Genomic DNA, 57,671 nt, shown 5'->3' with positions numbered 1-57,671 from the left:
GCCTGGTACTACTACTGCGCCTGCTGGTACGCGGCCGTAATGAATTTCGCCGGTTTCACGGTCGTAAATACGGGTGCTTTGGCTAATGTAAACGCCCATTGAAATAACAGCGCCTTCCTCTACTACTACACCTTCAACAATTTCAGAGCGTGCGCCAATAAAGCAGTTGTCTTCAATGATGGTAGGGTTAGCTTGAAGTGGCTCTAAAACGCCGCCTATGCCCACGCCGCCCGATAAGTGTACGTTCTTACCAATTTGTGCACACGAGCCAACAGTTGCCCATGTATCAACCATGGTGCCTTCATCAACGTAGGTGCCAATGTTCACATACGATGGCATCAGTACGACGTTTTTACCTACAAAGCTGCCTTTACGTGCTACAGCATTTGGTACTACGCGCATGCCACCTTGTTGAAACTGCTCCGGTGTGTAGTCGCTAAATTTAAGCGGTACTTTATCGTAAAATTGGTTTACGCCGTCGTTCATTGGTTGGTTGTCGCGAATACGAAATGATAGTAAAACGGCTTTTTTAAGCCATTGGTGTACGACCCATTCGCCTGATATTTTTTCAGCAACGCGTGCAGCGCCGCTATCAAGAAGCTCTAGTGCGTCAATAATCGCTTGTTTTACATCGCTAGATACACTGCTTGGGCTAATGCTATCGCGGTTATCCCAGGCGTTTTCTATCATGGTTTTTAAATCTGACATGGTGTGTCCTTATTCTGTTTCGGCGTTGAATTTTTTACGTAATGCCTGATGAATTTTGGCTTGCTCTTCATCAGTCAGCGCTTGGTATTCGTTATTTGATACGACAAAGAAATCCTCTGCACGTTCACCTACCGTTGTAATACGGGCTGCGTGAATGTGTAATAAATGCGCTTGGAAAACTTCGGCAATTTTAGTAAGTAAACCGGGTATATCAACAGCTTGAATTTCTATTAGGCTGCGATCTTTACGTGCATGAGGGCGCAGCACTATTTTAGGTTTAATATTAAAGTCTTTAAATCGTTGCGAGCGATTCTTTTTAAAGCGTATTTTTTTACGTGGTTCGCTAAGTGCTTGCTCAAGCCCACGCTTAATTGACTGAGCACGGCTACTTGCAATAGGGTCGCCGCTCACTTCAAGTATTACAAAGTTAAATAGGGCGTAGCCATCTTTGGTCGTAAGCACTTGAGCGTGTTGTATTTGCGCCTTTTTAGAACCAATTACGCTAACCAAGCGAGCGAATAACGGCCCAGAGTATGGGCTATAAGCAAACACTTGCGTGCCACCATGCATTGCTTTATCAGAAACAATAACACTGGGTAGGCTTAAGTCTGCGCATTTTAATAGGTGCTCGGTTTGCCATGATATTTGCTGCTCGCTAAAGGCAGTAAAGTAATTGGCTTTAAAGCGGCTCCAAATTAAATCAATTTGGTTTTCTAGGTAGCCCAAATTAAGTAAGCGCTGTTTAGCTTGGTGTTTTTTATCGCGTATTTGGTCGCGTTGATCCATTGGGTTTTCAAGCCCTAGGCGTAATGCGCGCTGAGTATGCAAGTATAACTCGCGTAGTAGAGTGTTTTTCCAATCATTCCATAAGTTGTCGTTGGTTGCGCGTATATCGGCAACAGTTAAACAATAGAGGTAATCGAGTTGGCGCTCTGTTTTTACGCGTGAGGCAAAGTCTTTAATAACACTTGGGTCATTTATGTCTTTACGCTGCGCAGTGACCGACATAAGTAAATGGTTACCAACTAGCCACGATATAAGCTTGCCATCAGATGATGGGAAGCCATGTAATTTAGAAAAAGCAATGGCATCCACTGAGCCTAGCTCTGAGTGATCGCCGCCACGCCCTTTAGCAATATCATGAAAAATACCCGCTAAATAAAGCAGCTCTGGCTTATCCATACGGGTTACTATTTCGCTACAAATAGGAAACTCGCTCACTTTAGATTTATCAAAATATTGGTAAATATTATTGATTAATTTATGGGTGTGCTCATCTACTGTGTAGGCATGAAATAAGTCAAATTGCATTTGCCCAAATATATTACGCCATTGTGGTAAATACGCGGCCAACATGCCGTGTTTGTGCATGAGCGTGAATGCGCGGCCCATGCCGTTAGGGTGTTTTACAATACGCATAAATGCCTCGCGACACGCTGCGTAATCTTGTAAGTCACCTAATAGGCGCCTGCGTACTTGTCTAATGGTACGAATAGTACTTGGGTAAATATGGGTAATTTCGGGGTTGTCGGCAATATGCTCAAACAAAACAAAAAGTTGATCGCGTCTAAAAAATACCGATGGGTTTTTAACCCTAATTTGGTGTCCAACGCGTTCAAAGTCTTTGTCTAACTCAATCACTGGCGCTTCGCTGCTCTCTGGCATAATACTTTCTTCAAAGTACGATAGCAGCATTTGGTTAAGCTCGCGTACGCGGCTCATTATTCTAAATAAGCGTTTCATCATACGCTCAACCGAAGCTTTACCATCGCTACCAAAGCCAAGTATTTCAGCTGTGTGTGGTTGATGGTCAAACAACAAACGGTTTTCTGAGCGCCCAGCGGCTAAATGCAGTGCAAAGCGAATATTCCAAAGGTTCTCTAGGCACTCCGAAAGCTCCTGAAACTCTTCATGCGTTAAGTAGCCGTGGCTAATTAGCTCTTGTAGGGTTTCGGCTCTAAAGTGCTTTTTAGCAACCCAAATAATGGTTTGTAAATCGCGAAGGCCACCGGGGTTTTCTTTTATGTTTGGCTCTAGGTTGTAAGCAGTACCGTGGCACTTTTTATGGCGTAGGTTTTGCTCTTGCACTTTGGCTACAAAAAATTCGCCTGAGCGCCAAACAGGGGTTTCTATAATATGCGTTTTGAGTTTTTCAAACTCAATGTGATTACCAAAAATGAGCCTGCTTTCGAGCAAGCTGGTGGCAAAGGTAACGTCTTCACGTTTTTGCTCTATGGCTTGTTCAATGGTACGCACACTGTGGCCTATCTCTAAATTGAGATCCCATAGCATGGTAACAAACTGGCCTATTTTTTCGCATATTTGCTCGCTAGGCGGCTGCGTAACAAGCAATAAAAAGTCAATATCGGAGTAGGGGTGTAGCTCGCCACGGCCGTACCCGCCCACGGCAATAAGGGCAAGATCAGGCTCGTGAGCTAAATCGTAAACATGAAACAGTTTAATTAGCAGGCGGTCTATAAACTCAGCCCGGGCATTAATTAAATTACCAACTGGTTGCTTAGAAAATTCGTTATGTAACCACTTATAAAAATAGCTAGAACAATCGCGATAATCGCTCAGTTGCTCAGCATCGCTAAGCAACTTTTTTACTTTGTTGGGTAATGCCACGTGGGCTGGCTCCTTATTGAACCGTTAGCATTGATAAACAACCTGAACGTGAAGTAATAAGTCTATCCCCAGCGGCTATTTTCAGTGTTAACAGTGTTGAATCCACTTGCAAATAGGCTCGCTATTTGGCGCGTCAATTCGATTTGTTTTCACTGAAAATCTCCAACTTGGAAAAAATAAATTAAATATTACATATAATTCAGTATGTTATTAAATGTATTAACCCGATTAGAGGTTAAATACTTTTATCAAGTGGCTCGGTTTTTATTAGTGTTCGATAATCCTGTCGATAGTATCATCTGATCGCAGCGTTAAAATTTCAACACCATTTTCAGTCACTAATAGGGTGTGTTCCCACTGTGCAGACAAACTACGGTCGCGTGTAACTACAGTCCACTCATCTTTTAAAAGTTTACACTGGCGCTTACCTGCGTTAACCATTGGCTCTATTGTTAAACACATACCGGCTTTAAGTGTTTCGCCAGTACCCGCTTTACCGTAGTGCATTACTTGAGGCTCTTCATGAAATTCCCTACCAATACCGTGGCCGCAGTATTCACGTACAATTGAGTAGTTAAAGCTCTCTGCGTATTTTTGAATTGCTTCACCAATATCGCCTAAACGCACACCTGGTTTTACCATTTTAATGGCAAGGTATAAGCTTTCTTGCGTTACTTGTGCAAGGCGTTTACCTTGAATGTTAGGCGTACCTACATGAAACATCTTTGAGGTGTCGCCGTGGTAACCGTCTTTAATTACGGTTACATCAATGTTGACGCTATCGCCATCTTTTAGCGGTTTGTCATTTGGAATACCGTGGCAAATTACATGATTTACAGAGGTACAAACCGACTTAGGAAAACCGTGATAATTTAGTGGCGCAGGTATGGCATCTTGCACATTTACAATATAATCATGACAAATTGTATTTAGCTCATCAGTAGTCACACCTGGCACTACATGTGGTTCAATCATTTCAAGTACGTCTGCCGCTAAACGCCCGGCTACACGCATTTTTTCAATTTCTTCAGGGGTCTTGATCACAGCGCTCATTGAGGCTCCAAAGTTGCGTTTTTTAACATTTATCGTCGCACAAATTTTGCACGCGACGTTGAGTATTTAATTTTAATATGGTATAAAGCGCGCCGTCTTTTTACAAATAAATTCTTAAATGATTTTTTGTATTTAAGGCAAACACAATTTTATTTTAACACACACGCGTATCGTCACATACACTTGGGTGCATTTGAAGTTTAAATACTTCGGTGTTGGTGCTATGGGATATGTGGAGGCCTAACCCTAAACTACATAGAGGATTTACAAAATGGCAAACGTTTCAATGCGCGATATGCTTCAAGCTGGTGTTCACTTTGGTCACCAAGCACGTTACTGGAACCCTAAGATGAAGCCTTTCATCTTCGGCGCACGTAACCGTGTACATATCATCAACCTTGAGCAAACAGTACCAATGTTCAACGACGCACTTAAGTTTTTATCAAGTGCTGCTGCAAACAAAGGTAAAGTTCTTTTCGTTGGTACTAAGCGCGCAGCAAGCGAAGCAGTTAAAGAAGCTGCTTTACAAAGCGACCAGTTCTTCGTTAACCACCGCTGGTTAGGTGGTATGTTAACTAACTGGAAAACAGTTCGTCAGTCAATCAAGCGTCTTAAAGACCTTGAAGCTCAAAGCCAAGACGGTACTTTCGAGAAGTTAACTAAGAAAGAAGCGTTAATGCTTACTCGCGAAATGGAAAAGCTTGAAAAGAGCCTTGGCGGTATCAAAAACATGGGTGGCCTTCCAGACGCTATCTTCGTTATCGATGCTGATCACGAGCACATTGCTATCCGTGAAGCAAACAACCTAGGTATTCCAGTTGTTGCAATCGTTGATACTAACTCTAACCCAGACGGTGTTGATTACATCGTACCTGGTAACGATGATGCTATCCGTGCAATCAACCTTTACACTAGCTCTGTTGCAGCTGCTATCACTGAAGGTCGTGAGAACAACATCGTTGCTCAAGCTGAGAAAGACGACTTTGTAGAAGCTGAGTAATTAGCTGTCATCAAGTCTTCATCTTTTTAAGGTGAAGACTTGCTATTCTTGTAGAGCGGTTTACCCGCTTATCTAATACCTGATTTCAGATTTGAGGATTTACTAATGGCTGTAACTACTGCCCTAGTTAAAGAATTACGCGAGCGTACTGGCGCTGGCATGATGGATTGTAAAAAAGCGTTAACTGAAACTGATGGCGACATCGAATTAGCGATTGAAAACATGCGTAAGAGCGGTGCTGCAAAGGCTGCTAAGAAAGCAGGTAACATTGCTGCTGAAGGTACTATCATCATCAAGCAAAACGATGGTGTTGCAGTACTAGTAGAAGTTAACTGTCAAACTGACTTCGTAGCAAAAGACGAAAGCTTCTTAGCGTTTGCTAACAAAGTTGCTGACGCTGCTATCGCTGAAACAATCACTATCGAAGACTTACAAGCTAAGTTTGAAGAAGACCGTGTTGAGCTAGTAACTAAAATTGGTGAAAACATCAACGTACGTCGTCTTCAGTACATCACTGGTGAAACACTTGTTGAATACCGTCACGGTGAGCGTATTGGTGTTGTTGTTGCAGGTGTTGCTGATGAAGAAACTCTTAAGCACATTGCAATGCACGTTGCTGCTTCAAACCCAGAGTACTTAACGCCTGAAGATGTACCTGCTGACGTTGTAGAAAAAGAAAAGCAAGTTCAAATCGACATCGCGATGAACGAAGGAAAGCCTGCTGAAATCGCTGAAAAAATGGTTGTTGGCCGCATGAAGAAATTTACTGGTGAGGTTTCTCTTACTGGTCAAGCTTTCATCATGGAGCCTAAAAAATCTGTTGGCGAAATTCTTAAAGAGAAAAACGCAACAGTTACTAGCTTCGCACGTGTAGAAGTTGGTGAAGGTATCGAGAAGAAAGAAGAAGATTTTGCTGCTGAAGTTGCTGCTCAAATTGCAGCTGCAAAAGGCGAGTAAGATTAACTATTTGTGATGCATAAGGAAATTAGATGCCATTAAAGTACTATTTGCTTTTGCGTCACGCTTAGAAATTCTTTAAAATAACCGCGCTTTTATGTTTATCATAAGCGCGGTTATTTTTTACCCATAATTTAATAAAAAGTTGGCCCCAATACTATGACTATCAATCGTAAACCTATTTTTAGACGTGTTCTTCTCAAATTAAGTGGTGAAGCTTTAATGGGAGACGAAGGCTTCGGCATCGACCCAAAAGTGCTAGATCGTATGGCCCAAGAAATTAAAGAGCTGGTAGAACTCGACGTAGAAGTGGGTTTGGTTATCGGCGGTGGTAACTTTTTACGTGGCGGATCACTAGCAGAAGCTGGCATGAACCGCGTAGTTGGTGACCACATGGGTATGCTTGCAACCGTAATGAACGGCCTTGCAATGCGTGATGCACTACACCGTGCATTTGTTAATTGTCGTTTAATGTCGGCAATCCCTCTAAACGGTGTGTGTGATGCATACAACTGGGCTGAGGCAATTAGCTTATTAAAATCTGGCCGCGTTGTTATTTTTGCAGCAGGTACGGGTAACCCGTTCTTCACTACCGATTCTGCTGCGTGTTTACGCGGTATTGAAATTGAAGCCGACACTGTAATTAAAGCGACTAAGGTTGATGGCGTATTTAGTGATGATCCGGTTAAAAACCCAGAAGCCACGCTTTACCGTCACTTAAGCTACAATGAAATTATTGATAAAGAACTAAAAGTAATGGATTTAGCGGCGTTTACACTCGCTCGCGATCATAATATGCCACTGAGCGTATTTAACATGAATAAATCAGGCGCCTTAAAACGCGTAATTATGGGTGAAGAAGAAGGCACACTTATCTCTTCACAAGCCTCAGATGAAGTAATCAAATAATTAGGATTAAACCGTGATTAACGATATTCAAAAAGATGCGCAAGAGCGCATGCAAAAAAGTGTAGCAGCACTAGGTAGTCAACTATCAAAAATTCGTACAGGTCGTGCTCACCCAGCAATTTTAGACGGCATTATGGTATCGTACTACGGTGCTGATACACCGCTTAACCAAGTGGCTAATGTAACGATTGAAGACTCTCGTACGCTGGCTATTGGCGTATTCGATAAATCTTTAGCGCAAGCTGTAGAAAAAGCAATTATGGCGTCTGACTTAGGTTTAAACCCTATGTCTGCTGGTACAGTAATTCGCGTACCACTTCCTCCGCTTACAGAAGAGCGTCGTAAAGATTTAATTAAAATTGTACGTGGCGAAGTTGAAAGCGGCCGTGTTGCTGTGCGTAACATTCGTCGTGACGCTAATGGCGATGTAAAATCTTTATTAAAAGATAAAGAAATTTCTGAAGATGAAGCGCGTCAAGCAGAAGATACAATTCAAAAGCTTACAGATAAATTTATCAAAGAAATGGATGCACAACTAACAGCGAAAGAAGCTGAGTTGATGGAAATCTAAACAGCTAAATAACCTCAATGCAGGCTATGAAATATATTAGTTTTGAAACGCCGTCTAGGGTATACTAGGCGGCGTTTTTTTATGGAATACTCAATATTTATGGTTCTAGACGCTGATACAATTTCACAGCAATGTTTACCTAAACATGTTGCCATCATCATGGATGGTAACGGGCGTTGGGCGCAAGCTAGAAATAGACCTCGTGTGTTCGGGCATAAAAAAGGCGTGGACGCAGTTCGTCAATCTGTTCAGTTTTGTACTAAATTAGGGATACAATCGTTAACCTTATTTGCTTTTAGTAGTGAAAACTGGCGCCGCCCCGAAGACGAAGTAAACACTTTAATGGAGCTTTTTTTGTTTGTTTTAACACAGGAAGTAAAAAAGCTTCATAAAAATAATGTAAAACTGACCATTATTGGAGATTTATCACGATTCTCTGAAAGTTTACGTAGCAAAGTAAACGCTGCGCATGAGCTAACAGCAGATAACACCGGTTTGCATTTAAACGTGGCCGCTAATTATGGCGGTAGATGGGATATGGCAAATGCAGCAAAGCAACTAGCACTACAAGTTGCAAACGGACAACTCAAGGCAGAGGATGTTACAGAAGAGCGCTTAGCACAGCATATGAGCATGGCAGACCAAGCGGAGCCGGATTTACTAATTCGCACGGGTGGTGATGTTCGTATTAGTAACTTTTTACTATGGCAAGCTGCTTATGCGGAACTTTACTTTACCGAAACTCTTTGGCCTGATTTTAATGAAGCAGCATTTGCTGAGGCCATTGCGTGTTACGTTGCCAGAGAGCGACGTTTTGGTTGTACGGGCGAACAAATAAAACAATTACTCGCTCAAACCTAAAATAGAATAAGGGTCACTATTTTGTTAAAACAACGAATTTTAACCTCGGTTGTATTAGCGCCGTTAGCGCTAGCCTTGGTTTTTTATACTCCACTAACATTGTTTAGTTATTTTGCCGGTATTATTGTTTTACTTGGCGCGTGGGAGTGGTCTGCTTTTATGGGCCTATGCACAAAATTAAAACGTGGTGCGTTTGTGGTGTTAATTGGCGCGTTATTGGCGCTGCTAAATTTACATTGGCCGATTGAATCACTGTGGCAAAACGGCCAGTTGGTCGGGGATGCAAATTACTTATTTACGCTCTCGTTTGCTTGGTGGATTGTGGCCAGTTATTTAATTTGGCGCTACCCAGCCATGGCCAAAGCATGGAACGAAGGCTTGGTAATGCGCGGCATTGCCGGGTTGCTTACTTTAATCCCACTTTGGCTTGCACTCAATACTTTACGTAGCGCGCAATACGCTGAATCAACGCACTTTGGCTCGGTACTGATTTTAGTGGTACTTGGTATTGTGTGGAGCGCCGATGTAGGGGCTTATTTTACAGGCAAAAGTTTTGGTAAACACAAGCTCATGCCAAAGGTGAGCCCTAACAAAACCATCGAAGGCCTAGCAGGCGGTGTGGTTGCATCAATTATATTTGTTTTAGCTTTTTGTCACTTTACCGGTGTGGATTTTGCTGTATGGCCTATTTATGCGGTAATGACCGCCTTTATAGCTTTGTTTTCGGCTGTCGGTGATTTACTCGAAAGCATGTTTAAACGTGAAGCCGGCCTAAAAGACAGTGGTCGCTGTTTACCCGGCCACGGCGGTATTTTAGATAGAATTGACAGCTTAACCGCAGCAGCCCCAATGTTTGTAATGTGCTATGCATGGACCTTGAGTTTATGAGCCAACAGCAACAACTTGTTATTTTAGGCGCTACAGGTTCAATTGGGTTAAGTACATTAGATGTTATAGCGCGAAACAAAGCGCTATTTAACGTATTTGCCCTCACTGCAGGCCACAATGCAAAAAAGATGGCTGAGCTGTGTATTGAGCACGAACCGTTATATGCGGTTATGGCCACACAAAGCGCTGCAGAGCAATTATCATCGTATTTAAATAATACGCCATGCCAAACCTTAGTAATGCATTCACAGCAGGCTATGAGCGATTTATGTGCGCATCCCGATGTCGATACCGTCATGTCAGCTATTGTTGGCGCTGCCGGCTTACTGCCCACACTAAGCGCCGTTGAAGCAGGTAAAAAAGTACTGCTTGCCAATAAAGAATCGTTGGTTATGTCAGGGCAGTTGTTTATTGATAAAGTAAAACAGCATAAAGCCACGTTGTTACCTATTGATAGCGAGCACAACGCTATTTTTCAGTGTTTACCTCATTCACTTCAAAACGCAAACGCTGATCAAAATTTACAAGAGCATGGCGTAAGTAAAATATTGCTTACCGGCTCTGGTGGGCCATTTTTAACGCGCGATATAAATACCTTAAAAGAGGTAACGGTTAGTGAAGCCGTCGCTCATCCTAATTGGTCTATGGGGCAAAAAATATCGGTAGATTCAGCCACCATGATGAACAAAGGGCTTGAATTTATTGAAGCTAAATGGCTGTTTAATTGTGACACCAGCGATATTGATGTGGTGATCCACCCGCAAAGTATTATTCATTCTATGGTGCAATACCACGATGGCTCCATTTTAGCGCAAATGGGTAACCCCGATATGCGCACACCTATTGCACATGCACTCGCTTACCCAGATCGAATTAACGCGGGTGTAAAACCACTCAACTTTTCGGATATTTGTGATTTTTCGTTCACAAAGCCTGATTTTGCGCGTTATCCAAATTTACAACTCGCTATTGATGCGTGCAGCGCAGGGCAAGGCGCAACCACAACGGTAAATGCAGCAAACGAAATAGCGGTTGCGGCATTTTTAAAAGGCCAAATTGGCTTTACTGACATTTATAAAATTAATGCACAAACGCTTGATGCGGCCACATTCACTAACGTACAAAGCCTAGATGAAATATTAGCGTGTGACCAACAAGCCCGCCAACGTGCAGCGGACCTAATAACAAAAGTGACTCATTAATATGTTAGATTTTTTTTGGAATCTTGGCTCGTTTATTTTAGCGCTGGGCATTTTAGTTGCTATTCATGAATATGGGCACTTTTGGGTGGCCCGTAAAATGGGTGTTAAAGTGCTGCGCTTTTCGATTGGTTTTGGTAAACCGCTTTTAAAGTGGCACGATAAATACAATACAGAATACGTAATTGCCGCTATTCCGCTGGGTGGCTACGTTAAAATGCTTGATGAACGCGTGGATGAAGTGCCTGAGAATGAGCGCCATTTGTCATTTAACGCTAAATCGGTTCAGGCCCGTATAGCCATAGTGGCAGCCGGCCCGCTGGCTAATTTTTTATTTGCTATTGTAGCGCTGGCGGCTATGTACATGGTGGGCGTGCAATCGGTAAAACCTGTAGTGGGTAGTATTACCGAAGGTAGCAGAGCAGAGCAGGCGGGCATTATGCCCTCTGAACAAATTATTAAAATTGGTGATGACACGATTGCCACCTGGCAAGATGCAACTTTTGCACTTATGTCGAGCTTAGGTGAGCAAAGCGTGCCCGTAGTAGTGCGTAATGAAAACTACCAAGAGCAAACAAAAATGCTTAACGTAGAGGGTTGGAAGCTCGATCAACAAGACGTGCCGCCACTGAGTTCGTTAGGTATTGTACCATTTAGACCGCAAGCCACATTAACCATTGCGGCTATTACTAAAAATTCAGCAGCCGAACTGGCTAATTTGCAGGTTAACGATACGATTATCGCTGTAAATGGTGAAACAATAAGCGATTGGCAGCAATTAGTTAATCTTATTACGCAATCGGCTAACAAATCTTTACAATTTAGTGTAAAAAGACAAGATAGTATGAATAGCGTAACAGTAACGCCTAAATCGCGCATTAATGAGCACGGTATTGAACAAGGGTTTTTAGGTGTTGCGCCGGTTGTTCAACCTTGGCCTGATGGCTATGTTGAAACCCGAAGCTTTGGTCCGCTTGATAGTATTGTTCGTGGTACCCAAGAGACCTGGCGCCTTATAACGCTTAGCTTTGACATGATTGGTAATTTAATTACAGGTCAGGTTTCGGTTAAAAATTTAAGTGGCCCTGTGGGCATTGCAGTTGGTGCAGGAACTAGCGTAAGCTACGGGCTAGTCGCTTTTTTAAGCTTTTTAGCGCTAATAAGCGTTAACTTGGGTGTATTTAATTTATTACCTCTGCCAGTGCTTGATGGTGGACACTTAATGTATTACATAATTGAACTTTTCCGTAAAAAGCCTGTCTCTGAAAAGACACAAGAATTTGGTTTTAAAGTGGGCGCCTTGTTGCTCATATTTTTAACATGTTTCGCTTTGTTCAATGATGTATCGCGTTTGTAGTTACAGCGTGACAATTACTAATTAGAACACGATTGTAAGCATCACTAATTATTAGTTTTGATGTTAAGCGGTAATACAGTTGTAAAGGATAAAGATAATAAAATGGCTATAAAAAAACATTTGGCAGTTTCAAGTTTATTGGGTGCAAGTTTTGCAGCCCTGGGCCAAAACTCCTTTATTGTTGAAGATTTAAAAATTGAAGGTTTGCAACGTGTAGCACTTGGTGCAGCACTAACGCATGTTCCTATCAATGTGGGCGATAACGTTGATGACTATACGATTTCAAAAACAATAAAGTCACTTTATCGTTCAGGTCACTTTGACAACATCAAAGCGTTACGCGATGGTAATAACGTTATTTTTAAAGTGACTGAGCGTCCTACTATTAGCTTTATTGAGTTTGAAGGCAATAAAGATATAAAAGACGAGCAGCTTAACGAATCACTCGATCAGCAAGATATTCGCCAAGGTGAACCGCTTGATAAAACCGTTATCGATAATATCGAAAAAGGGTTGGTTGAGTTTTTCCACAGCATTGGTAAATACAATGCAAAAGTGGACATAAGTATCACTAAGCTGCCACGTAACCGGGTTAAATTGAGACTCGAGTTTGATGAGGGCGATGCAGCCTCTATTCGTCAAATCAACTTAGTTGGTAATGAACTTTTTTCAAACGAAGAGCTTCTTCAGCTTGCAGAGTCGCAACAAGATTTACCTTGGTGGCAGTTTATGGGTAGCGATCGCTATCAAAAACAAACCATTGAAGGCGATTTAGAAAAAATTCGTAGCTTTTATTTAGACCGTGGTTATTTGCGTTTTAATATTGATTCAACTCAAGTATCAGTTAGTCCTGAACGTGAATCGGTTTATGTAACGGCAAATATCACCGAAGGTGTAAAATACAAAGTGAAAGGCTTTGATTTTATCGGTGATTTACTCGGCCGAGAAGAGCTAATCAAAAGCGTTATCCCACTTCGCGCCGGCGAGCTTTACAATGGCTCAGTGGTGACCTCATCTGAAGAATTTATCAAAAGCTACTTAGCGCGCTTTGGTTATGCCAATGCCGAAGTACGCACAATTCCAGAAATTGATGATGAAAAACAAGAAGTGCAACTTACGCTGTCGGTAAATCCGGGCAAGCGTGTGTACGTACGTCGTATCATCGTTGGTGGTAACCAAAATACTGCTGATGAAGTACTTCGCCGCGAAATGACACAACTTGAAGGTGCGTGGTTATCTAATCAAAATCTTGAGCGCTCAAAGCTGCAAATTCAACGTTTACCGTACATGGAAACTGTTGATTTTAACGTAGTACCAGTACCGGGTGTAGATGACCAAGTAGACGTAGACTTTACAGTAAAAGAGCAATCGGCAGGTAGCTTTAACGCGGGCTTAGCGTATGGCTCATACGCAGGGCTTCAGTTTAATATTGGTGTGACCGAATCTAACTTTTTAGGTACGGGTAATCAAATTGGCTTAAACTTAAATACCTCTACTGGTTCTGAAAGCATTAGCTTGTCGTACACCGACCCTTACTTTACGCCAGATGGTGTATCGCAAGGCAGCAGTATTTTTTACAACAACTACGATGCCAGTAAATTTAGCCTAGTAGATTATAAATCAACAAGTTACGGTATTGGTACCAATATTGGTTTCCCAATTGATGCGGTAAACCGTGTTAACTTTGGCGTACGTTGGATTCAAGAAGAACTTTCAGAAATTGCCGAGTACGAACAAACTCGCGTACTACGCGAAACCTTCTTAGATGAAGAAAACCCAGATGCTGGCTTTGACTTTACTAAATATGAGCTAAGCGTAGGTTGGTCGCGTATCACAGTTAACCGTGGTTTATTCCCAACAGCGGGTTCGCGTCAAACATTAAATTTAACAGCCACAACGCCTAACTCTGATCTTCAGTATTTTAAACTGAACTACGATTCGCGTTTTTACTGGCCAATATCGAATGACCACCGTTGGGTGTTCTCAACACGTGCAGCGCTTGGTTACGGTAATGGTTATGGGTCAACCAATGGTTATGAGCAAACTCTGCCATTCCAAGAGTTCTTCCGTATAACGGAAATGGAACTACGTGGCTTTGACCGTAATACTATATTGCCGCGCGCTGTATCACGTGTTCCTTTATCAATCCCTGGTACGCCAGGTGCTGATGGTACTACAACCGGTAGCATCGGTGGCTCTGATGAGTTTGATATTTTAGTACCACAAGGGCGTATTGGTGGTAATGCAAAAGCGGTTGCAGGTATGGAGCTAATTGTACCTACGCCGTTCTTAGATGAAGAAAACACCAGTTCTGTACGTACCAGTTTCTTTGTAGATGCTGCCAACGTATGGGATACTGAATTTAACGTTGACCGTTTCCAAAACTTAGCGCCAGATGAGCGTGCTAAGTTAGATGATTACTCTGATCCAATGCGCTTTAGGGTATCAACCGGTTTATCTTTACAATGGATCTCTCCAATGGGTCCAATGCTGATTAGTTTTGCGTATCCATTGCAAAAAGAAGAAGATGACGATACAAAGACCATCAGCTTTAATATTAGTAACACTTTCTAAAGGAGTTTTTTGTGAAAAAATTATTTAAATCAACAGCAGTAGCCGTGTTAGCAACATTGATGATGGGCACCTCTGCAAGTGCATTTGCCCACAAAGTAGGCATTGTTGATATGCAAGAGATCTACAAGCAAATTCCTCAAATGGCTAAAATTGAGCAGTCTTTACAAACTGAGTTTGCAGAGCGTCGTCAAGAGCTTGAAAAACTACAAGGCGACATTCGCTTTGAAGCAGAAAAATTTAAGCGTGAAAGCACTACAATGAGCCAAGCTCAAAAAGATGCACTACGTGATAAAATCCAAGGCATGCAACAAAACCTTGCTGAAAAAGGTCGTCCTTTAGAGCAAGAAATCAAAGCACGTCAAAACCAAGAGCTTGCTAAAGTTCAGGGTTTAATTATTAAAACAATTGAAGAAATTGCTAAAGATGGCGACTTCGATGAAGTTAAAGTTAAAGACACTACTATTTACTTTAACCCTAAAGAAGTAACTGATCTTTCAAGCAAAGTTGTATCAGCAGTTAGTAAGAAATAATCACTCTATGCAAAATTATACGCTTTCGCACATTGCGGAACTTCTAGGCGCCGAACTTCAAGGTGATGGCGCTTTAGAAATTACAAAAATAGCTACACTTGCAAATGCCCGTTCTGGGCATATTGCATTTTTAGCGAACTCAAAATATCGTACGCAGCTTGAAACCACACAAGCCAGTGCTGTTATTCTTAGCGAAGCCGATGCACCGTATTTTAGTGGCGCAAAAATCATTGTTGGAAATCCGTATGTGAGCTACGCAAAGCTTGCACAATTTATGGATACAACCCCGCAAGCGGCGCAGCAAGGTATACACGCTAGTGCGACTATTCACCCAAGTGCAACGGTAAGTGCAAGTGCTGCCATTGGCGCAAATGTAGTTATAGAAGCCGGTGCTGTGATTGGTGATAACGCACAAATTGGTCCGAACAGTTTCATCGGTGAACGTGTTAAAATAGGTTCTGGCACAAAGCTTTGGCCGAGTGTGACTATTTATCACGATGTTGAAATTGGCGCTGATTGTTTATTTCAAGCAAACAGTGTGGTTGGCAGTGACGGATTTGGCTATGCAAACGAGCGCGGGCAGTGGGTTAAAATTCCTCAGCTAGGCTCTGTGATTATCGGCGACAAGGTTGAAGTGGGCGCAAGCACAACAATTGACCGTGGCGCACTCGATAACACGATTATTCATAGTAATGTGATCATCGATAACCAATGTCAAATAGCACACAACGTTGAAGTTAACTCGGGTACTGCAATTGCAGGCTGTACTGTACTAGCAGGTAGTGTAACCATTGGTAAAAACTGCCAAATAGGTGGCATGACCGCAATTAATGGTCACATGTCAGTATGTGATGGTGTTATAATTACCGGCATGAGTATGGTGACTAAATCGATCACCGAGCCGGGTATTTACTCATCTGGTATGCCCCATACAACTAATAAAGAATGGCGTAAATCAATTGCCCACTTGCGTAATCTTTCAGACATGAAATCACGTCTCAAAGCGCTTGAAGCATTGGCTAAGTCATAACGTTGAACACTAATAAGGATGCTATTTTGGCAAACGAATTAAATAGCCTTGATATTCAAGAAATTTTAAGTTTATTACCACACCGCTACCCGATGCTTTTAATTGATCGTGTAATTGACTTTACGCCTGGCGAGTCACTGCATGCGATTAAAAATGTATCGGTTAACGAGCCTATTTTTACTGGTCACTTTCCAAATCAGCCAATTTTCCCTGGTGTGCTAATATTAGAAGCCATGGCGCAAGCCACCGGTTTATTAGGATTTAAAACAGTAGAAAACCGTAGCGATAACGAGCTTTACTTATTTGCTGCAGTAGATAACGCACGTTTTAAACAGCCAGTTATACCGGGCGATACAATGCATTTGCATGTAGAGTTTTTAAAAGAGCGTCGCAATATATGGAAATTTGCCGCTGAAGCAAGAGTCGACGGCAAGGTTGTATGTAGTGCCGAAATTATGTGTGCGAGAAGAGAGTTTTAATAGTGATCCATTCTACAGCAATAATCGAACCTGGCGCTAAACTAGGCAACAATGTCTCAGTTGGTCCATATAGCTATATTGGCAATGATGTTGTGATCGGTGATGACTGTATTATTGAGTCTCACGTTGTTATTAAAGGGCCATCTACTATTGGCTCTGGCAATCATATTTTTCAATTTGCGTCAGTAGGCGAAGCCTGCCAAGACAAAAAATATAACAACGAACCAACCACTCTTATTATGGGCGATAACAACGTTATACGTGAGTGTGCAACCATTCACCGTGGTACTATTCAAGACCAAGGTGTGACTAAAATTGGTAGCAATAACTTATTTATGGCGTATACCCACGTTGCTCACGATGCCGTAATTGGTAATAACGTTATATTTGCTAATAACGCAAGCGTTGCAGGCCACGTGCATGTAGGCGATTGGGTTATTTTAGGTGGTAACTCAGGTGTGCATCAATTTTGTAAAATTGGTGATCACGCATTTATTGGCATGTACTCAGGTGTTAATAAAGACGTACCGCCATTTGTAACCACCATTGGTATGCCAGCAGGCCCTGCAGCGACCAATAAAGAAGGTATGAAGCGTCGTGGCTTTGAAAGCGACGAAATTATGGCCGTACGCCGTGCTTATAAAGCGTTTTATCGTAAGAGCTTAAGTGTAGACGAAGCAATTGCCTCACTAAGTGAAGATGCCGCTAAGTACCCTGCAGTACAAACTATGATTGATTTTGTGAAAAGCTCTGAGCGCGGTATCGTAAGATAAGCGCCTTATGCTTTTTAAAAAAACCACCTAAGAGTAATCGCCGGTGGTTTTTTATTGCCTATAAAATATTTTAATTCAGTACACACTCAGCCACGTAAGGTTAACCTTTGCGCGAATTTTTATAATTAAAGCGCATCTATGTCTTTTACTAAGTTAATTTTTACCCTCAGTTTTTTATCAATTTTAGCTGCGTGTAGCAGCCAACCTATCGTTACCTCTGCTAATGGCGAGCGTACTCAGTTAGGTAAAGCCTCTTATTACGCTAATAAATACCATGGTCGCACAACAGCAAACGGCGAAACATTTAGTCAAAACGCATCCACTGCTGCGCATTTAGAATTACCCTTTGGTACAAAAGTGAAGGTTACAAACTTGGCAAATAACAAATCGGTGATCGTGAGAATAAACGATAGAGGCCCGTACGTTAGAGGGCGGGTTATTGATTTATCGTTAGGTATGTTTAAAAAAATTGCCGACCCTAAAGTCGGCGTTATAGATGTATCAATCAGCGTTTTAAATGATTAACTTGGTCTCTGGATAATATATCTATCTCAAGCAGCTATTTTTAGCGCTAACTGCGTTGAATTTTCTTGCAATAGGCTAGCTATTGACGCGTAAATTCGCCTTGTTTCCACTTAAAATTTCTAGCTAGAGAAAAACAGAATTAAGTTTCATTAATATTCAGTTGGGTAGTAAATCTCTTAACCAGAGTTCAAGTTATTTAAAACCGAGTAGTTAAGGCAACATAATCGGTATATGTTTCGCTAAGTTCTTTATGAGTGCCTTGCGCTACAAGGCTGCCATTTTCTAGCCAAATAATATTATCCATTTGCGCTAAAAGAGCTGGGTCGTGGGTAATGGTAAGTACGCTTGCGTTACTCATTACCTGCATAATAGCGCTCATTACCGTTTGCTTAGATTGGTTATCAAGCCCTTCTGTAGGCTCATCAAGTACTAAAATGGCAGGGTTTTGTAATAAAGCTTGCGCAATAGCTATGCGCCTTGATTGGCCTTGAGAAACACTTCTCCCACCTGTGCCTAAACGGGTTTTTAATCCATCTTGTAGCTCATTAAACCAAGGTTTTAGCTGTGCAAGGTTAATGGCTTCAAGCATTTCTTCTTTTGTGGCGCTTGGCTTTGCATAGCGTAAGTTTTCACTTAATGTGCCATCAAAAATATGATGCTGCTGCGCAAGTATATTAATAACGCTTGCGCGGGTGTTGCTGCTTAGTGCGTGGAGTTCTGCTGCGTTATTTTCATCGCTTAGCCTAATACTGCCTTGCTGCACAGGCCATAACCCGGTGAGTAAATTAACCAAGGTGCTTTTACCACTGCCGCTTCTGCCTACAATCGCTACTTTTTGCTGTGCTTTAAGGGTAAAGCTGATATTAGTTAAAGCACTGTGCTCTTGGTATTTATAGCCAATGTTATTAAGTGCCAAAGTTGTATTGTTTTTATCAAACTGCATCTCAACTAACTCAGCGCTATTAGCTTCTTGCGCTGTGACTTTATCTTCCAGTGTAAATAGTCGCTCAGCGGCTTTGAGTACACTGGGCAGCTCTATAAATGCATTAGGCAACAGTAATACAGTTTCAAAGCTTGCCAATACAAATAGGCTTAACATAGCAAGCTCAACATTTACCATAGCGCCGCTGTAAACCAAAGGCACAATAGTGACTATGGCGCCAAGCATAGCTAGCTGCACAACCAGCAAACTTAAACCGTCGCTATTTGCGAGTGCTTTATGGCGACTATAAAGTTGTTGGTTATATTGCTCGTTTAGTTCATTACATTTTGAAATTTGCCCAGCACGTGCCTGATAAATACTCAGCTCTCTAAGGCCGGTTAGGGTGTCAGAAAGCTCTGCTCTAAGTTGTGCACTGAGCTGTGTTTCTTTATGGCTATTTTTATTTAATTTAGCACTTAACAGCGCAGGTAAAACAACACCAATTAATAAAATGCCTATAAAACAAATAAGCGCAACATTGGCGTTATAAGCCGCCATAAACACCATAATTATGGGCACACTCAACAGCGCTACCAGCATTGGCAGTAATATGTTTAAGTAAAACTTATCAAGCGCATCCACGTCATTTTGTAAGCGGTTAACTAAATCGGCGCTGCGGCTCATTGCTAAATCTACATTGTTTAGCTTACTTAGCGTGGCAAACATATTAACGCGTATTTCACTAAGCAATAAAAACGTCGCGTTATGTGTTACTAAGCGCTCACCATAGCGTGATGCAGTTCGTACAATCGCTAAAAATCGAATAGTCCCTGCGGGTGTAAAGTAGTTCATTTGTACGCCTGCGATACCTGCTGCCGCCATTGAGGCTAAAAACCACCCCGATATAGCTAATAAGCCCACATTTGCAAGTACCGTTAACGTCGCTAAAAAAGTACCCAGTAGCATGGCTTTATAATGGGGGCGGCAAAGCTTTAATAGCCTAATAAAATTAGTCATTGTTTGCTCCTTGCGCTTGTAAATTAAGGAGTGATTTAAATGCGCCTTGTTGTTGCTCAAGTTGGCTGTAAGTCCCTTGCTGTGCTATTTCGCCATTTTGCATAACAAGGATATTGCTTGCGTTTTTGACTGTATTTAGCCGGTGGGCAATGACCAACACTAAGTGGCTTTTAGCGTAATTATTTATAGCCTGCTGAATAAGCTGCTCGGTTTGGCTATCAAGGTGGGCTGTCGGTTCGTCAAGCACTAAAATAGGCGCTTGTTTTAAAAACGCCCGCGCGAGGGCTATACGCTGCTTTTGACCGCCAGAGAGTCCTTCACCTTGCTCACCTATCAGGGTGTCGAACCCATTCTCTAACGTGTTTATAAAATCTAAGGCGCCCGCTTGGTGTGCGGCTTGCTCAAGCTCTAGTTGCGTAGCGGCTGGCTTGGCTATTTTTATGTTATCGCTAATGCTTTGATAAAAAAGCGTTGGGGTTTGTGGGATCCACGCAATTGCGTTTTGTAATGTGCTAATGCTTGTAGCATCAAGTGATTTATTATTAATGCTTATTTGTTCAATCACCTGCGGATGAAACCCTAATAAACAATCAAATAAAGTACTTTTACCTGAGCCACTAGCACCTACTACTGCCACTAGCCCTTTAGCGGGTAGCGTAAGGTTTATATTTTTTATGCCTTCGTTACTGTTTGGGTAGGTAAAGTTTAAGTTGTTTATGTTTATTGAGCTTATATGCTCCTCAAACTTTGTTTCATGTTGCTGTGATTGCTCAGGAAGTGGGGCATTTAAAATAGTGACCATATCGGCCGCAGCGCTTATGCCTTGCAAGCGGGCATGATAGTGACTGCCTAATTGGCGCAGGGGTAAGTAAAATTCTGGGGCAAGTAGTAAAACAACAAAGCCGGTTGCAAAATCAAGCGTACCAAAAAACAGTCTAAAACCAATGATTACCGCCACCAGTGCCACACTAATTGTGGCTAAAAATTCCAGCGCAAATGATGATAAAAAGGCAATTTTTAAAACACCGAGTGTAGCGTGTCTAAAGTCATCAGAAATTTTGGCTATTTGTTTAAGCTCTTGTTGCGTTGCGTTAAACAATTTAAGTTGTGTTAAACCTTGTACGCGGTCAAAAAAGTAATTACCTAGTACGGCCAGTTGCTGCCATCTTTTTTGATTTAACGCCTCGGCCTTTGAGCCCACCAAAATCATAAAAAACGGAATAAGCGGGGCGGTTAATAAAAATATTAAGCCTGCTTTATAGTCGGTTGGAAAAATAACCACCAAGATTGCCAGTGGAATAAGCGCGCTATAAGCAACGCCAGGCAAGTATTTAGCGTAGTAGTCGTGCAGTGCTTCAACGCCATCGTGCACGGTGTTAAGCGTTGCTCCTTGGCCGTGTTGTTCAATATAACTTGGGCCAAGTTGCGTTAATTTGGTCAATAAGGTTTGGCGCATAGCCGACTTTATTTTAAGTGCCGCATAAGCACTGAGCCTTTCACTGATAGCTAAAAACAGGGCTCTGAGTAAAATAATACCCGCAAGTGGCCAAAGTAAATGGGTTACTTGGTTAAGGCTTGCGCCTTCAAACATTACGTTATGAATAGTTTGTGCCAGTAAATAGGCGCCTGCAATCATTAAAATAGCGTTAAATGTGCCCAGTGCAATACTTAACTTTAACCATGCACCCGCAGGCTTACTTTGCCGTTTTAAAAAAGCGCGCAGAGATTGCTGCTGCGCGCGATTTGGTCGGGGATTAGTCGTCATCTTTTGTGTTGTTAGCTTCGTTTAGTAAATCGTGCATCGGTTGTTCATCATCAGCTATGCTGTTTTTATTTTGATGAAACTCGTACCACATTACATTTATAACACCTAAGGTACAGGCTAAAAGTACACCTAAAATCCAAGCGAAATACCACATAATTTAGTCTCCTTAGTAGCTACCGTGCGTGTTGTTTTCAATTTCGTCTACCGTTACTCTGCGCCACATTTTTACGTAACACCAGGTGGTGTAGGCCAAAATTAACGGAATAAATATAACAACAGCAACAAACATAATATTAAGTGTTCTGTGGCTCGACACCGCATCCCAAATAGTTAAGCTAATATCTGGGTTATTAACAGATGGCATAATAAATGGGAACAGCGACACACCCGCCGTCATAATAACGCCAATTAACATAATGCTGGTTGAAATAAGCCCTAGCGCTGGCTTGTTTAGTTTAGAGAACAGTAAAGCACTGAGTGCCATAACAAAGCCTAAAATAGGGAAGGTCATTGTCCATGGGCGCTCGCTGTAATTATTAAGCCACGCACCTTGCGCTGTGCTTACAACTTTTGCCAACGGATCTGCATGGCTTTGCGTATCAGGCATAGAAACAATTTGGTAGCCATTTATGTTTGCCACCCAAATACCAGCAGCCGCAAACAGTACAATAAATACCACTAATGCGTAGCGGCCATATTGCGCTGAGCGCTCTGCAACGGCATCTGCTGTGCGCAGTTGTAGCCACATGCCTGCATGGGCAATTAACATGGTGATACTAATTAAACCTGCCAGTAGGCCAAATGGGTTGAGTAAGCCAAAAAACGAGCCTTGGTAACTTACGCGCAGTAAGTTATCAATGTTAAACGGTACACCTAAAAATAAGTTACCAAATGCCACACCAAATACTAAAGCCGGAATGGCGCTGCCTGCAAATAAGCCCCAATCCCAGTTATTACGCCAGCGTTTAGAGTCTATTTTTGAGCGGTAATCAAAACCTAAAGGTCTAAAAAATAGCGCAAACAATACCAGCATCATGGCAAAGTAAAAGCCCGAAAATGCAGCGGCATACACCATAGGCCACGCTGCAAATAAAGCGCCGCCTGCGGTAATAAACCATACTTGGTTACCGTCCCAGTGGGCGCCAATGGTGTTGATTACAGTGCGGCGCTCTGAGTCTGTTTTACCAACAAGGCGAAGCAGCATCGCTACGCCCATATCCATGCCATCGGTAATTGCAAAGCCTATTAGCAGTACGCCAATGAGCAACCACCACAGCATTTTTAATGTTTCATAATCAAAAATCATAATTGCTCTCCTGCGTCTTTATCTGCTTTGTTTGGTAACTCAAAGTGATACTTGCCTGTATGTAACGAGCTTGGGCCTTGTTTAATAAAGCGCACCATTAACCAACCTTCTACAATAGCAAGGCCAGTGTAAAAAATAATAAACCCAGTTAAGCTAATTAAAATATCGTTTACCGTCAGTGACGAAGTGGCTAAAAAGGTCGGTAATATTTCTGATATAGCCCAAGGCTGGCGACCATATTCAGCAACGATCCAACCAAATTCTATTGCAATCCATGGTAGCGGAATACTTAATACTGCAGCCCACAGTAGCCAACGTTTTTGCTCAATAATACGGTGTGCGTTGTAATAAAATGCCAATACAAACACGGCCAGCATAGCTACACCACAGGCCACCATAATCCTAAATGACCAAAACATAGGCCCCACTTTAGGGAATGAGTCTTTAACGGCTTTTTGAATGTGCTCTTCTGTGGCATCTACTACATTGGGGGTATAGCGTTTTAGCAGCAAGCCATAACCTAAATCGGCTTTAAGAGAATCAAATTTAGCTATGTTTTCTTCGCTGTCATCGCCATTTCTTAGCTTTTGGAGGTATTCGTACGCTATCATGCCGTTACGAATGCGTACCTCGTGTTTTTTCTCTAAATCAGAAATACCAATAACTTGCTCATCTAAAGAGCGGGTAGCAATAATACCCAGTGCGTAAGGTATTTTTACTGCTGCATGCGTTACCTGCTCATCTGAGTCAGGAAAACCAAGCGCGGTAAACGCAGCGGGTGCTTCTTCGGTATGCCACTCAGCTTCTATGGTGGCAAGTTTTACTTTTTGAACTTCGCCTACTTCGTAGCCTGATTCGTCACCTAATAAAATGACACACAATATGGATGCTAAACCAAAGCCCGATGCCACCGAGAACGAGCGCTTAGCAAAGGCTAAATCACGGCCTTTTAATATGTACCAGCTACTAATGCCCAGTACAAACATAGAAGCGGCTACGTAACCTGCCGATACCGTATGAATAAACTTAACCTGCGCCACTGGGTTAAATACAAGCTCTGCAAAGCTGGTCATTTCCATGCGCATGGTTTGATAGTTAAACTCTGCCCCTACAGGGTTTTGCATCCACCCGTTAGCAATTAATATCCACAGCGCCGACATATTAGTACCTAGCGCCATTAAAAATGTAGCGCCCAAATGTTGGCGTTTAGTTAACCTATCCCAGCCTAAAAAGAACATACCCACAAAGGTCGACTCTAAAAAGAATGCCATTAAGCCTTCAATAGCGAGCGGGGCGCCAAATACATCGCCTACGTAATGCGAGTAATAAGACCAGTTAGTACCAAACTCAAACTCCATGGTCAGGCCCGTTGCCACCCCAATAGCAAAGTTAATACCAAACAATTTTCCCCAAAACTTAGTCATATCACGATAAATTTCGCGACCGGTCATAACATAAACCGATTCCATAATAACTAAAATCCAGGTCATACCTATGGTTAAAGGCACGAATAAGAAATGGAAGAGTGCGGTAACAGCAAACTGCAATCGCGATAGATCCACAAAGGTTTCATCTATCATTTTTGGCTCCTTGAGGGTGACGGGTTAACAAGGCAATTAATAATTGGCAAAGTTAAAATTAATGAACTTTCAGTAATTACTGAAAGTTTGGAATATTATTTACGTTTGCACAATTTTTGTCAATAAACATATTAGAAAAAGTTAATATATATTCACCATGCTACATCAGTATGAAATACAAACAATCGTTTGGTACTAAATTAGTTACAAATAATCGTTAATTTAAAGCGTTTAACCAAACATTAAAACACGGTAAACTAACCGCTATGAACGCCTGATAAATAAAGTCGAATGAATAAAGAGAAAAAACAACTACGTATTGGTATTGTGGCAGGTGAGCTGTCGGGCGATATTTTAGGCGAAGGCTTAATTAAAGCACTTAAAACGCACTTTCCAGATGCCATTTTTGAAGGCATTGCAGGGCCAAAAATGCAGGCGCAAGGCTGTAAAACGCTTTACGACATGGACGAGCTCTCGGTAATGGGGCTGGTTGAAGTATTAGGGCGTTTGCCGCGTTTACTTAAAATACGTAAGCAGCTGGTACAGCACTTTAAAGATAACCCACCCGATGTATTTATCGGTATTGATGCGCCCGATTTTAACCTACGCGTAGAAAAGCCTTTAAAAGATGCCGGTATTAAAACCATTCAATACGTAAGCCCGTCGGTTTGGGCATGGCGCGAAAAACGTATTCATACCATTAGTGCTGCCACAAATTTAGTGCTTGCTCTGCTGCCGTTTGAAAAAGAATTTTACGATAAGCACCAAGTACCGTGTACATTTGTAGGGCACACCTTAGCTGACGATATAGCGCTTGAGCACGACGATAGCCAAGCCCGCCAAGAACTTGGCCTAAATACCGACGACAAAGTACTGGCTTTACTGCCAGGTAGCCGTGGCTCAGAAGTAGGCTTACTCAGCGAAACCTATATAAAAACAGCTGCACAGTTACAAGCGCAAAACCCAGACCTTAAAATAGTGGTGCCGCTGGTTAACGAAAAACGCAAAGCGCAATTTAGTGAAATTTTAAATGCCACTGCACCAAATTTAAATGTAAACCTACTCGATGGTCAGTCAAAACTAGCAATGCAAGCAGCCGATGCTATTTTACTGGCATCAGGCACAGCAACGCTTGAAGGCATGTTGTATAAAAAGCCTATGGTGGTGGGTTATAAAATTAAGCCAATGAGCTATTGGATTTTTAAAACCTTGTTTACCTTTAATATTAAATATTTTTCACTGCCAAACTTATTAGCCGATGAAGAACTCGTGCCGGAGTTTTTACAAAGTGAATGTAACGTGGCTAATTTAACGGGCGCACTTACGCCTATGCTAAATACCGATAATAAAGAACTAAAAGCACGTTTTTTAGCCATCCACGAAAAAATTAGATTAAATGCCAGCAAACAAGCAGCCAAGGCTGTGGCGGAGTTAATAAATGCAAATTGAACGACCCAACGTAACCTTAATTGCCGGTGTAGATGAAGTAGGGCGTGGCCCGCTTGTTGGCGATGTTGTTACCGCTGCGGTAATACTTGACCCAGCGAATCCTATTGCAGGTTTAGCTGACTCTAAAAAGCTAACCGACAAAAAGCGCCAAGCACTGGCTATAGAAATAAAACAAAAAGCGCTGTGTTATGCCATTGGTCGTTGTAGCCCAACAGAAATTGACGAATTAAACATTTTGCATGCAACTATGCTTGCAATGACGCGTGCAGTTGAGGGGTTAAGTACGCAACCAGAGTTTGTATTTGTAGATGGTAACCGCTTACCTAAATTAGCTATGCCGGCTCAAGCAGTTGTTAAAGGCGACAGTTTAGTGGCTGAAATTTCAGCAGCCTCTATTTTAGCCAAAGTAGCGCGTGATGATGAAATGCTTGAGCTTGATACACGCTACCCGCAATACGGGTTTGCAGGGCACAAAGGGTATCCAACTAAAGCACATTTTGCAGCGCTTGAGCAATACGGCGCTATTGAAGAGCACCGTAAAAGTTTTAAGCCGGTACAACGTGTGCTAATGCAAGCAAAGGGCGAGGCATAAATAATGGCTGCTCCAGATTTTGTACATTTACGGGTTCACTCAGACTTTTCAATGGTCGATGGCTTAGCTAAAACCAAGCCTATTGTTGCTAAAGCGCAAGAGCTTGAAATGCCAGCGCTGGCAATTACCGATCAAATGAACTTTTGTGGTTTAGTACGTTTTTATGGCGCAACCCACAGTGCCGGTATTAAACCCATAGTGGGAGCCGATTTTTGGTTGCGCAGCCCAGAGTTTCCAGATGAGCCAAGCCGTATTACGTTGCTAGCTAAAAACAACGACGGTTATAAAAATATTACCTTATTAATATCTGAAGCTTACCAACGCGGGCATATATTTCATCGCCCAGTAATTGACCGAGAATGGCTAGTTAAGCACAAAGAAGGGCTTATTATTCTCTCAGGCGCAAAAGATGGTGATTTAGGTAAAGCCTTATTAAAAAATAACCCAGGCGTTATTGAATCTGTAGTGAGCTTTTATAAGCAGCATTTTAGCGATCATTACTATTTAGAGCTTATTCGCACCGACCGCCCGCTTGAAGAAGACTACCTGCATATGGCAGTAGAGCTTGCAGCAAAAGAGCAGCTGCCCGTTGTTGCCACAAACGAAGTGGTTTTTTTAAAGCCCGAAAACTTTGAAGCGCACGAAATTCGTGTGGCTATTTTTGACGGTTACACCCTTGATGATAAACGCCGCCCTAAACGATTTTCACAAGAGCAATACCTAAAAACGCCTGAGCAAATGGCCGAGCTATTTAGCGATATTCCTGAAGCGCTGCAAAATACGGTAGAAATAGCCAAACGCTGTAACGTAACGGTGCAACTAGGCACTTACTTTTTGCCTGATTACCCAACCGGCTCGTTAAAAATTGAAGACTTTTTAGTTAAGGTTTCAGAAGATGGCCTTGAAGAGCGCCTGCAGTTTTTATTCCCCGATGAACAAGAGCGACAAGAAAAACGAGGCGAATACGACGAGCGCTTAAAAGTAGAGCTTGGTGTAATTAACCAAATGGGTTTTCCAGGCTACTTCTTAATCGTAATGGAGTTTATTCAGTGGAGTAAAGATAACAATATTCCAGTGGGGCCAGGGCGTGGTTCGGGTGCGGGTTCATTAGTGGCGTATGCCCTAAAAATTACCGACCTTGATCCGCTTGAATTTGACCTACTCTTTGAGCGATTCCTAAACCCTGAACGTGTATCAATGCCCGATTTCGATGTCGATTTTTGTATGGACAGGCGTGATGAGGTAATTGACCATGTATCGGCATTGTATGGCCGTGATGCGGTATCACAAATTATTACCTTTGGTACCATGGCTGCAAAAGCGGTAATACGCGATGTAGGCCGTGTACTTGGCCACCCTTATGGGTTTGTTGATCGAATTTCTAAGCTGATCCCAGGGGATCCCGGCATGACGCTTGCCAAAGCGTTTGAGGTAGAGCCGCGTTTACAAGAAGCCTACGATGGCGACTCAGAGGTAAAAGATTTAATCGATATGTGTCGCATCCTAGAAGGGTGTACACGTAATGCCGGTAAACACGCCGGTGGTGTTGTAATATCGCCGACGACCATTACCGACTTTGCTGCACTTTATTGCGATGACGAAGGTAAGTTTCCGGTAACACAGTTTGATAAAAACGACGTAGAAACCGCAGGCTTAGTTAAGTTCGATTTCTTGGGCTTACGTACCTTGACCATTTTGCAGTGGGCTGTGGATATGACCAACGAGCGCATGAAGCGCGAAGGCAAAGCGCCCGTTGATATAAATACCATTCCACTGGATGATAAAAAAAGTATAGAGCTATTACTGCGCGCCGAAACAACCGCGGTATTCCAGCTAGAATCGCGCGGCATGAAAGACCTCGTACGCCGATTAAAGCCCGATTGCTTTGAAGATATGATTGCATTGGTCGCCTTGTTCCGCCCAGGCCCACTGCAATCAGGCATGGTAGATAACTTCATCGACCGTAAGCTTGGCCGAGAAGAAATTTCATACCCAGATGCCCAATACCAACACGAAAGCTTAAAGCCCATACTTGAGCCTACTTACGGCATTATTTTGTATCAAGAACAAGTAATGCAAATTGCCCAGGTACTAGCAGGCTATACGCTTGGTGGCGCCGACATGCTACGACGTGCAATGGGTAAGAAAAAACCCGAAGAGATGGCCAAGCAGCGTTCAACCTTTGAAGAAGGCGCACGCAATAATGGTATAGACGGCGAACTGGCAATTAAAATTTTCGACCTGGTAGAAAAATTCGCAGGCTATGGTTTTAATAAATCTCACTCGGCAGCGTATGCACTGGTTTCGTACCAAACGCTGTGGATGAAAACGCACCATCCGGCAGAATTTATGGCTGCGGTAATGTCGGCCGATATGGATAACACCGACAAAATAGTAATCTTGGTGGATGAATGTGAAAACATGAAGCTCACCTTATTACCGCCTGATGTAAACGCCGGAGAATTTAAATTTACGGTAAACCTGCAAGGTGAAATTGTTTACGGTATTGGTGCTATTAAAGGCGTAGGTGAAGCGCCGGTAGAGGCCATTTTAGAAGCGCGCGCAAAAGGCGGCCCATTTAAAGATTTATTTGATTTTTGTGCCCGTGTAGATTTAAAACGCTTAAATAAACGTGTGACCGAAAAATTAATTTACGCTGGGGCACTTGATCAACTCGGGCCAGAGAAAACCCAAGCAGGGCGTGCAACATTACTGGCAAGTTTAAAAGATGCCATGCGCGCTGCCGATCAGCACAACAAAGCTGAGCAACTTGGGCAAAGCGATTTATTTGGCTTACTGGCCACCGAGCCTGATGAAGTTGAGCAAGCCTTTATTAAAGCCACACCGCTTACTGATAACCAATGGCTTGATGGCGAAAAAGACACGCTAGGCCTTTATTTAACAGGGCATCCGATAAATCAGTATCGTCGTGAACTTAGACATTACACAAGCGGCAAGCTGGTGGATTTACAGCCAACAAATCGTGATGTACTCTCTACGGCGGCGGGTTTAGTTATTTCAGCGCGGACCTTAATTAATAAAAAAGGAAATCGTTGGGGCTTAATAACTTTAGATGACAAGAGCGCCCGTATTGATGTACGCTTGTTTCCTGAACAGTTCGAAATGTACCAAGAAATGCTTCAAGTAAACAATATCTTGGTAATATCTGGACAGGTCAGCTTTGATAACTTCTCCGGTGGCATTACAATGACCGCCAGAGAAATAAACACCATTGCTCAAGCGCGTGAAAAACGCATTAAAGCGATTAAAATGACGCTGAACATGGTGCAAATCGAGGCAGGTTTCTTCGATAAATTACAAAAAGTACTCGAACCTTATAAAATGGGAACGTGTCCGATCAAGGTTTATTACCAGCGCCCCGATGCGTTGGCTCAATTAACCCTAGGGATCGAATGGTGTGTTACGCCGAGCGACGACTTAATTCATAAGTTATCACTCATGGCGGCACAAGATGTAGAACTAGAATTTAACTGATTAGGTAGTTTAGAGCATGAGCCTCAATTATCTTGATTTTGAGCTTCCGATTGCAGAATTAGAAGCAAAAATTGAAGAATTACAAAGCATAAGCCGCGCTGGCGAATTAGACCTTGAGTTAGAAGAGGAAGTCAGCAAATTAAAAGAAAAAAGCGCTAAGCAAAAAGAGGAAATATTCTCAAATTTAGGCGCTTGGCAAGTATCGCAGTTAGCGCGTCATCCGTTGCGTCCTTACACTCGAGATTATATCGAGCGCATTTTCACGGAATTTGACGAGTTTGCAGGCGATCGTACTTTTGCTAACGATCCGGCTATTTTAGGCGGTGTTGCACGTTTAGATGGCGAACCAGTAATGGTGATTGGTCAGCAAAAAGGGCGTGATACTGCTGAAAAAATTAAACGTAACTTTGGTATGCCAAAACCAGAAGGCTACCGCAAAGCGCTACGTTTAATGGAAATGGCCGAGCGTTTTAAAATGCCAATTATGACCTTTATAGACACGCCAGGGGCATACCCAGGTGTGGGCGCTGAAGAGCGCGGTCAGTCTGAGGCAATTGCACGTAACCTAAAAGTAATGGCGGCACTTAAAGTACCCACAATTTGTACGGTTATTGGCGAAGGCGGCTCTGGTGGTGCATTAGCCATTGGTGTTGGCGACAGAGTTAACATGTTGCAATACAGCACGTACTCAGTAATTTCGCCAGAAGGCTGTGCTTCAATTTTATGGAAAAGCGCCGATAAAGCACCACTTGCCGCAGAGGCAATGGGTGTAACAGCAGAGCGCGTTAAAGAGCTTGATTTAATTAATAACTTAGTTGAAGAGCCTTTAGGCGGCGCACACCGCAATTACGATGCAATGGCACGTAACTTAAAAACACGTTTAAAACGTGACCTTGCTGACTTACAAGCGCTATCGCTTGAAGACATGCTTGATCAACGCTACAAACGTTTAATGTCGTTTGGTTACTGCTAATTAGCTAACCAACACATTTATTGTTAAAAAAGGCCGCTTATGCGGCTTTTTTGTTTTAAAATACTGCAAACATTAAATTTATAGCGTATCCATGCAAGCATCACCTATTTATCAGCACGTTAAACACGCCCTTGAGCACTTCTTTAAGCAGCAGCAGTATAACTTTACGGTGGCGCTTTCGGGTGGCGTGGATTCGGTGGTATTGCTTCATATAATGCACTTATTAAAACAAGCGCAACCAAAGCTAAACGTAAACGCGATTTATGTTAATCATGGTTTAAGCCAATACGCTAATGACTGGCAGCGCTTTTGCCAAAACTTGTGCGCTGAGCTAAATGTACCGTTTAATGCCGCGCAGGTAACAATAAACCCGCAAACACGAACAAGCCTTGAAGCGCAGGCACGTGAGGCGCGTTACAAAGCACTTGATGAGCTAAGCCCCGCGGGCAGTGTTATTTTGTTGGGTCAGCATTTAAACGATCAAATAGAAACGTTTTTACTGCGGTTAAAGCGCGGCTCTGGCTTAAAAGGGTTAGGCGCAATGCAAAAAATGCGTGAATTACAAAGCGGGCGAATATGCTACAGGCCGCTTTTAAACATAACGCGCAGTGATATAGAGCACTTTGCCACAGAGTTTAATATTACGCACATTACTGATGACTCAAATACCGATGAGCGTTTTGATCGTAACTTTTTACGTGCACGTGTAGTGCCTTTACTTGCAAAGCGCTTTAAAGGTTTTGAGCACTGTGCTGGGCGCAGCATTGAGTTACTACAGCAACAACAAGCGCTACTTGATGAGTACACTGAACTTGATTTAAAACAAAGCATAAACGCCCATCAAGCACTGAGCGTTAGTCAACTAACCACCTATAGCAACGTGCGCATAACCAATGTGGTTCGTGCATGGCTTAGCTTATTTACCCAAGTAATGCCCTCACAAAAGCAACTTTTTCAAATAATTAACCAAGCCATAAATGCGCAGGCTGATGCGCAAATGCAAGTTGATTTAAGCGAGGGGCAAATACGACGCCATCAAGGGTATTTGTATTTTGTTACACCACACACATTATTAGCCGATGAAGCGCTAACGGGCAATGAGCTTGCGCTTGATGATGGGCGCGTATTAATAAAGCAACAAGGTAAAGGCCTACGTGCCCCTTTACCAAACGAGCAAGTCACCGTGCGCTTTAATTGTAATAGTGCGCGTATAAAGCCGTTAAAAAAGCCAGGCAGCAATACGCTTAAACACTGGTTTAAAGATGCAAAAGTAGCCCCGTGGTTAAGGGAGCGCGTACCTTTAATATTTTATAACGACGAGCTTGTGCAAGTTGTTGGTTATTTTGTAAGTGAAAAACACCAAGACGAAAACGGCATTTTTTGGGAGTGTAAATAAATGAAAGATCAGCCACATGTAGGCTTATCGCTAGTTAGCAAAGCGCCAATGGGTATGTTAATAACAGCGTTAGTTGCTGTTATAGCCAATGTATTACTAGAGCTTAATATTATTACGTTAGGTTATGCCGTTGTGGGCGGGGTGGTATCGGCGGTATTACTGCTTGCCTACTGGTTAGGTAAAGGCGGGTTATTTTTTATTTTAGGTGTAAGTTTACCATTGGTTTTAGTGTTATTTACCCCGCTTGCAAGCATAACAGCATTGCTTAATTTAGTGAGCGGCTTCTTTTTTGGCTTTTGTGCAGCCTTGTTTGTTTATAAATTACTGGCTAATAAATAATTAATTTGTAATAAAAAAGCTCAGCGGGGGGAAGCTAAGCTTTTATAAATAATAGAGTTATATAAATACTAATATGCTTTTGCGCAGTTGCGCCCAGAGGCTTTTGCCTTATATAAGCCTTTATCGGCTCTAGCAAATATTTCTGTTTCGCAATCTTGGCTATTGGCTAGGGTAAAGCCAATGCTGGTGGTTACTTTATATTTAGACATTAAACTTGAGTTTCTGACTAAGTGCATAATGCGCTCAGCAACCACTTTGTTTGTTGTAAACTCAGGGTCTTCAATAATCAGCGAAAACTCATCGCCACCAAATCTAAACACCGAGTCTGTGCCGCGTATACTGCTACAAAGTACCTGCGAAAATTCTTTTAAAACATCGTCACCTACTTTATGACCATAGTTGTCGTTTACTTGCTTAAAGTTATCTAAATCAAGCAGCATTAAACTAAAAGGGCGCTGGTAACGGCGGCAGTTTTCGAGCTTTTGCGATAACATGTCATTAAATTGGCTACGGTTATTTAACCCAGTGAGCGCATCTTTTGTGGCAAGTTTTAACACTCGGCTGTACATCATTGCGTTACGCAGTGGGTACACAAGGGCGCTGTGCAAGGCACGTAATTTGTTTTCAATCGCTTTACTAATAGGGTATTGGCTAAAGTAAATTAGCTGTCCTAAGTGCTCGCGACCAATAGCTAAATCGTAAGAGTACGGGCTAGTGTTCGTGTTGCTATCTGAGGTTTGTGCAGTACCGAGCGTTGATTGAAACTGCAGCCCTGAAAAGTTAAGTAGCTGTTTGGCAAATTTTGCATAAATAGCCAACACATCTTCTATTACTAGGCTTGTTTGTAGCTCGGTAACTAAATCGTGCGTTGCCGCTGTTTCGTTAGTGTGTGTTTGCTCTGCCGAAAACGGCAAAAAATCGCCGCGCCCAGACACGCGTTGTGTCAAAATATGGACATTTTCCATTAAAATCTTCCCCCAGGGTGTTACTTTGCAATAACTAAGCTATTTTTATGCCATATTTTAAAATTGCTTGATAAACATATGGTTGCTATATTTAAAGTTCATTCCGTAGTTTAATTGACGCTGGAGGCCGAATTTGCAAAGTATAAACGCTCAAATTTTTGGCTTGTTAGTGGCGGCGGTGCTTTTTGTATGGTTTTTTAAGCGCATTGGCTTGCCGCCTATTTTGGCGTATTTAGCAACAGGCGTTTTAGCGGGCAGCCATGGCATTGGTTGGCTTGCTCAATCTCACGAAATAGAGTTTATTGCTGAGCTGGGCATCGTATTTTTACTGTTTAGTTTAGGGCTCGAGTTTTCTATATCGCGGCTAATGGCCATGCGCAATATTGTGTTTGGACTGGGCTCGTTACAAGTTGGTGTTACCAGCTTGCTCTTCATTATTATTTTATATTGCTTAAATTTTAGCTTACTCACTAGCTTTACCATTGGCACAATTATGGCGCTTTCTTCAACCGCGGTGGTGGTTAAGCTATTAAAAGAAACTGGCGAACTAAACCAGCGCCGTGGGCAACTGGCGGTGGGCGTATTACTGTTTCAAGATATTGCCGTTGTGCCCCTACTTATTATTTTGCCATTGTTTGCCTCAAGCGATTCGCAAAGTATTAGTTGGGCGCTGGCATTTGCGCTTACAAAAGGCGCGTTTGTGTGCTTATTACTGTGGGCGATTGGTAAATGGGTGCTGCCTAAAGTATTTAAAGAAATAGCGCAGGTACGAACCGATGAACTGTTTGTGCTTACCACAATTTTGGTGGCGTTATTTGCCGGCTTTTTAACTTACATGTTTGGTTTATCAATGGCGCTTGGGGCATTTTTAGCTGGCATGATGCTAGGAGAGAGCCATTACCGCCATCAGCTAGAGGCTGATATTAGGCCATTTCGCGATATTTTAATGGGGCTGTTTTTTGTAACTGTGGGAATGCAGCTCGATATTTTATTTGTGCTTTCACATGGTTTTGTAATTATTGGCGCGTTATTTGGCTTGTTAATATTAAAAATTACCGTGCTGGCATTAAGTGCCAGATTAATGCATGAGCGCAATCAAGACTCGCTAGCCTGCGGCGTTATGCTGTGGCAAATGGGAGAATTTGGGTTTGTGCTTATTGCTCTGGCAAGTCAGCATGAGTTGCTCAATTCAGAGCAAGCCTCGTTTTTAATTGCCTTAGGGGTGCTTTCGATGGCGCTAACCCCGTTTTTAATTGATAAAACCCCACTAATTTTAAAGCAATTAGGTATTTTAGATCACCCCAGTATGGCGAGGGAGAGCGAGCCTAAAAGTAGCATCTTATATAACGATCACGTGGTTATTTGTGGCTTTTCACGCGTAGGACAAACTATAGCGCGATTTTTAAAACCCGAAGCCATAGATTACGTTGCCATAGAAAGTAACCCTATTTTAGTACAAGAGGGCAAAGCCGCAGGTGAGCCAGTAATATTTGGCTATGTAAAACAAAAAGATATTTTAAAGTGCGCAGGGGTAGAGCGAGCACGCTTAGTGATTATTACCTTTACAGAGCTTGAGCATGCCCACGTTGTAATAGACGCAATAAAGCAACTTGCACCCAACGTTAAAATACTAATAAGAACCCGCGACGACAGCCAATTAAACAACTTAAAAGAGTTGGGTGTTACTGAGGTGGTGCCTGAGTCGTTAGAGGCAAGCTTAATGTTGGTTTCGCATGTGTTGTCGATGTCGGGTGTACCGATGACACGTATTGTGCGCCGTGTTAGTAAAGAGCGCCGTAATCGCTACCCGCTTATGCAAAGTTTTTACGCCGGTTACTTTAAAGATAACGAAGAAACCTCCTCTGAGCGCTTAGAATATTTACACGTAGTTGCGTTGCCAGATCAAGCCTATGCGGTGGATAAAACAATAGACGAGCTTAACTTATCTAAACGCCGCGTGACTGTAAAAGCTTTGCGCCGAGAGGGGCAAGAAATAGACGACCCATCAACCAGCACCACATTGTGCGCAAACGATGTATTGGTATTGCAAGGTAAGCCTAGGCGGGTAGAGCGAGTAGAGCATTACCTACTCGATGGGCTTGAATAAAAAGCATTTTTTTACTGACATAGATGCAAGTTATTAAAATAACACAGGTAGTTGTCCAGCTCAGTTGGTTTTAAAGCTTGCTCTGCGATTAAATAGCCCATAGAACAGGTTTTAAGGCCAACATTAGTTAATCGAGCTCTAAAAATTGGCGTATTTCGGGTAGTTTTTTCATGCCATCTTCATAGCCAATTTGAATTAGGTGCTGAGTGTAGCGTTTTTCAAACAACAAATAGCTGGTTAAACTCGATTGCGAGTGCTTTTTTACCCCAATTGTGCGTAGCAGCAACTTAATTGCCCACGGCATATCGCTGTAGTATTGCGCGGCAATATCGTTAAAGTTTTTTGATGGATTAATAATACAGGTTTCTATTTGTTTCAGCTCTTGATGTTTGTCGCGCGCCGGAAGCAGCCCTAAAGTGCGATTTACACGCTCAAGGCGCTCAAGGTCAGCTTGCATGGTGTCGCTAAATACACTATCGAGTAAATGCCCAGCAACCGCAGAAAGCCCAGGGTAGTGGGGCGAGTAACCCGCCGGATGCGACTCTTTTGGTTGGTCTACCCCAATAATAAATATTTTTTCAGCCCCTAAATGAATGGACGGGCTAAGCGGTGAGAGCTGGTGAATAGAGCCATCGCCAAAATAGTGGTTAAATACATTAACACTTGGAAACACCATAGGAATGGCGCTTGATGCCATTAAATGCTCAACATTAATGCGCATAGGGCGACCTTCGCGCTTGGCACGCTGCCAAGGTGTTTGTGTATTTGACTGAAAAAACGCAACAGAGTCACCGGTTGTATAGCTTGAAGCGGTAATAGAAATCGCTTCTAAATAATTACGGTGTAAATTACGTTCAATGCGGTGCAGGTCTAAAATTTCGTTTAATAAACCGCGCAAAGGGCGGTTATTTAGCAAACTGCCTGGCGGGTGGTTTATGTGCTCAGACTGAAAACTGGTTAAAATATTGCGCGCAATATGGCCAAACACACTTAAAAAGTCGCTTTTGTAGACCATAGACGTTGAAAAGTTTTTCCAAACAGACTCAAGTTTACGCACGGCCAAATGCGCACACGAGGCATAACAGGCCAAAGCTGCAGAATTAATCGCGCCTGCAGAAGTGCCGTTAATAATTCTAAATGGTAAAGGCGCGGTGCGGGGCATACTATGAGCAAGCGCTTTAAGCACGCCCACTTGATAAGCAGCGCGAGCGCCACCACCTGTCAGTAATAGGGCTATTTTAGGTTTATGTGGGTCAACTTGCTGGATTTTCATAGTGGTTTTTGAACTGCTTAACGTCTTTTCTTTATTTATCAACTTTAAGTCTTTAAGCTAGAAGAATCAAAGAATAACTGAGTTACTATGGCTCGTTGTTCTAATTAGTAAGTGTAGGTTTATGTTGTAAAGCCTATATTTAAAGTAGTAGTGATTACCGATAGTGAATTTTTTCCACTCAGCGTACTCTGAGTAATATGCATTTAAATTTATGGAGTTTGTATGTCAGATAAACCAGAAGCGTCAGATGTTCAAAAACGTCCGCCTAAAAACAATTTTTTATTCGCCGTTATTATTTTAATTATTTTAGTGTGTGCCGCTGCGTTCGTCCTGCTATCGCCCACTGACGAGCCAGAAACTCGCACAGAGGTAGAGCAAACACCAAAAGAACAGCCAGTGATGGAGTTAAAGCCAGAAAACGACCCTGTGGTAGATGCGCCATCAGTTAAGCCTGAAAAGCCAGCAGAGCTAAGCGTACCTGCTCAACGCCCAGCTGAGCCAGAGCCGGTTGTAGAGCCATTACCAACGCTTGATGAAAGCGACACCGTAGTGGTTGCCAAAATGGATGAATACCTAAGCGACTCGGTAATGAGCCTAATGGTAACCGACGATGTAATTCGCCGTGGCGTCGTATTTATAGACAATATAGCCAAAGGCAAAATTGCTAAAAAGCATACGCCAGTGGTTAAACCCGAAGAAGAATTTAGCGTAAACGAAGGAGACATTTTAACAATTGACCCTAACAGCTACGAGCGCTATACACCGTATGTAAAAGTATTTACGAGCATGAGCGCCGCCCAAGCTGTGCGTATGTACGAGCAATACAAGCCATTAATTAACAACGCGTACAGTGAAATTGGTTACGGCGATAATGAATTTAATCAAACGCTAGAAGATGCTATTGAGTTATTACTTGATACACCGGAGCCAGAAGGCGAATTACCGCTACTGCGAGACTCGGTTACTTATCAGTATGCGTTTTCTGAATGGGAGCAATTACCGGCTGCACAAAAGCAGCTGTTACGTATGGGCCCAGAAAACATGAAAAAAGTAAAAGCAGCACTGCGTAAAATTAAAGCCGAGTTAGAGCGTAATTAATAGGCATTAAAGGCTGTTTTTAACCGCGATTGTATATGAAGTATGCAATCGCACTTTCTTTTTTGATTATCCCTTGAATAACACACCAAAAGTAGAGATAATCCTTCCCGCGCCAACCAAGGCCCTCAATGGTAGTCTTATTGGTCCTCTCGCAACACTAGCAGGCGAACCTGGTCAGGCCCGGAAGGGAGCAGCCACAGTTTGTGACGTGTGTGCCGAGATGTGGCTGGTAAGACTGCCACCCAAATTCCTCATTTGGGTGAAAATATATTCCTTTTAAATTATTCCTTAGTGACACCGTTAAATATTTAATATTACGAGTATCGATTTTCCACTATTACCGCTCTACCTCATTTTTACATTCACACTGTTTTTATTATTGTCGTTTACTGCACTAGCAGATGAAACATTCACTATTTATGTAAAAAATCAAATTACTTATTTAGCAACGCCAAAGCAAAACTCACATCTACTGAGCTTGGCAATAAATTACAGTCACTCAATGTTTCAACAGTAATACTTATTGTTGATTATTGCGCAGCTCCAGAAGCGTTAGCTAATGCCTATTTAGCAATCGCAAATGCTAAGCCTATGCTTAAGGATATTAAGTTAAATTTAAGCGGCAGTCATAAAAGAGTAAGTGTAAAAACACATAACACGCTTTTTGACAGGGGGTAATGTGTATCTGTTCCTGTTTTATTGCTGCTAGACAACCCTTGCCTTGTACGTAATAATGTAAAAATTACATTAATTTTAACATATAAAGTGTTAACAAAGTGCCCCAAGGTTGATTAATGCCGCAAAGAAGTAAGTGGACACTCGCTGTTTTATTAGGGTTATTAGGCGGGTTAGTAAATCTCTCGCCATTGTATTTTTTCGACAGCTCCGAATTTTTGTTTGGGCAATTGTTTGTTTTATGCAGCTTAGTATTTACTGGGCTGCGTTACGCGTGCCTAAGCCTTGCCATTGTTTCTGGTTTTTTACTTTATAGATGGGGCCATTGTTGGCCGAGTATTGTGTATTTACTCGAGCTTTGTTGGCTTTATGCTTTTTGCTTACGCCGCTCTAAACCTATTCTTCCTCTGGGTAGCGTATTTTGGCTATGTATTGGTTTACCCTTTGTATGGGTTATAGGCCAATTTGTTATTGGCTTGGCCTGGTTAACGCTAATAGTAGCGATATCAAAGTACTTAATTAACGCGCTAATAAGCTTGGCGGTGGTTGATTTAGTTAGTGTATTTGTACCTTACGCCAGCCGTGCGTATCAGGGGAGGCCACTGGCAAAAATTTTAAGCTATGTGGTTAGTGTCATTATTATTTTAGTGGTACTGCTAACCAGTGTAATTTTAGTAAACGATCATCATGCGCGCTTAGAGTATGAAGTAAACGCTCAACTAAAAGAAAAAGCCGAGTCTATTAGCACGCAATTAAATGATTATTTAGCATTTCATAAAAACGCCATTGTTATGAGTAGCGACGCAATAAGTGCGGGCACTGCAAGCGATGTGCAGCTCAAACGATTAATGTCGTTATTTCCAGGCTTTACCACCAGCTTGTATGCAAACCCAGATGGCTTTGTAGAGCTTAGCTCGCCCAGCGATTTAATAGAGGGGCTTAGCCTTGCGCAGCGTAGTGTTAAAGACCGAGCATATTTTACTCAAGCTCAGCAGTTCCCTCTGGGCTATACCAGTGGTGTGTTTCAAGGTCGCGGCCTAGGTAACGAAGCCATAGTGGCGCTGTCGGCACCTATATACCGTAACAATACGTTTTATGGTGTGGTAGAGGGCTCGTTAAAGTTAGACCGCTTAGAGCGCTTTATACCTAACTTATTTGAGTACACGGGCGATTTAGTGGTGCTAGATGCACAGCAAAAAGTGGTATTTAGCTCCCTTGATGAATTTAAAATACTGAGCCATTTTAACGGTGAGGGCTTTAATACCAGTAATTTAGGTGATAAAAACCTATTTCGTTCAACCAAAAACGAGGTGTACCACAGCTCTAGGTACATTGATCCACAAAACCACTGGCAAGTTATTACCTTTTATAATCGTAAGCATTTAAGTATGGCGGTGGCAAAAGCTTGGCTACCCACTATTTTGTTAAGTGCGCTATTGATGCTTATGGTGGTTATTTTTATACACCAACTTGCTAATTTATTAGTGCAGCCAATTACTAGCCTAACTACGCTAATGCAAAGCTTTGGTAAAACCAAAACACATAAGTTTAATACAGACTCAAGCTGGCATGAGGTATTGCAACTACAACAGCAATTTGAATTACTAGCTAATGCGCTTCAGCGTTCAATAGAAAACCTACAAGCCTCTAATATCAGAAACCAAGGGTTAAATACCCAGCTGAGCGAATTTAATCAGCAGCTAGAGGGCAAAGTAGCAGAACAAACCACAGAGCTTAAAAAAGCGGTAAATAGGGCTAATTTAGCCAATGTTGCTAAGTCGCAATTTTTAGCCAATATGAGCCACGAGCTACGCACCCCTATGAACGGTATTTTAGGCATGGGAGAGGTTTTATTGCGCGATAATTCATTAACCGATGAGCAGCGGGAGCTATTAAATACGCAGCAAAAAAGCGCACAAAATTTACTGAAAATTTTAAACGATATTTTAGATTTTTCTAAAATAGAAGCTAACGCCATGGAGATTAGCCCTAGGGCGACTAACCTTGCGCCGTTTATTGCCAATATAAAGTCGTTGTTTTCTCCCATTGTAAGTTCTGATCACGTCGAGTTTATTGTTAGTCAAAGCGACAGGCTGCCAGATTGCGTAAAAGTAGACGACCTACGTTTAAACCAAGTCATTATTAACTTGCTCTCTAATGCGTATAAGTTTACTGAGCGTGGTTTTGTGCGCTTATCGTTTGATTACGAAAACGAGCAACTTTTAATAAGCGTAGCCGATAGCGGCATTGGTATTGAAAAAGATCAGCAGTCGTTGTTATTTAGTGAGTTTACACAAGCAGATGTAGGTGTGGCACGTAAGTATGGTGGCACAGGGTTAGGTTTAGCAATTAGCCAAGGGTTAATTAAAAAAATGCAGGGTGAAATTACCCTCAACAGCGAACCAGGCAAAGGCAGCGTACTTAAATTTTACGTAAGTGCACCTAAAGCACAGTCCAACAAACCAGAGCCCGTTAAACAGCCGAAGTCGTTGCCTAATTTAAGCGATAAAACACTTTTACTGGTTGAAGATAACCCCATTAATCGCCAAGTAATTGCAAAAATGCTAGAGCCTACAAAGGTAAACTTAGTGATGGCAACCGATGGCATAGAAGCGCTAAAAGTACTTGAAGGTAATCGCTTTGATTTAATTTTAATGGATTGCCAAATGCCTAATATGGATGGCTACGAGTGCACCCAAACAATACGAGCTAACGAGGTAAACACAAAGGCACATGTGCCCATTGTTGCTATTACCGCAAACGCCTACGAAGATGATAAGCAGCGCTGTTTAAGTGTAGGCATGGATGACTTTGTATCTAAACCGGTAAATACACAAGGGTTGTACGAAGTAATCGCGAGGGTGATAAACTCCCATTAGTGCAGCGTTTATTACCACAACAAACTTTAAATAAAATCAAGGGTGAGCAACAAGCGTTGCTCGTTTGCAGCCACCGGTGGCGAGCGATGTACAAGCCCTGCGCCTTCGTTTTCATCCCAGTACTCACCTTTAAGCAGGGCAACATCCCCTTGATTTAGCTGATTAATATTATTTAGGCTTTTAAATAAGCCAGACTCTTCATCGGGCTTACCCAAATTACCAGTTCCAAGCTTTGAGCGGTCTACATCGCTGTGATTTAACCACTGCGTTGCAACGCCTTGGTAAGTTGTCACTAATCGGCACGGAATTTTGTCTACATGAAAACGCGGGCACATAGGTTTATCTAATATTTTTAGCCTTAAACCGGCGCGTTTTAAATCAAATAGGCAGCAAAACATTTCAACTAATAATGCTATGTCTTTACACAGCGCATCAGTTTCATCGCGGTTATTATCATCTGGTTTAAGTGCAGTAACTAACTTATCAAACGCATCATCGGGTGATACCGCAAGCTCAAGTGGTTTTATGGCATTAGTGCTAATGAGTGTATTAACGGCATTTGTTAATGCTTGTTCAAGGTCTCTTTGCCAAATAACGATGTTAGTGTTTTGGTCATAAATGTGTGGTAATACATTGGCGTTACTGTCTTTAGCTGCTCTTCGGTGGAGTTGTTCAGTGGGTTTTATTTGCGCCGTTATTGGAGCTAGGGCATTCATTACACTTCCTCCCAAATAGGAAACGGGTCGTTATAGGTTTTCCAAAAATCTTTACCTTTAAGCACGGCTTCTTCTGGTAGTAGGCAATCATCAAGCGCCTCAATCATGGCGTGTTTATTTAACGACTGACCAATAAATACAAGTTCTTGACGCATATCACCAAAGGGCTCTACCCATTTACTGTTTATATCAGCAAGTAGCTCGGGCTCTGTGGGCCAGTCTTTTTTAGGAATTGCTTTATAAAACATGCCAGCAAACCCGTAATGAGCTATACCGCCGGCTTGGCTCCACTGCGCGCAAAATAAAGGGCGCGTTGCGAGCCAAAAATACCCTTTAGAGCGAATGAGCTTGCCAAATTGCTCGGTGTTGTGCAAAAAGTGATAAAACTTCTCAGGGTTAAATGGGCGGCGCGCTGTATAATTAAAGCTGCTAATACCATACTCTTCGGTCTCGGGGATGTGTTCACCACGCATTTCTTTAAGCCAACCCGGCGCTTGTTGGGCGCGTGCAAAATTAAATAAGCCCGTATTGAGCACTTCGTTAATATTAATATTGCCGTTTGATATAGGAATCAATTTAGCTTGAGTATTAAGCGTATTTAAAATGGCAATAAGCTTATTGAGCTGTTCATTGGTGGCTAAATCAGTTTTGCTAATTAAAATAACGTCGGCAAATTCAACTTGATCAACAAGTAGGTCAGCCACGCTTCGCTCGTCGTCTTCTCCTAACGATTCGCCAGTATCTTGTAAATCGTTTGCTTGTTCGTAGTCGGTTAAAAAGTTAACCGCATCAACCACGGTTACCATGGTATCGAGGGTGGCAACATCACCAAGAGAAATACCGCTTTCGTCGGCGAAGGTAAATGTTTCGGCAACCGGTAGAGGCTCTGAAATACCTGTTGATTCAATGACGAGATAATCAAAACGGCCATCTTTGGCAAGTTTACCCACCTCAACAAGTAAATCTTCTCGTAGGGTGCAGCAAATACAGCCGTTGCTCATTTCGACGAGTTTTTCGTTGCTGTGATTGAGCGACACATCGTTTTTAATTGTGGCTGCATCTATGTTTATGTCGCTCATATCGTTGACAATAACAGCCACTATTTTTCCTTGTCGGTTATTAAGAATATGGCTAAGTACGGTTGTTTTACCAGCGCCTAAAAAGCCTGATAACACTGTGACGGGCAGTTTATTTATCATTTAATTTTACTTACTAATAGGCATTTATTGGTATGTTATATTGTATCAATTAAATTTTCTAGCATTAGCATGACTTTTTAAATGGTTTGTATGTAATGCTCAGCAGAAGAATAAGTAGACACTTTTGCAAATACAACAAAGCTATTTTGTGTTTTTTGCTATTTTTGAATTTATATAGCTGAGCTATTATGAGCGCCATCAAACTTAGGAGGCATTATGACGTTACTTTTCTCACCCATAGAACTTGCAGGTAAAACTTTAAAAAACCGTATTGTTATGCCACCAATGACTCGCTCGCGCTCAACGCAGCCTGGCGACATTGCCAATGATTTAATGGCCACTTATTATGCGCAGCGAGCAAGTGCTGGGTTAATAGTAAGCGAAGGCACACAAATAAGTGAGCTGGGTAAAGGCTATGCCTGGACACCAGGTATTTACACAAACGAGCAAGTAGCAGGTTGGCGCACGGTAACCAACAAAGTGCATGAAGCTGGTGGCGTTATGTTTGCGCAGCTTTGGCATGTAGGGCGCGTAACTCACAGCGATAACACAGGCGGTGTGCAGCCTATATCGGCATCGGCCATTGCTGCAAAAGACGTAAAAGTATTTGTAGATACTAACGGCGAGCCTGGCTTTGTTGAGACTCAGTTACCGCGTGAAATGAGCAAGCAAGATATTGAAAATGTACTAGGCGAATTTCGCCAAGCGGCTAAAAATGCACTAGACGCGGGCTTTGATGGCATAGAGCTACACGCTGCTAACGGGTATTTAATTAACCAATTTTTAGACTCGCAATCAAATGCCCGTACTGATGAATATGGCGGTAGTGTGCAAAATCGTTTGCGTTTTTTAACAGAGGTTGTAAATGCAGTAAGCGATGAAATTGGTAGTCAAAAAGTAGGTGTAAGGCTTGCACCCCTTACCACGCTTAACGGCACGGTTGATGATAACCCAGAGCAAACATATTTAGCCGTTGCTCAAGCACTAAACGACGCTGGCGTGGGCTACATGCACATTGCTGAAGCCGACTGGGATGATGCCCCTTTAATGAGTGTTGAGTTTAAACAGGCTATTCGTAAAGCGTACAGCGGCGTATTAATTTATGCAGGTAAGTACACTAAAGAACGTGCCGATGAAGCCCTAGCACAAGGCTGGGCCGACATGATTGGCTTTGGTCGCCCGTTTGTGTCTAACCCAGATTTACCGGCACGTTTAAAGCAAGGTAAACCGCTAAATAGCCACAACCCCGATACCTTATTTGGTGGCGCAGAGCAAGGCTATACCGATTACCCAACCGCTTAATTATTATAAATAAAGTATTTTAAGGGCTGCATGTATACAGCCCTTTATTTATGCTAGTAAATCAATAGCTTTAACTTGAGCTAATACCAATTCGCAAAATAGATCACTTAATTAAGCGGATTGATATAAAAATAAAAAGCGCGTAAGTTAAATAGCTTACCCATTTTAAAAACATAAAAATAAAAATGAAAACCAAAGAGATAGAGCAACTCGCGTTATCAGACTCTGAAACCAAAGACGTGATCACCCCGTATGCCTTTAAAATTGACCAAGCGTTATTAGGTATTCCATTAGCGAGCCCAATTAAACGTGCAATGGCGATGACTATTGATGTCACTCTAATATTTATGGCCGCTAAGCTAAGCGCCACTTTAATTGCCTTTGTGGCTGCCATGGCTTTTTATAAAGGCACTGCGCAGCAATATCTTCCAAAAATGTCGTCGTTTTGGCGCAGAGCCTTAAAGCTTTTTGCCGCGAGCTTTTTATTTGTAAGTTCATTAACCGTACTCTCGTTAGCAATTGATTTTTTTGAAGGCGATACCGCTATTCAAACACCTCAACTAGAAAAAACACATCAAAACGATGAGCTAAGCGAGCATGATAAAGCAATAATACGCACCTATTTAACGCAAACAGACGACGATAAAAACTGCGATGATGCTTGCCAAAGCGTTGCTCGAGCTAATTTAGTTGACCAATTACCAGCGCTTGCTGAAATGCAAAACGTAGGAGGGATTGAAGTTACGCGCACATTATTGCACTTAATGGCCATATCTGATGATGAGCCCGTTGCGGCAGATGATTTTAAAAATAATGAGACAGAGCTTGAAAGCATTTCGGGCGAAGTAACTCATAAAAGCAATATCACTGAAAAACCTGAAACTAAAAGCGAGCAAACCAAACCTGTCACCAGCATTTTGCAGTGGGGTAAAGGCATTATTCAAGACCTAGGCCTTGGTTTTGGTTGGGCAGCGGTATACTTTACGTTGTTCTCGTTATTATGGCGCGGACAAACCCCAGGTAAAAAAGTATGTAATATTCGGGTGGTCTCACTAAATGGCGAGCCACTAGGTATGCTTGATTGTTTTGGCAGATACGGTGGATACGGCGCCGGTTTTGCAACAGGTTTATTAGGCTTCTTACAAGTGTACTGGGACCCAAACAGGCAAGCTATTCAAGATAAAATATCAGCGACAGTGGTTATCCAAGGCAGTGTGAATCAAGTTGTAAATGCTCAAACGGTAGAAGAGAATTTAAAAACTACTTAGAAAATAAGCAATTATAAAATATATAGCTTTAGATAAAAAAAGGGCTAAAATAAGGTCTTAATTTAGTTCTTTATAGGTGTTATATGAGACAGGTTTTAGCTGATTGTTCGGCAAGTATTTCAGAACTTAAAAAAAACCCAACCGCGCTTTTAAATGAAGCTGATGGCGCTGCAATAGCCATATTAAATCATAATAAGCCTGCAGCTTACTTGGTGCCTGCACAAATGTATGAGCAACTTATGGAACAATTGGATGATTATGAACTAACTAAAGTTGTTGAGAGCCGCAGAGGCGATTTATCTCAAGCGGTTGAAGTTAGTATAGATGACTTATAAGTTAAAGTTTTTACCAGCAGCCTTAAAAGAGTGGGAAAAACTTGCGCCACCACTTAAAAGCCAGTTTAAAAAGAAACTTGCTGAGCGCTTAGATAATCCGCATGTCCCAGCCTCTAAATTACGCGGCTTTGATAATGTTTATAAAATAAAATTGCGTACGGCAGGGTACCGCCTTGCTTACGAAGTTATTGATGACGAAGTTGTGGTGTATGTACTCGCAATTGGTAAACGCGATAAAGATGCAATATATAAAAAGTTAGCCTCAAGAGCTAAGGAATAGCTTATCAATAAAAGCGGTGTTTTGATTGTTGAAAGAAGGGTGTTTCTTCTTGGTTTGCTATTAATTTAATACAAGGATATGTATGAAAGTCTTATCAATAATATTTTTATCTTTATTTTTTACAATAAATGTAAATGCCTCAGAGCCTATTACTTTAGCCAAAACCTATCAGCTTAAGTCTGTTATTTTAAATGAACAACGCAGTTTTAGCGTTTATTTACCGCCAAGCTACAATGAAAACCCCAATCAGTCATACCCAGTTATTTATTTGCTCGATGGTGACCAAACACATCTAAAAGCTGTCGCTGGGCTAGTCGAGGCACTTAGTACTCAGCGGCTTGAGCAGCAAATACAACAAGCAATTATAGTAGCCATTCCTAATAGTCAAAATGCGATAAGAGAGCGGGATTTTACCCCAACCAATGTTGATTGGACATTTAACGGTGAGCTTCTTGAAAAGTTTGAAAATATTGGCAACGCCGCAAATTACAGTGCCTTTTTTGAAAAAGAACTTATTCCTCTCATTAATAAAAATTACCGAACATCAACTAAACGCGTATTAATAGGTGAGTCCTTCGGTGGCTTGTTTGCCAGTTATGTATTACTTAGCAACCATGCGCTATTTACAGATTACTTAATAATTGATGCAACCTACCTGTGGGATAATAACTACCTAAACCATTATTTTGATGAGAAACAACTTATAAATAAGCCGCTTAATGGCAATGTATATTTTACCTTTGCAAATAATGACGAAGCGTTTGGCGAAATTGGTAAAGCAAATTATCAATGGGGTGTAGCGTTTGCTAATAAGTTAAAAGCGCACCCAAGCAATAATTTAATTATTAATCAACGTTACTTTAAAGATGAAACTCATGGCACAGTCGCTGCGCTTAGTTGGTATTATGGGTTAAAAAGCTTATTAAAAAGGTAAACCTTAACTTATAAACTTGGTAAGAAAAAAGAGTTGCTTTGGGTATATTATTTACTAAATTCAGTGGGAAAATTAAAAGGGAATTAAATGAGTAATAGTTTTAATGAGGTTATAAAGGGTTTTTTTTGGGGAGCAGGGTTTGTAATAGCAACTCTAGGTGGCATCAGTGTATACGCGCTCACAATAGCTGCTGAGGTGGAGAGTGGATTTAAAGAGCAGGTTTCTAATAAAACATTAGATAGCACGTCTGATTTAAGTAATGATTACAAACTTACCCTTTCTGATATTTTTAAAGAAAATGGGCGCGTAAGAATAACTGCAGAGCTAAAAAATATAACCAACGAAAGTATATATGCTGGTGGAGTTATTGCTTCTACATTTGATAAGAACGGCAAGTTTGTTGGTAATTGTTTAGGTAAAAGCGATGACACATTTATAGAACCAAATAAGAGTAGCTATATTGATATTCACTGTAATCTACTAAGACCGCAGGCGAGCAGAGTACACTCTGCCAAACTGAAATTTAAGTGGTTTTGATATTCTTTCTAAGGGATTTTCAGAACAAGTGAAAGTGTAGTGTATGGCAAATAAATTATTTAGTTGGCAACGTGGGCGACAAAAGTCGGGTTACGATAAAATGTTATTGTGCTACATGCTTTTCCCTTTTAAATTGGATGCATACTTAATTAAATTCCCGCAGGGCAGTGAAATAAAGCCGCATACCGATGAAGTTAAAACTGGCAGGCACTTTAGGCTTAATGTTGTATTGAAGCATGCCGCTAGGGGTGGTGAGTTTATGTGTGAAAACCCGATTATAAATTACAGTCGAATTAAACTTTTCAGACCCGATATTGAGCGGCATCAAGTATTAAAAATAGAGCAAGGTACTCGCTATATTTTAAGCATAGGTTGGATCAAAAAGTAATTATTGTAGGTTGGGTGGAGCGAAGCGAAACCCAACAAAAAACACCTTTCTTTTTAATAGCTGTTTTTACACAGCTATCAACTTCCATTCACTTTCTAAACCTAACCCCAAATCCACCAACTCCCAGCAACAACACAAATCCCCATACAAACACATTGCCGTATTGGCTGTACACGCTGTCGCCTTGTATAAGTTTTATATCGGCTTTCATAGTCGCAGCTTCAAACTGTGGCATGGTTTGTTGTGTGTGGCTTATTGGGTCGTATACGGCGCTTACGCCATTGTTGGTAACGCGTACCAGTGGGCGTTGTAACTCTAATGCGCGCATACGGGCTATTTGCATGTGTTGCAATGGCCCAATGGAATCGCCAAACCAGGCATCGTTACTTACGGTAAACAGCAAGTCAGAGTTGCTTTGGTAATTACCGCGCACTAAATCGGCAAATACTATTTCGTAGCAAATCGCAGGTAGCAGATTAAATCCATTGGCGCGTAAGTTGTTTTGCACTCTATCGCCACGCGTAAACGATGACATAGGTAAATCAAACAATGGCGCTATAGGGCGCAGTATATCCTGAAATGGTACAAATTCGCCGATAGGTAACAACTGGTGCTTACGGTAGCGGTTTTTGTCTAGGTAGCGATAATGGCCGTGCTCGTCGTTGTGCTCTTTATTACCTACCACAATAAGGGTGTTGTAAATGGTTTTGGTGTCGAGCTGGTAGTCAACAATACCGGTGACTAATGCGGTTTTATTAAACGAGGCCGCGCTGTCTAAATTGGCTAAGTACGTGTCGGCAAGGGCTTCTATTTCGGGCACTGCGGCTTCGGGCCATACCACTAGGTCGGCATCCCAATGTGGGCGTGTTAGGTCTTGGTACTTGCTCATGGTGGTCCAAAACTCACTGGGTTCAAAGCGCAGGTGTTGTTTAATATTACCTTGTACCAATAAGGTCGACATTTCTTTACCTGAGTAGTGATTATTACCGGTATTTAATGCGCCAATAACAAGTAACGCTAAAGCGGCTGCGCTTATTAATGGGGTTTTAAAATCTTTTTGGGTGAGCCTGTAAAGGGCAAAACCAATGGCAATACAGGTAAGCGTTAAGCCAAATTCGCCAATATAAGGGGCAAGCAGCCTAAGCGGGCCATCTGTTTGTGTATAGCCAAAACTTAGCCACGGAAAGCCGGTCAGTAAGTGTCCACGTAAGTATTCACTAATGGCTATGGTGGCAATTAGAAGTGCCCCCATGCTTTTAGGGCCACTTGCAAAGCGAGTTGCAGCCCAAAACGCCAGCGCCGGAAACAGGGCTAAATATGAGCACAGTAAAGCCATTAACGAGAGCGATGCTATAAGCGGCATGCCGCCAAAGGTGGCAATAGATACATGCACCCAGCTAATACCCGCGCCAAACCAACCTAAGCCAAATATAAAGCCATATTTAGCAGCGCTTTTTGCGTGCGTTTTACCTGTGTTGTTTGGGTTAATACAAAAAATAATGGCGGCAATGCTAAAAAATGCGATGGGCCAAATTTGGTAAGGGGCGTAGCCAAAAGTTAAAATAAGGCCCGCAACCAGTGCGAGCCATGCTTTTTTATCTTTTACTAACAGGGTGAGTTTAGTTAGTAGTTTCTTCACTGTCGTTTTCATCAACCTTAGGAACGGTGACTTGCAGTTGTAAAATACGACGGTTATCAGAATTAGTTACTTTAAACTGATAGTCGTCTATTTCAATTGTTTCGCCGCGACTTGGCATATGGCCAAATGCGTGTAGTACCGTGCCGCCAATGGTATCGGCTTCATCGGTGCTGTAACCTGTTTTAAAGTACTCGTTAAAGTCATCTACAGGGGTGAGCGCTTGTACTACGTATACATGCTTAGCAAGTTGGCGAATATCTTGTTGATCTTCTTCTTCGTCGTGTTCATCTTCGATTTCGCCGACAATTATTTCAAGAATATCTTCAATGGTGACAAGGCCCGATACACCGCCGTATTCGTCAATGACAATAGCCATGTGGTAGCGTTGCTGACGAAATTCATTTAGTAGGGTGTCTACGCGCTTGCTTTCTGGCACTACCATGGCTGGGCGTAAATATTCGCGCAGTGAGGGTAGGTGCTCATCTTTATTTAAAATAAGCGGCAGCAAGTCTTTTGCGAGCAAAATACCTTCAACGTGGTCTTTGTCTTCACACACCACCGGAAAACGCGAGTGGGTGGAGTCGACCATCATGGGGATCAAATCTTCAAGGGGGCTGTCGACCTCAAGTGTGACCATTTGTGAGCGCGGGATCATTATATCGCGCACTTTAAGCTTGGATACACCAAGCACACCTTCGATCATTTCTTTGGTTTCTGGGTCGATTACGTCACGCTCTTGCGCGTCGGCAATTACTTCAACCAGCTCTTCTCTATTCTGGGGTTCCCCTTGCAACATTTGGGCTATGCGGCCCATCCACGTTTTGCCAGAAGAACCCTGGCTAGATTGCGAGTTATCGTCGCTCATTGCGTCTAAATGCTCCGTTAAATTAAATTTCGTCCCGGTATGGGTCAGCTATGTTTAGCTCTGCAAGTAATTGCTTTTCTATGCTTTCCATCTCAAAAGCGTCTTCACTCTTTATATGGTCAAATCCAAGTAAATGCAAGCATCCATGAATAACCATATGGGCAAAGTGGTCATGAAATGACTTTTCTTGCTCGATTGCTTCGGCCAGTACAATGGCTGGGCAAATTATTAAATCACCTACTAATGGCAAATCAATGCCTGGCGGTGCTTCAAATTCGAATGACAACACGTTGGTTGGTTTATTTTTACCACGGTAGTCGTTGTTTAATTGTTGTGATTGGGCTTCATCGCTGATAACGATGCTCAGCTCAGACTCATCACGAAACTTGCTCAGGGCTTTATCGGCCCACAGTGCAAATTGTTCTTCGCTTGGGAGGTTGTCAAACTCACACGCTATTTGTAAATCTAATTCGGTGCTCACGGTATTACTCTTTAGTAGAAGGCGGCTGTTGAGCGGCAAGTTGCTCTTTGGCTTTTTGTTTTTCTATCCGCTTTAGTCGCTCGCTTTCGTCATTGCGCTCGTAGGCTTCGACAATACGGCCAACAACAGGGTGGCGAACAATGTCGTGCGATTGGAAAAAGTTAAAGCTAATTTCTTCAACATCGCTAAGTACTTCTATTGCATGACGAAGGCCTGAGCGCGCACCGCGTGGTAAATCAACTTGTGTTATATCGCCCGTTATTACTGCTTTAGAGTTAAAGCCTATACGGGTTAAAAACATTTTCATTTGCTCGGCGGTGGTATTTTGGCTTTCATCTAAAATAATAAACGCATCATTTAGTGTACGGCCACGCATGTAAGCAAGTGGGGCAATTTCAATAATGTGTTTTTCAATAAGTTTTTCTACTTTTTCAAAGCCAAGCATTTCAAATAGCGCATCGTAAAGAGGGCGCAGGTATGGGTCTACCTTTTGGCTTAAATCGCCTGGTAAAAAACCCAGTTTTTCGCCGGCTTCTACCGCTGGGCGGGTAAGTAATATACGACGTATTTCTTGGCGCTCTAGAGCATCTACTGCGGCTGCAACTGCTAGGTAGGTTTTACCTGTACCGGCAGGGCCAATCCCAAAGGTAATGTCGTGATGCAAAATATTAGCAACATACAAACCTTGGTTGTCGTTACGCGGTTTAATTACGCCACGGCGGGTTTTAATAAACATGTCTTTGCCGTACGCACTTTGCGGCACTTCTTGTTCTAGGGCTTTTGATTCGGTAATGGCTAAATGTACGTTGTCGGGCTCTATTTCACCAATTTCGCCACGAACAGGTTGAGTATCAACATAAAGGTTTTTTAAAATTTCTACGGCCGCGGCACTTGAGTGCAGTTTACCTGTTACTTTAAAAAAGTTGTCGCGGTGGATTATTTCAACACCTAGGCGGCGTTCAATTTGTTTGATGTTTTCGTCAAACGGGCCACATAAAGAAGAAAGGCGTTTGTTGTCGGCAGGTTCTAAATAAATCTCTAATGTTTTTAACTGATTACTCAAAATTACTTCCTATTCGGGTGCGCCAGTAAGGGTTACTGGCGCAATGAATTTATACAACTACGGTACGAAAGTAGCTACGCCAATTTCGTTGGTTGTATCGATTTTTGGCTCAACGCTTGCAGCTTTTGTTAAAATAGCTGAAGGAGCAATATCACGACGTAAGTTCATTTCTGATTCTGTACGAATTAAATCGCCACGTAAAGAGTTTGGTAACGCTTCGGTAATACGTACGTCAACAAACTGGCCGATCACTGTGTGTGGGCCAACAAAGTTAACTACACGGTTGTTTTCGGTGCGGCCACGTAATTCCATTGGGTTCTTTTTAGAAGGCCCCTCAACTAAAATACGTTGCTCTGTATCAAACATTTGGCGGCTAATTTGTTGTGCCATTTGTGTAATACGGTTTTGTAGTAGGTATAAGCGCTCTTTTTTCTCTTGCTCTGATACGTCATCAGGTAAGTCGGCGGCAGGCGTACCTGGACGCGCACTGTAAATAAAGCTAAAGCTCATATCAAAGCCAATGTCGTTAATCAGGTTCATCGTGGCTTCAAAGTCTGTTTTGCTTTCACCTGGGAAACCAATAATGAAGTCTGACGACATGCTTAAGTTAGGGCGAATTTTACGCAGCTTACGTATTGTTGATTTGTACTCAAGCGCTGTATGGCCGCGTTTCATTAAATTAAGAATACGGTCTGAACCACTTTGCACTGGTAGGTGTAAGTGATCAACAAGTTCTGGTACATCAGCGTACGCATCAATAATATCTGGCGTAAACTCTACCGGGTGCGAGGTGGTGTAACGAATACGGTCAATGCCATCAATCGCTGCTACATAACGGATTAAATCTGAGAAGTAACAAATTTCGCCATCGTGTGTTTCACCGCGGTATGCGTTTACGTTTTGACCCAGCAGGTTTACTTCACGTACGCCTTGCTCAGCAAGTTGCGCAACTTCTAATAATACGTCATCTAATGGGCGGCTAACTTCTTCACCACGGGTGTAAGGTACAACACAAAAAGTACAGTACTTAGAACAACCTTCCATTATTGATACAAATGCAGACGGGCCTTCTGCTTTTGGCTCTGGTAATCGGTCAAACTTTTCAATTTCTGGGAACGAAATATCAACCACCGATGAGCCTTTGTCGCCTTGCACTTGTTTAATCATTTCTGGTAAACGGTGCAATGTTTGTGGGCCAAAAATAACATCAACAAACGGTGCGCGCTGGCGAATAGAGTCACCTTCTTGTGAGGCAACACAACCACCTACACCAATAATTAAATCTGGCTTGTCGTCTTTTAATAACTTCCAGCGACCTAATTGGTGAAATACTTTTTCTTGCGCTTTTTCACGAATTGAACAGGTGTTAAGTAAAATAACGTCGGCGTCTGCTGCTTCTTCCGTTAGCTGGTAGCCGTTGGTTGCATCTAAAAGATCAGCCATCTTCTGAGAGTCGTACTCGTTCATCTGACAACCCCAAGTTTTGATATGCAGCTTTTTGCTCATTGAAATATAGCCTCGTGTTCAATTCGGTAGTGGCACAAAAATGTGCTTAAAACGGGATTAAGGAGCAAGGTTGCTCACTTAAAGGACGCGTATTTTAGCTGGATACCCGCCCAGATCCAAGTATAGTTTTCATGTTTGTGATCTCAAATCAATACACAGGCAGTTTAATAGCGTGATAGTTATATACTCTCGCACTAATGCGGCGAGTTACGGTACAATCAAAACAGTTTCACGTATTAACCAAATGATGAAAAACATGACTCAAAACAAAGTGATTGTTGTAGGCGCAGGGATGGTCGGTGCGGCCATGGCCATAAAGCTTGCACAGCAAGGAAAATCAGTACAAATAATAGAAAAAAAACTGATTAACGCCGACGCCATTTTAGCAAGTGATCAGGTAGATATACGGGTATCGGCTATTAACCGTTTTTCAGAAAACCTGCTGGACGAGCTAGGGGCTATGCCTATTTTAAGGCAAAATCGATTAGCACCTTACACGCAGTTAGAAGCATTTGAGCGCGGTGGCGACAACCTATTATTTGATTGCGCCGATATTAATACTTCGCATTTAGGTCATTTAATTGAAAACAATTTAATACAAGCAAGCCTTTGGCAGCAGTTTGCACATTATAATATTGAGGTTATTGAACAATCAGCACCTTTAAGCGCTATTGAGCAAGACATAACGTCAATCACCCTCATTTATGGTGATACCCGTTACACTGCTGATTTAGTTATTGCTGCCGACGGCGGGCAATCGCAGCTACGTGCCAGGGCAAATATTGGTGTAACAGGGTGGCAGTATCAGCAGCACTGCATGGGCGTACTAATAAAGCTAGATGCGCCGCAGCAAGTAAAAACGTGGCAACAATTTACCCCTACAGGCCCGTTAGCCTTTTTACCTATGCAGGCGCCATATGCTAATTTAATTTGGTACGACAGTGCCAATATCTTACAAAACTTTAAAGGGTTAACGGCTGAGCAAATTAAAGCGCATGTTTTAAATAAGTTTCCGCTTCTTGCAGGGGATTTTGATGTGCAAAGCCATGCGGTATTTCCGCTTACTCGTCAGCATGCAAATAATTACTCTAATGGGCGTTTGGTGTTAGTGGGCGATGCGGCGCACACAATTAACCCACTGGCTGGGCAGGGCGTTAATTTAGGTTTTCAAGATGTGGTAGCACTCGCACAGGTGCTTGAAGACGCTGATGATATTGGTTGTCCGCTAAAACTAAAAGAATACGAGCGAAGCCGCCGTAAAGCCAACCTATTAATGATGAGCATGATGGATGCGTGTTACTTTGGTTTTTCTAATCAAATTACGCCACTAAAATGGGCACGCAGCCAGTTTTTAAAAATGGCTAACAATACCGGTCCTTTAAAAAACTGGGTATTAAAATACGCCATTAGTGGGGAGCTTAATTAAATCTACTTAAGTGATTGGCTAAATTAATAAATGCACAGCCAGTCACTCCCTTTCTTATGCCACTTGGGCAACTGCATAGTTGTCACTATTAATTTATTCCGTTATTGCGTTTTTTTGCCATACTCAAACTACTAACCAATTAAAAGTTGTGTGTTTGTGGATAATTTTTTTATTTTTATACTCATTGTTGGCGCTTTGCTACTAACGCTGAGCATTGTGCCAACAATAAAAATTTGTAAAAAAACTAACCGTGTTTCGTGGATTTTGCTACTGGCGCTTATTTTTAGCTTTATAGTGGGTTATTGGTATGTACTTTATTATTTTGTAAATAACGATATTGCCGGATTTATTGCTATGAGCGTATCGCTAATTTTATTTGGCGGGGGCGCTTTTGTTTATTTAGTTATTCAGCTTAGTTATAAAAGTATTTTAAAAATAGACCGCTTTGCAAAACGTCAACGAACCCTTGCCGAAAACGACAGCTTAACTGGCCTCCCTAATCGAAAAAAGTTTTTTCAGGTGCTTAACAAACAAGTTAAGTACGAGCCTTCGTTTTATTTAATGCTTATAGATTTAAACCGCTTTAAATCGATTAATGACTCATACGGCAATAAAGTAGGGGATATGCTGTTAAGCATTTTTTCAAAAACTCTCAGCCATAATATTGTGGGAATAGCCAAGCTGTACCGTTTAGGCGGCGATGAATTTGCACTTATTGTTGATAACTCAGCCAATGAGGCAATTAATTTATGTATTGCAGCAATAAAAAAATCAACCAAACACCCATTTCATATTTACGAGCATAGCTTACGTGTACACGTGACTGTGGGAATAACAACCTTTGCGAATCACTCGTCGCACGCTAATGAGCTATTAAAGCAAGCAGACTTAGCACTGCATGAGGCTAAAGACACACAGCAACTGTATGTACATTACTTTGAGGCGCTGAGCACCCGAGCAAATGAGCTTTCAAATATGACCTCACGTATTAAGCACGCCATTAAAAACCACGAATTTGAGCTTTATTTACAGCCTATTTTTGATGCCAGAGCCGATGAAGTACATGGAGCAGAGGCGTTAATACGCTGGCCGCAAAGTGATGGCTCTTTTATTAGCCCTGAGGTATTTATTGGCATTGCCGAGCAAAGTGGGTTGATATTAAATATTTCTAAATGGGTGCTACTAGAAACAATAAAGCATTTAAAGGTGTTAAAAGCAGCTGGGTTTATAGGTTCGTTGCATGTAAACCTTTCTACTAAAGATTTAGAAAGCCCGGAATTTTATGAGTTTGTTGAAGAACTAGTAAAGCATGACCCAACGTTAAGCGACGCAATTATTTTTGAAATAACCGAATGCGCCATGATGACAAACCTAGAAGCCGCCCGCACTATGATGCAAAAACTAAATAGCAGAGGGTTTGAATTTAGTGTAGATGATTTTGGTACGGGTTTTTCTTCTTTGGTATTACTGCGAGAATTACCTATAAGCCAAATAAAAATAGATCAGTCATTTACAAAAGACATGCTGACTCAAATAGCAGATTACGCGATTGTTGAATCGACATTGTTTTTAGCGACGCGACTTAATTGTAAAGTGGTGGCAGAGGGAATAGAAGATAACGATCTTAAACAAACATTAACGCTAATGGATTGTGATTATTTGCAAGGGTATTATTTTAGCAAGCCAGTAAACATTAATGAGTTTATACACAAATATACTAATGAGGAAGAGTACAGGATAATATAGAAATTGGCTGGGATACCAGGATTTGAACCTGGGAATGCCAGGATCAAAACCTGGTGCCTTACCGCTTGGCGATATCCCAACGCTAAATTTGGAATAGTTTTAGTTCTAGATAA

At 42.0% G+C, this 57,671-nt stretch carries 49 protein-coding genes, 1 tRNA gene and 1 other RNA gene (1 of these 51 running past the window's edge); 33 read left to right on the top strand and 18 right to left on the bottom strand.

Going from position 1 to position 57,671, the window contains the following annotated elements:
• The 3 genes from dapD to map all read right to left on the bottom strand — a co-directional run.
• Positions 1–708, bottom strand: the 5' portion of a protein-coding gene (gene dapD / locus PAT01_RS08080; RefSeq protein WP_154945304.1) for a 2,3,4,5-tetrahydropyridine-2,6-dicarboxylate N-succinyltransferase. 120 nt of this gene lie to the left of the window's left edge; 708 of the gene's 828 nt are visible here — the first part of the coding sequence; it begins with the start codon at positions 706–708; its stop codon lies beyond the left edge, outside the window.
• Between the two features lie 9 nt (positions 709–717).
• A complete protein-coding gene (gene glnD / locus PAT01_RS08075; protein WP_154945303.1) occupies positions 718–3,336 on the bottom strand; it encodes a [protein-PII] uridylyltransferase in 2,619 nt (872 codons plus the stop codon).
• A 267-nt stretch (positions 3,337–3,603) separates the two neighbouring features.
• Positions 3,604–4,422, bottom strand: coding sequence for a type I methionyl aminopeptidase (map, locus tag PAT01_RS08070; RefSeq protein ID WP_283234870.1), 819 nt, complete (start codon positions 4,420–4,422; stop codon positions 3,604–3,606).
• 238 nt (positions 4,423–4,660) lie between these two features.
• On the opposite strand from map, the gene rpsB reads away from it, so the two are divergent.
• From rpsB to PAT01_RS08000, 14 genes are all read left to right on the top strand, one after another.
• Positions 4,661–5,389: a 30S ribosomal protein S2 gene (gene rpsB, locus PAT01_RS08065; protein ID WP_004586918.1), complete on the top strand. Its 729-nt coding sequence runs from the start codon at positions 4,661–4,663 to the stop codon at positions 5,387–5,389.
• A gap of 105 nt (positions 5,390–5,494) precedes the next feature.
• A complete protein-coding gene (gene tsf / locus PAT01_RS08060) occupies positions 5,495–6,346 on the top strand; it encodes a translation elongation factor Ts (RefSeq protein ID WP_004586919.1) in 852 nt (283 codons plus the stop codon).
• Between the two features lie 159 nt (positions 6,347–6,505).
• On the top strand, positions 6,506–7,255 hold the full coding sequence (pyrH, locus tag PAT01_RS08055; protein ID WP_039972186.1) for a UMP kinase: 750 nt from the start codon (positions 6,506–6,508) through the stop codon (positions 7,253–7,255).
• A 13-nt stretch (positions 7,256–7,268) separates the two neighbouring features.
• Positions 7,269–7,826, top strand: a complete 558-nt coding sequence (gene frr, locus PAT01_RS08050) for a ribosome recycling factor (RefSeq protein WP_004586921.1) — start codon at positions 7,269–7,271, stop codon at positions 7,824–7,826.
• An 81-nt stretch (positions 7,827–7,907) separates the two neighbouring features.
• Positions 7,908–8,687: an isoprenyl transferase gene (locus PAT01_RS08045; RefSeq protein ID WP_154945302.1), complete on the top strand. Its 780-nt coding sequence runs from the start codon at positions 7,908–7,910 to the stop codon at positions 8,685–8,687.
• 21 nt (positions 8,688–8,708) lie between these two features.
• Complete coding sequence (locus PAT01_RS08040; protein ID WP_004586923.1) at positions 8,709–9,575, top strand: phosphatidate cytidylyltransferase; 867 nt, start codon at positions 8,709–8,711, stop codon at positions 9,573–9,575.
• Positions 9,572–10,777, top strand: coding sequence for a 1-deoxy-D-xylulose-5-phosphate reductoisomerase (gene ispC, locus PAT01_RS08035; protein ID WP_029773686.1), 1,206 nt, complete (start codon positions 9,572–9,574; stop codon positions 10,775–10,777). The genes PAT01_RS08040 and ispC overlap by 4 nt, the downstream gene beginning before the upstream one ends.
• Position 10,778: 1 nt before the next feature.
• Complete coding sequence (gene rseP, locus PAT01_RS08030) at positions 10,779–12,131, top strand: sigma E protease regulator RseP (protein WP_138578429.1); 1,353 nt, start codon at positions 10,779–10,781, stop codon at positions 12,129–12,131.
• Between the two features lie 102 nt (positions 12,132–12,233).
• Positions 12,234–14,705, top strand: a complete 2,472-nt coding sequence (bamA, locus tag PAT01_RS08025; RefSeq protein ID WP_154945301.1) for an outer membrane protein assembly factor BamA — start codon at positions 12,234–12,236, stop codon at positions 14,703–14,705.
• Between the two features lie 11 nt (positions 14,706–14,716).
• Entirely contained in the window at positions 14,717–15,235 is a 519-nt protein-coding gene (locus PAT01_RS08020) for an OmpH/Skp family outer membrane protein (RefSeq protein ID WP_004586927.1), read from the top strand.
• A gap of 7 nt (positions 15,236–15,242) precedes the next feature.
• Positions 15,243–16,265, top strand: coding sequence for a UDP-3-O-(3-hydroxymyristoyl)glucosamine N-acyltransferase (lpxD, locus tag PAT01_RS08015; protein WP_064386080.1), 1,023 nt, complete (start codon positions 15,243–15,245; stop codon positions 16,263–16,265).
• A 26-nt stretch (positions 16,266–16,291) separates the two neighbouring features.
• Positions 16,292–16,744 (top strand): 3-hydroxyacyl-ACP dehydratase FabZ, encoded by a 453-nt coding sequence (fabZ, locus tag PAT01_RS08010; RefSeq protein ID WP_004586929.1) that lies wholly within the window; start codon positions 16,292–16,294, stop codon positions 16,742–16,744.
• Positions 16,745–16,746: 2 nt separating this feature from the next.
• Entirely contained in the window at positions 16,747–17,517 is a 771-nt protein-coding gene (gene lpxA / locus PAT01_RS08005) for an acyl-ACP--UDP-N-acetylglucosamine O-acyltransferase (protein WP_029773689.1), read from the top strand.
• Positions 17,518–17,655: 138 nt separating this feature from the next.
• A complete protein-coding gene (locus PAT01_RS08000; protein WP_024033818.1) occupies positions 17,656–18,042 on the top strand; it encodes a septal ring lytic transglycosylase RlpA family protein in 387 nt (128 codons plus the stop codon).
• A 196-nt stretch (positions 18,043–18,238) separates the two neighbouring features.
• Here the strand turns inward: PAT01_RS08000 and cydC are convergent, their stop codons facing one another.
• From cydC to PAT01_RS07975, 5 genes are read right to left on the bottom strand one after another with little or no spacing between them, the layout of a single operon-like run.
• Positions 18,239–19,981, bottom strand: coding sequence for a thiol reductant ABC exporter subunit CydC (gene cydC, locus PAT01_RS07995; protein ID WP_138578427.1), 1,743 nt, complete (start codon positions 19,979–19,981; stop codon positions 18,239–18,241).
• Entirely contained in the window at positions 19,974–21,746 is a 1,773-nt protein-coding gene (gene cydD / locus PAT01_RS07990; protein ID WP_138578425.1) for a thiol reductant ABC exporter subunit CydD, read from the bottom strand. Before cydD ends, cydC begins: the two co-directional genes overlap by 8 nt.
• A complete protein-coding gene (gene cydX / locus PAT01_RS07985; protein WP_004586934.1) occupies positions 21,736–21,900 on the bottom strand; it encodes a cytochrome bd-I oxidase subunit CydX in 165 nt (54 codons plus the stop codon). The genes cydD and cydX overlap by 11 nt, the downstream gene beginning before the upstream one ends.
• 12 nt (positions 21,901–21,912) lie before the next feature.
• Positions 21,913–23,052 (bottom strand): cytochrome d ubiquinol oxidase subunit II, encoded by a 1,140-nt coding sequence (cydB, locus tag PAT01_RS07980; RefSeq protein WP_138578423.1) that lies wholly within the window; start codon positions 23,050–23,052, stop codon positions 21,913–21,915.
• Positions 23,049–24,632, bottom strand: a complete 1,584-nt coding sequence (locus tag PAT01_RS07975) for a cytochrome ubiquinol oxidase subunit I (RefSeq protein WP_138578421.1) — start codon at positions 24,630–24,632, stop codon at positions 23,049–23,051. Before PAT01_RS07975 ends, cydB begins: the two co-directional genes overlap by 4 nt.
• Positions 24,633–24,923: 291 nt before the next feature.
• On the opposite strand from PAT01_RS07975, the gene lpxB reads away from it, so the two are divergent.
• The 6 genes from lpxB to PAT01_RS07945 all read left to right on the top strand — a co-directional run bounded on the left by lpxB (position 24,924) and on the right by PAT01_RS07945 (position 32,876).
• The gene (gene lpxB / locus PAT01_RS07970) at positions 24,924–26,081 is read left to right on the top strand and encodes a lipid-A-disaccharide synthase (protein ID WP_029774233.1); all 1,158 of its coding nucleotides are present in this window, start codon (positions 24,924–24,926) and stop codon (positions 26,079–26,081) included.
• Positions 26,071–26,673 (top strand): ribonuclease HII, encoded by a 603-nt coding sequence (gene rnhB, locus PAT01_RS07965; protein WP_096041417.1) that lies wholly within the window; start codon positions 26,071–26,073, stop codon positions 26,671–26,673. The genes lpxB and rnhB overlap by 11 nt, the downstream gene beginning before the upstream one ends.
• Positions 26,674–26,676: 3 nt before the next feature.
• Complete coding sequence (gene dnaE, locus PAT01_RS07960) at positions 26,677–30,168, top strand: DNA polymerase III subunit alpha (protein WP_054983466.1); 3,492 nt, start codon at positions 26,677–26,679, stop codon at positions 30,166–30,168.
• A 16-nt stretch (positions 30,169–30,184) separates the two neighbouring features.
• Positions 30,185–31,141, top strand: a complete 957-nt coding sequence (gene accA / locus PAT01_RS07955) for an acetyl-CoA carboxylase carboxyl transferase subunit alpha (protein ID WP_004586940.1) — start codon at positions 30,185–30,187, stop codon at positions 31,139–31,141.
• A 91-nt stretch (positions 31,142–31,232) separates the two neighbouring features.
• Positions 31,233–32,537 (top strand): tRNA lysidine(34) synthetase TilS, encoded by a 1,305-nt coding sequence (gene tilS, locus PAT01_RS07950; protein WP_138578417.1) that lies wholly within the window; start codon positions 31,233–31,235, stop codon positions 32,535–32,537.
• Positions 32,538–32,876, top strand: coding sequence for a hypothetical protein (locus tag PAT01_RS07945; protein ID WP_004586942.1), 339 nt, complete (start codon positions 32,538–32,540; stop codon positions 32,874–32,876).
• A 68-nt stretch (positions 32,877–32,944) separates the two neighbouring features.
• Here the strand turns inward: PAT01_RS07945 and PAT01_RS07940 are convergent, their stop codons facing one another.
• A complete protein-coding gene (locus PAT01_RS07940; protein ID WP_024033826.1) occupies positions 32,945–33,841 on the bottom strand; it encodes a GGDEF domain-containing protein in 897 nt (298 codons plus the stop codon).
• A 133-nt stretch (positions 33,842–33,974) separates the two neighbouring features.
• Between PAT01_RS07940 and PAT01_RS07935 the strand changes: the two genes are divergently transcribed.
• Entirely contained in the window at positions 33,975–35,948 is a 1,974-nt protein-coding gene (locus PAT01_RS07935) for a monovalent cation:proton antiporter family protein (RefSeq protein WP_138578415.1), read from the top strand.
• 127 nt (positions 35,949–36,075) lie between these two features.
• On the opposite strand, the gene PAT01_RS07930 is transcribed toward PAT01_RS07935, so the two are convergent.
• Positions 36,076–37,221: a patatin-like phospholipase family protein gene (locus PAT01_RS07930; RefSeq protein WP_004586945.1), complete on the bottom strand. Its 1,146-nt coding sequence runs from the start codon at positions 37,219–37,221 to the stop codon at positions 36,076–36,078.
• 222 nt (positions 37,222–37,443) lie between these two features.
• Between PAT01_RS07930 and PAT01_RS07925 the strand changes: the two genes are divergently transcribed.
• The 3 genes from PAT01_RS07925 to PAT01_RS07915 all read left to right on the top strand — a co-directional run bounded on the left by PAT01_RS07925 (position 37,444) and on the right by PAT01_RS07915 (position 41,873).
• On the top strand, positions 37,444–38,319 hold the full coding sequence (locus tag PAT01_RS07925) for a DUF3014 domain-containing protein (RefSeq protein ID WP_138578413.1): 876 nt from the start codon (positions 37,444–37,446) through the stop codon (positions 38,317–38,319).
• Between the two features lie 138 nt (positions 38,320–38,457).
• Positions 38,458–38,554: signal recognition particle sRNA small type (ffs, locus tag PAT01_RS07920), an RNA gene on the top strand.
• Between the two features lie 559 nt (positions 38,555–39,113).
• Positions 39,114–41,873, top strand: a complete 2,760-nt coding sequence (locus PAT01_RS07915; protein WP_138578411.1) for a response regulator — start codon at positions 39,114–39,116, stop codon at positions 41,871–41,873.
• A 26-nt stretch (positions 41,874–41,899) separates the two neighbouring features.
• Here the strand turns inward: PAT01_RS07915 and PAT01_RS07910 are convergent, their stop codons facing one another.
• A complete protein-coding gene (locus PAT01_RS07910) occupies positions 41,900–42,589 on the bottom strand; it encodes a DUF1826 domain-containing protein (protein ID WP_154945300.1) in 690 nt (229 codons plus the stop codon).
• A complete protein-coding gene (gene zigA / locus PAT01_RS07905) occupies positions 42,589–43,788 on the bottom strand; it encodes a zinc metallochaperone GTPase ZigA (protein WP_154945299.1) in 1,200 nt (399 codons plus the stop codon). Before zigA ends, PAT01_RS07910 begins: the two co-directional genes overlap by 1 nt.
• Positions 43,789–44,004: 216 nt before the next feature.
• Between zigA and PAT01_RS07900 the strand changes: the two genes are divergently transcribed.
• From PAT01_RS07900 to PAT01_RS07870, 7 genes are all read left to right on the top strand, one after another.
• The gene (locus PAT01_RS07900; protein WP_154945298.1) at positions 44,005–45,090 is read left to right on the top strand and encodes an alkene reductase; all 1,086 of its coding nucleotides are present in this window, start codon (positions 44,005–44,007) and stop codon (positions 45,088–45,090) included.
• 185 nt (positions 45,091–45,275) lie between these two features.
• Entirely contained in the window at positions 45,276–46,358 is a 1,083-nt protein-coding gene (locus PAT01_RS07895) for an RDD family protein (protein WP_154945297.1), read from the top strand.
• Between the two features lie 83 nt (positions 46,359–46,441).
• On the top strand, positions 46,442–46,693 hold the full coding sequence (locus PAT01_RS07890) for a type II toxin-antitoxin system Phd/YefM family antitoxin (protein ID WP_004586953.1): 252 nt from the start codon (positions 46,442–46,444) through the stop codon (positions 46,691–46,693).
• Positions 46,683–46,973, top strand: a complete 291-nt coding sequence (locus PAT01_RS07885; RefSeq protein ID WP_064386099.1) for a type II toxin-antitoxin system RelE family toxin — start codon at positions 46,683–46,685, stop codon at positions 46,971–46,973. The genes PAT01_RS07890 and PAT01_RS07885 overlap by 11 nt, the downstream gene beginning before the upstream one ends.
• Before the next feature lie 82 nt (positions 46,974–47,055).
• The gene (locus PAT01_RS07880) at positions 47,056–47,907 is read left to right on the top strand and encodes an alpha/beta hydrolase (RefSeq protein WP_154945296.1); all 852 of its coding nucleotides are present in this window, start codon (positions 47,056–47,058) and stop codon (positions 47,905–47,907) included.
• Positions 47,908–47,994: 87 nt separating this feature from the next.
• A complete protein-coding gene (locus tag PAT01_RS07875; RefSeq protein WP_154945295.1) occupies positions 47,995–48,444 on the top strand; it encodes an ATPase in 450 nt (149 codons plus the stop codon).
• 43 nt (positions 48,445–48,487) lie between these two features.
• Positions 48,488–48,832: a 2OG-Fe(II) oxygenase gene (locus PAT01_RS07870; protein ID WP_126007659.1), complete on the top strand. Its 345-nt coding sequence runs from the start codon at positions 48,488–48,490 to the stop codon at positions 48,830–48,832.
• Positions 48,833–48,920: 88 nt separating this feature from the next.
• On the opposite strand, the gene lnt is transcribed toward PAT01_RS07870, so the two are convergent.
• From lnt to miaB, 5 genes are read right to left on the bottom strand one after another with little or no spacing between them, the layout of a single operon-like run.
• On the bottom strand, positions 48,921–50,471 hold the full coding sequence (gene lnt, locus PAT01_RS07865; RefSeq protein ID WP_186807276.1) for an apolipoprotein N-acyltransferase: 1,551 nt from the start codon (positions 50,469–50,471) through the stop codon (positions 48,921–48,923).
• On the bottom strand, positions 50,452–51,336 hold the full coding sequence (gene corC / locus PAT01_RS07860; protein ID WP_004589463.1) for a CNNM family magnesium/cobalt transport protein CorC: 885 nt from the start codon (positions 51,334–51,336) through the stop codon (positions 50,452–50,454). Before corC ends, lnt begins: the two co-directional genes overlap by 20 nt.
• Before the next feature lie 22 nt (positions 51,337–51,358).
• Positions 51,359–51,817 (bottom strand): rRNA maturation RNase YbeY, encoded by a 459-nt coding sequence (gene ybeY, locus PAT01_RS07855; RefSeq protein ID WP_024033864.1) that lies wholly within the window; start codon positions 51,815–51,817, stop codon positions 51,359–51,361.
• Between the two features lie 4 nt (positions 51,818–51,821).
• Complete coding sequence (locus tag PAT01_RS07850; RefSeq protein WP_154945293.1) at positions 51,822–52,880, bottom strand: PhoH family protein; 1,059 nt, start codon at positions 52,878–52,880, stop codon at positions 51,822–51,824.
• A gap of 57 nt (positions 52,881–52,937) precedes the next feature.
• Positions 52,938–54,386, bottom strand: a complete 1,449-nt coding sequence (miaB, locus tag PAT01_RS07845) for a tRNA (N6-isopentenyl adenosine(37)-C2)-methylthiotransferase MiaB (protein WP_029774570.1) — start codon at positions 54,384–54,386, stop codon at positions 52,938–52,940.
• Positions 54,387–54,630: 244 nt separating this feature from the next.
• Between miaB and PAT01_RS07840 the strand changes: the two genes are divergently transcribed.
• Entirely contained in the window at positions 54,631–55,812 is a 1,182-nt protein-coding gene (locus PAT01_RS07840) for an FAD-dependent monooxygenase (RefSeq protein WP_186807277.1), read from the top strand.
• A gap of 156 nt (positions 55,813–55,968) precedes the next feature.
• Entirely contained in the window at positions 55,969–57,558 is a 1,590-nt protein-coding gene (locus PAT01_RS07835) for a putative bifunctional diguanylate cyclase/phosphodiesterase (RefSeq protein WP_154945291.1), read from the top strand.
• Between the two features lie 4 nt (positions 57,559–57,562).
• Here PAT01_RS07835 and PAT01_RS07830 read toward each other — a convergent pair.
• Positions 57,563–57,637 (bottom strand) — tRNA-Gln (locus tag PAT01_RS07830).
• Positions 57,638–57,671 lie beyond the last annotated feature (34 nt).

Origin of the sequence: Pseudoalteromonas atlantica, from assembly GCA_007988745.1 — a bacterium.
In the GTDB taxonomy this organism is placed as follows: Bacteria; Pseudomonadota; Gammaproteobacteria; order Enterobacterales; family Alteromonadaceae; genus Pseudoalteromonas; species Pseudoalteromonas atlantica.
This window is presented reverse-complemented; position numbering and strand designations above follow the sequence as displayed.

Coding starts and splice junctions, on each gene's coding strand:
- rpsB (WP_004586918.1), top strand. CDS start 4,661: ATGGCAAACGTTTCAATGCGCGATATGCTTCAAGCTGGTGTTCACTTT.
- tsf (WP_004586919.1), top strand. CDS start 5,495: ATGGCTGTAACTACTGCCCTAGTTAAAGAATTACGCGAGCGTACTGGC.
- pyrH (WP_039972186.1), top strand. CDS start 6,506: ATGACTATCAATCGTAAACCTATTTTTAGACGTGTTCTTCTCAAATTA.
- PAT01_RS08045 (WP_154945302.1), top strand. CDS start 7,908: ATGGAATACTCAATATTTATGGTTCTAGACGCTGATACAATTTCACAG.
- ispC (WP_029773686.1), top strand. CDS start 9,572: ATGAGCCAACAGCAACAACTTGTTATTTTAGGCGCTACAGGTTCAATT.
- rseP (WP_138578429.1), top strand. CDS start 10,779: ATGTTAGATTTTTTTTGGAATCTTGGCTCGTTTATTTTAGCGCTGGGC.
- bamA (WP_154945301.1), top strand. CDS start 12,234: ATGGCTATAAAAAAACATTTGGCAGTTTCAAGTTTATTGGGTGCAAGT.
- lpxD (WP_064386080.1), top strand. CDS start 15,243: ATGCAAAATTATACGCTTTCGCACATTGCGGAACTTCTAGGCGCCGAA.
- PAT01_RS08000 (WP_024033818.1), top strand. CDS start 17,656: ATGTCTTTTACTAAGTTAATTTTTACCCTCAGTTTTTTATCAATTTTA.
- cydC (WP_138578427.1), bottom strand. CDS start 19,981: ATGACTAATTTTATTAGGCTATTAAAGCTTTGCCGCCCCCATTATAAA.
- cydD (WP_138578425.1), bottom strand. CDS start 21,746: ATGACGACTAATCCCCGACCAAATCGCGCGCAGCAGCAATCTCTGCGC.
- cydX (WP_004586934.1), bottom strand. CDS start 21,900: ATGTGGTATTTCGCTTGGATTTTAGGTGTACTTTTAGCCTGTACCTTA.
- cydB (WP_138578423.1), bottom strand. CDS start 23,052: ATGATTTTTGATTATGAAACATTAAAAATGCTGTGGTGGTTGCTCATT.
- PAT01_RS07975 (WP_138578421.1), bottom strand. CDS start 24,632: ATGATAGATGAAACCTTTGTGGATCTATCGCGATTGCAGTTTGCTGTT.
- lpxB (WP_029774233.1), top strand. CDS start 24,924: ATGAATAAAGAGAAAAAACAACTACGTATTGGTATTGTGGCAGGTGAG.
- rnhB (WP_096041417.1), top strand. CDS start 26,071: ATGCAAATTGAACGACCCAACGTAACCTTAATTGCCGGTGTAGATGAA.
- dnaE (WP_054983466.1), top strand. CDS start 26,677: ATGGCTGCTCCAGATTTTGTACATTTACGGGTTCACTCAGACTTTTCA.
- accA (WP_004586940.1), top strand. CDS start 30,185: ATGAGCCTCAATTATCTTGATTTTGAGCTTCCGATTGCAGAATTAGAA.
- tilS (WP_138578417.1), top strand. CDS start 31,233: ATGCAAGCATCACCTATTTATCAGCACGTTAAACACGCCCTTGAGCAC.
- PAT01_RS07945 (WP_004586942.1), top strand. CDS start 32,538: ATGAAAGATCAGCCACATGTAGGCTTATCGCTAGTTAGCAAAGCGCCA.
- PAT01_RS07940 (WP_024033826.1), bottom strand. CDS start 33,841: ATGGAAAATGTCCATATTTTGACACAACGCGTGTCTGGGCGCGGCGAT.
- PAT01_RS07930 (WP_004586945.1), bottom strand. CDS start 37,221: ATGAAAATCCAGCAAGTTGACCCACATAAACCTAAAATAGCCCTATTA.
- PAT01_RS07925 (WP_138578413.1), top strand. CDS start 37,444: ATGTCAGATAAACCAGAAGCGTCAGATGTTCAAAAACGTCCGCCTAAA.
- PAT01_RS07915 (WP_138578411.1), top strand. CDS start 39,114: ATGCCGCAAAGAAGTAAGTGGACACTCGCTGTTTTATTAGGGTTATTA.
- PAT01_RS07910 (WP_154945300.1), bottom strand. CDS start 42,589: ATGAATGCCCTAGCTCCAATAACGGCGCAAATAAAACCCACTGAACAA.
- zigA (WP_154945299.1), bottom strand. CDS start 43,788: ATGATAAATAAACTGCCCGTCACAGTGTTATCAGGCTTTTTAGGCGCT.
- PAT01_RS07900 (WP_154945298.1), top strand. CDS start 44,005: ATGACGTTACTTTTCTCACCCATAGAACTTGCAGGTAAAACTTTAAAA.
- PAT01_RS07895 (WP_154945297.1), top strand. CDS start 45,276: ATGAAAACCAAAGAGATAGAGCAACTCGCGTTATCAGACTCTGAAACC.
- PAT01_RS07890 (WP_004586953.1), top strand. CDS start 46,442: ATGAGACAGGTTTTAGCTGATTGTTCGGCAAGTATTTCAGAACTTAAA.
- PAT01_RS07885 (WP_064386099.1), top strand. CDS start 46,683: ATGACTTATAAGTTAAAGTTTTTACCAGCAGCCTTAAAAGAGTGGGAA.
- PAT01_RS07880 (WP_154945296.1), top strand. CDS start 47,056: ATGAAAGTCTTATCAATAATATTTTTATCTTTATTTTTTACAATAAAT.
- PAT01_RS07875 (WP_154945295.1), top strand. CDS start 47,995: ATGAGTAATAGTTTTAATGAGGTTATAAAGGGTTTTTTTTGGGGAGCA.
- PAT01_RS07870 (WP_126007659.1), top strand. CDS start 48,488: ATGGCAAATAAATTATTTAGTTGGCAACGTGGGCGACAAAAGTCGGGT.
- corC (WP_004589463.1), bottom strand. CDS start 51,336: ATGAGCGACGATAACTCGCAATCTAGCCAGGGTTCTTCTGGCAAAACG.
- miaB (WP_029774570.1), bottom strand. CDS start 54,386: ATGAGCAAAAAGCTGCATATCAAAACTTGGGGTTGTCAGATGAACGAG.
- PAT01_RS07840 (WP_186807277.1), top strand. CDS start 54,631: ATGATGAAAAACATGACTCAAAACAAAGTGATTGTTGTAGGCGCAGGG.